47 protein-coding genes, 3 tRNA genes and 2 other annotated features (1 of these 52 running past the window's edge) are annotated in these 57,671 nt (G+C 35.1%); of the genes, 42 read left to right on the top strand and 8 right to left on the bottom strand.

All coding sequences use genetic code 11. The annotated features are described in order from the left end of the window. The 6 genes from ACTQ5K_RS16070 to ACTQ5K_RS16045 form a co-directional block, all read left to right on the top strand. Positions 1-321: the 3' portion of a GerMN domain-containing protein gene (locus tag ACTQ5K_RS16070; protein ID WP_235247833.1), read on the top strand. Its footprint begins 747 nt before the window's first position; only the last 321 of its 1,068 coding nucleotides appear in the window; its start codon lies off the left edge, out of view; its stop codon occupies positions 319-321. A gap of 267 nt (positions 322-588) precedes the next feature. After that, entirely contained in the window at positions 589-1,194 is a 606-nt protein-coding gene (locus ACTQ5K_RS16065) for an XTP/dITP diphosphatase (protein WP_235247831.1), read from the top strand. A gap of 1 nt (position 1,195) precedes the next feature. Further along, positions 1,196-1,705 (top strand): metallophosphoesterase family protein, encoded by a 510-nt coding sequence (locus ACTQ5K_RS16060; RefSeq protein WP_031534748.1) that lies wholly within the window; start codon positions 1,196-1,198, stop codon positions 1,703-1,705. 130 nt (positions 1,706-1,835) lie between these two features. Then, a tRNA-Arg gene (locus ACTQ5K_RS16055) sits at positions 1,836-1,909 on the top strand. 159 nt (positions 1,910-2,068) lie between these two features. Next, positions 2,069-2,145, top strand: a tRNA-Arg gene (locus ACTQ5K_RS16050). 131 nt (positions 2,146-2,276) lie between these two features. Further along, entirely contained in the window at positions 2,277-3,284 is a 1,008-nt protein-coding gene (locus ACTQ5K_RS16045) for a tyrosine-type recombinase/integrase (protein WP_441994068.1), read from the top strand. A gap of 132 nt (positions 3,285-3,416) precedes the next feature. Here the strand turns inward: ACTQ5K_RS16045 and ACTQ5K_RS16040 are convergent, their stop codons facing one another. After that, on the bottom strand, positions 3,417-5,144 hold the full coding sequence (locus tag ACTQ5K_RS16040) for an ATP-dependent nuclease (protein WP_235247819.1): 1,728 nt from the start codon (positions 5,142-5,144) through the stop codon (positions 3,417-3,419). A 1,036-nt stretch (positions 5,145-6,180) separates the two neighbouring features. Between ACTQ5K_RS16040 and ACTQ5K_RS16035 the strand changes: the two genes are divergently transcribed. The 9 genes from ACTQ5K_RS16035 to ACTQ5K_RS15995 all read left to right on the top strand — a co-directional run bounded on the left by ACTQ5K_RS16035 (position 6,181) and on the right by ACTQ5K_RS15995 (position 13,489). Then, on the top strand, positions 6,181-7,389 hold the full coding sequence (locus ACTQ5K_RS16035; protein WP_235247817.1) for a hypothetical protein: 1,209 nt from the start codon (positions 6,181-6,183) through the stop codon (positions 7,387-7,389). Positions 7,390-7,423: 34 nt separating this feature from the next. Further along, complete coding sequence (locus ACTQ5K_RS16030) at positions 7,424-7,552, top strand: hypothetical protein (RefSeq protein WP_268817786.1); 129 nt, start codon at positions 7,424-7,426, stop codon at positions 7,550-7,552. Positions 7,553-7,843: 291 nt separating this feature from the next. Continuing rightward, the gene (locus ACTQ5K_RS16025) at positions 7,844-8,548 is read left to right on the top strand and encodes a class I SAM-dependent methyltransferase (RefSeq protein WP_235247815.1); all 705 of its coding nucleotides are present in this window, start codon (positions 7,844-7,846) and stop codon (positions 8,546-8,548) included. Between the two features lie 592 nt (positions 8,549-9,140). Then, the gene (locus ACTQ5K_RS16020) at positions 9,141-9,704 is read left to right on the top strand and encodes a recombinase family protein (protein WP_172918743.1); all 564 of its coding nucleotides are present in this window, start codon (positions 9,141-9,143) and stop codon (positions 9,702-9,704) included. 228 nt (positions 9,705-9,932) lie between these two features. Further along, entirely contained in the window at positions 9,933-10,727 is a 795-nt protein-coding gene (locus ACTQ5K_RS16015; RefSeq protein WP_235247813.1) for a hypothetical protein, read from the top strand. A 19-nt stretch (positions 10,728-10,746) separates the two neighbouring features. Further along, entirely contained in the window at positions 10,747-11,502 is a 756-nt protein-coding gene (locus ACTQ5K_RS16010; RefSeq protein WP_235247805.1) for an abortive infection family protein, read from the top strand. A gap of 323 nt (positions 11,503-11,825) precedes the next feature. Then, a tRNA-Arg gene (locus ACTQ5K_RS16005) sits at positions 11,826-11,899 on the top strand. Between the two features lie 494 nt (positions 11,900-12,393). Then, complete coding sequence (locus ACTQ5K_RS16000) at positions 12,394-12,873, top strand: Lrp/AsnC family transcriptional regulator (protein WP_235247797.1); 480 nt, start codon at positions 12,394-12,396, stop codon at positions 12,871-12,873. A gap of 1 nt (position 12,874) precedes the next feature. Continuing rightward, a complete protein-coding gene (locus tag ACTQ5K_RS15995) occupies positions 12,875-13,489 on the top strand; it encodes a LysE family translocator (protein WP_441994067.1) in 615 nt (204 codons plus the stop codon). A gap of 379 nt (positions 13,490-13,868) precedes the next feature. Here the strand turns inward: ACTQ5K_RS15995 and ACTQ5K_RS15990 are convergent, their stop codons facing one another. Next, complete coding sequence (locus tag ACTQ5K_RS15990) at positions 13,869-14,267, bottom strand: general stress protein (RefSeq protein ID WP_031534724.1); 399 nt, start codon at positions 14,265-14,267, stop codon at positions 13,869-13,871. 572 nt (positions 14,268-14,839) lie between these two features. Between ACTQ5K_RS15990 and ACTQ5K_RS15985 the strand changes: the two genes are divergently transcribed. The 14 genes from ACTQ5K_RS15985 (at position 14,840) to yihA (ending at position 34,088) form a co-directional block, all read left to right on the top strand. Beyond that, positions 14,840-15,031 carry a YolD-like family protein gene (locus tag ACTQ5K_RS15985; protein WP_031534722.1) on the top strand — a complete coding sequence of 64 codons (192 nt, stop codon included), beginning with the start codon at positions 14,840-14,842 and terminating at the stop codon, positions 15,029-15,031. A gap of 432 nt (positions 15,032-15,463) precedes the next feature. After that, positions 15,464-15,717, top strand: a binding site (T-box leader). Positions 15,718-15,833: 116 nt separating this feature from the next. After that, positions 15,834-17,549, top strand: a complete 1,716-nt coding sequence (gene ilvB, locus ACTQ5K_RS15980) for an acetolactate synthase large subunit (RefSeq protein WP_031534720.1) — start codon at positions 15,834-15,836, stop codon at positions 17,547-17,549. Beyond that, the gene (ilvN, locus tag ACTQ5K_RS15975; protein ID WP_031534718.1) at positions 17,546-18,064 is read left to right on the top strand and encodes an acetolactate synthase small subunit; all 519 of its coding nucleotides are present in this window, start codon (positions 17,546-17,548) and stop codon (positions 18,062-18,064) included. Before ilvB ends, ilvN begins: the two co-directional genes overlap by 4 nt. 49 nt (positions 18,065-18,113) lie before the next feature. Beyond that, entirely contained in the window at positions 18,114-19,136 is a 1,023-nt protein-coding gene (gene ilvC / locus ACTQ5K_RS15970) for a ketol-acid reductoisomerase (protein WP_031534716.1), read from the top strand. Then, a complete protein-coding gene (locus ACTQ5K_RS15965; RefSeq protein WP_031534714.1) occupies positions 19,123-20,658 on the top strand; it encodes a 2-isopropylmalate synthase in 1,536 nt (511 codons plus the stop codon). The genes ilvC and ACTQ5K_RS15965 overlap by 14 nt, the downstream gene beginning before the upstream one ends. Positions 20,659-20,706: 48 nt before the next feature. Continuing rightward, complete coding sequence (leuB, locus tag ACTQ5K_RS15960; RefSeq protein WP_441130377.1) at positions 20,707-21,807, top strand: 3-isopropylmalate dehydrogenase; 1,101 nt, start codon at positions 20,707-20,709, stop codon at positions 21,805-21,807. 144 nt (positions 21,808-21,951) lie between these two features. After that, entirely contained in the window at positions 21,952-23,364 is a 1,413-nt protein-coding gene (leuC, locus tag ACTQ5K_RS15955; RefSeq protein WP_441130379.1) for a 3-isopropylmalate dehydratase large subunit, read from the top strand. A gap of 14 nt (positions 23,365-23,378) precedes the next feature. Continuing rightward, a complete protein-coding gene (gene leuD, locus ACTQ5K_RS15950; protein WP_441994066.1) occupies positions 23,379-23,969 on the top strand; it encodes a 3-isopropylmalate dehydratase small subunit in 591 nt (196 codons plus the stop codon). Positions 23,970-24,195: 226 nt separating this feature from the next. Then, the gene (locus tag ACTQ5K_RS15945) at positions 24,196-25,215 is read left to right on the top strand and encodes a tetratricopeptide repeat protein (RefSeq protein ID WP_441994065.1); all 1,020 of its coding nucleotides are present in this window, start codon (positions 24,196-24,198) and stop codon (positions 25,213-25,215) included. A 215-nt stretch (positions 25,216-25,430) separates the two neighbouring features. After that, a complete protein-coding gene (gene tig / locus ACTQ5K_RS15940; protein WP_031537047.1) occupies positions 25,431-26,717 on the top strand; it encodes a trigger factor in 1,287 nt (428 codons plus the stop codon). 363 nt (positions 26,718-27,080) lie between these two features. Further along, positions 27,081-28,346, top strand: a complete 1,266-nt coding sequence (gene clpX / locus ACTQ5K_RS15935) for an ATP-dependent protease ATP-binding subunit ClpX (RefSeq protein WP_031537048.1) — start codon at positions 27,081-27,083, stop codon at positions 28,344-28,346. A 612-nt stretch (positions 28,347-28,958) separates the two neighbouring features. Next, positions 28,959-30,632, top strand: coding sequence for an ATP-dependent protease LonB (lonB, locus tag ACTQ5K_RS15930; protein WP_031537050.1), 1,674 nt, complete (start codon positions 28,959-28,961; stop codon positions 30,630-30,632). 544 nt (positions 30,633-31,176) lie between these two features. After that, the gene (gene lon, locus ACTQ5K_RS15925) at positions 31,177-33,504 is read left to right on the top strand and encodes an endopeptidase La (RefSeq protein WP_441994064.1); all 2,328 of its coding nucleotides are present in this window, start codon (positions 31,177-31,179) and stop codon (positions 33,502-33,504) included. Beyond that, positions 33,501-34,088 (top strand): ribosome biogenesis GTP-binding protein YihA/YsxC, encoded by a 588-nt coding sequence (gene yihA, locus ACTQ5K_RS15920; RefSeq protein ID WP_441994063.1) that lies wholly within the window; start codon positions 33,501-33,503, stop codon positions 34,086-34,088. The genes lon and yihA overlap by 4 nt, the downstream gene beginning before the upstream one ends. Positions 34,089-34,218: 130 nt before the next feature. Here the strand turns inward: yihA and ACTQ5K_RS15915 are convergent, their stop codons facing one another. After that, complete coding sequence (locus tag ACTQ5K_RS15915) at positions 34,219-34,707, bottom strand: LiaI-LiaF-like domain-containing protein (RefSeq protein WP_031537053.1); 489 nt, start codon at positions 34,705-34,707, stop codon at positions 34,219-34,221. A 370-nt stretch (positions 34,708-35,077) separates the two neighbouring features. Between ACTQ5K_RS15915 and hemA the strand changes: the two genes are divergently transcribed. From hemA to ACTQ5K_RS15875, 8 genes are all read left to right on the top strand, one after another. Next, a complete protein-coding gene (gene hemA, locus ACTQ5K_RS15910) occupies positions 35,078-36,427 on the top strand; it encodes a glutamyl-tRNA reductase (RefSeq protein ID WP_235247793.1) in 1,350 nt (449 codons plus the stop codon). 206 nt (positions 36,428-36,633) lie between these two features. Further along, entirely contained in the window at positions 36,634-37,458 is an 825-nt protein-coding gene (locus tag ACTQ5K_RS15905; RefSeq protein ID WP_031537056.1) for a cytochrome C assembly family protein, read from the top strand. 41 nt (positions 37,459-37,499) lie between these two features. Then, positions 37,500-38,435: a hydroxymethylbilane synthase gene (gene hemC, locus ACTQ5K_RS15900; protein WP_441994062.1), complete on the top strand. Its 936-nt coding sequence runs from the start codon at positions 37,500-37,502 to the stop codon at positions 38,433-38,435. Beyond that, the gene (locus tag ACTQ5K_RS15895) at positions 38,428-39,192 is read left to right on the top strand and encodes a uroporphyrinogen-III synthase (protein ID WP_441994061.1); all 765 of its coding nucleotides are present in this window, start codon (positions 38,428-38,430) and stop codon (positions 39,190-39,192) included. Before hemC ends, ACTQ5K_RS15895 begins: the two co-directional genes overlap by 8 nt. Before the next feature lie 17 nt (positions 39,193-39,209). Further along, entirely contained in the window at positions 39,210-40,184 is a 975-nt protein-coding gene (gene hemB, locus ACTQ5K_RS15890) for a porphobilinogen synthase (RefSeq protein WP_031537062.1), read from the top strand. A gap of 14 nt (positions 40,185-40,198) precedes the next feature. Beyond that, positions 40,199-41,488, top strand: a complete 1,290-nt coding sequence (gene hemL / locus ACTQ5K_RS15885; RefSeq protein ID WP_031537063.1) for a glutamate-1-semialdehyde 2,1-aminomutase — start codon at positions 40,199-40,201, stop codon at positions 41,486-41,488. A gap of 436 nt (positions 41,489-41,924) precedes the next feature. Then, positions 41,925-42,662: an ABC transporter ATP-binding protein gene (locus tag ACTQ5K_RS15880; protein ID WP_235247781.1), complete on the top strand. Its 738-nt coding sequence runs from the start codon at positions 41,925-41,927 to the stop codon at positions 42,660-42,662. A gap of 2 nt (positions 42,663-42,664) precedes the next feature. After that, a complete protein-coding gene (locus ACTQ5K_RS15875) occupies positions 42,665-43,417 on the top strand; it encodes an ABC transporter permease (protein WP_251627424.1) in 753 nt (250 codons plus the stop codon). Positions 43,418-43,707: 290 nt separating this feature from the next. Here the strand turns inward: ACTQ5K_RS15875 and ACTQ5K_RS15870 are convergent, their stop codons facing one another. Then, a complete protein-coding gene (locus tag ACTQ5K_RS15870) occupies positions 43,708-44,673 on the bottom strand; it encodes an ABC transporter substrate-binding protein (protein ID WP_031537068.1) in 966 nt (321 codons plus the stop codon). A gap of 10 nt (positions 44,674-44,683) precedes the next feature. Beyond that, positions 44,684-45,433, bottom strand: coding sequence for a polysaccharide deacetylase family protein (locus ACTQ5K_RS15865; RefSeq protein ID WP_235247773.1), 750 nt, complete (start codon positions 45,431-45,433; stop codon positions 44,684-44,686). Positions 45,434-45,743: 310 nt separating this feature from the next. Here ACTQ5K_RS15865 and spoVID point away from each other — a divergent pair, with 310 nt between their 5' ends. The 5 genes from spoVID (at position 45,744) to ACTQ5K_RS15840 (ending at position 54,667) form a co-directional block, all read left to right on the top strand. Continuing rightward, the gene (gene spoVID, locus ACTQ5K_RS15860; RefSeq protein ID WP_035416366.1) at positions 45,744-46,916 is read left to right on the top strand and encodes a stage VI sporulation protein D; all 1,173 of its coding nucleotides are present in this window, start codon (positions 45,744-45,746) and stop codon (positions 46,914-46,916) included. A 239-nt stretch (positions 46,917-47,155) separates the two neighbouring features. After that, entirely contained in the window at positions 47,156-48,217 is a 1,062-nt protein-coding gene (ysxE, locus tag ACTQ5K_RS15855; protein WP_441994060.1) for a spore coat protein YsxE, read from the top strand. 161 nt (positions 48,218-48,378) lie between these two features. Then, positions 48,379-48,606, top strand: a binding site (T-box leader). 65 nt (positions 48,607-48,671) lie between these two features. Beyond that, positions 48,672-51,317, top strand: coding sequence for a valine--tRNA ligase (locus tag ACTQ5K_RS15850; RefSeq protein WP_235247750.1), 2,646 nt, complete (start codon positions 48,672-48,674; stop codon positions 51,315-51,317). Between the two features lie 149 nt (positions 51,318-51,466). Continuing rightward, positions 51,467-52,768 (top strand): bifunctional folylpolyglutamate synthase/dihydrofolate synthase, encoded by a 1,302-nt coding sequence (locus tag ACTQ5K_RS15845; RefSeq protein WP_235247749.1) that lies wholly within the window; start codon positions 51,467-51,469, stop codon positions 52,766-52,768. A 183-nt stretch (positions 52,769-52,951) separates the two neighbouring features. Next, on the top strand, positions 52,952-54,667 hold the full coding sequence (locus ACTQ5K_RS15840) for a sensor domain-containing diguanylate cyclase (RefSeq protein WP_441994059.1): 1,716 nt from the start codon (positions 52,952-52,954) through the stop codon (positions 54,665-54,667). Positions 54,668-54,760: 93 nt separating this feature from the next. Here ACTQ5K_RS15840 and ACTQ5K_RS15835 read toward each other — a convergent pair whose 3' ends face one another. From ACTQ5K_RS15835 to ACTQ5K_RS15825, 3 genes are read right to left on the bottom strand one after another with little or no spacing between them, the layout of a single operon-like run. Beyond that, positions 54,761-56,449, bottom strand: coding sequence for a hypothetical protein (locus ACTQ5K_RS15835; RefSeq protein WP_251627430.1), 1,689 nt, complete (start codon positions 56,447-56,449; stop codon positions 54,761-54,763). Between the two features lie 18 nt (positions 56,450-56,467). After that, a complete protein-coding gene (locus ACTQ5K_RS15830; RefSeq protein WP_251627432.1) occupies positions 56,468-56,923 on the bottom strand; it encodes a PilW family protein in 456 nt (151 codons plus the stop codon). A 13-nt stretch (positions 56,924-56,936) separates the two neighbouring features. Continuing rightward, positions 56,937-57,407, bottom strand: a complete 471-nt coding sequence (locus ACTQ5K_RS15825; RefSeq protein WP_251627434.1) for a type IV pilus modification PilV family protein — start codon at positions 57,405-57,407, stop codon at positions 56,937-56,939. Between the last annotated feature and the right edge of the window lie 264 nt (positions 57,408-57,671).

Below are 57,671 nucleotides of genomic sequence, written 5' to 3'. Positions count from 1 at the left end.
GAAGGACCAGGTATGAGTGCGTCACCATCCTTAACGAGCTTATTACCTGAGGATGTTAAGTTATTAGACGATCCAGTAGTTGAAGATGGAAAGGTTACATTAAATTTCAATGAAAATATTTATTCAAGCGGACTAGATGGAGAAGAAAAGGTAGTCGCTGATGAGATATTAAATTCCTTAGTACTTTCTTTAACAGAACAAGAAGGCATTGAAAGTGTTGCTGTTACGGTTAATGGAGAGTCTGATTTAGTAAATGCAGAGGGTGAAAGCTTAACTAAACCAGTAACTCGTCCAGAAAATGTGAATACAGGTAGTTTTTAAGGTTAGTTTATGATGCGAAAGAAGCTTGGGTTCCTCCTAGGCTTCTTTTTATTTAGTGCAGAAAAATAATAAATTTATTACCTCATCATTACCATTTATATCTAATTATTGGAAAAAGCTTCACAAAACTGCCTTTTGAATTAAGGAAGAAAGGGTATATACTGTGTATATAGACACATTTTTTTTAGCGTAGTAAACTTAAGAATATAGTTTGTTTTATGTTAAAGTAAAGGAAATGACATTTTTGGTTAATTAAGGAGAATTATGATGAAAGAGATAATAATTGCAACAAAGAATACAGGTAAGGCGAAGGAATTTGTTCAAATGTTTTCGCCACTTGGCTATGAAGTAAAAACACTTTTAGACTTTCCAGATGTGCCGGATGTAGAGGAAACAGGAAGTACATTTGAAGAAAACGCTCTTCTCAAAGCAGAAACGATTTCTAAACTACTAAATCGTGTCGTTATTTCTGATGATTCTGGTCTTGTGGTAGATGCTTTAAATGGTAGACCAGGAGTATACTCTGCTCGATATGCTGGAGAACAAAAAAACGATCAAGACAATATGGATAAGGTTTTACGTGAATTAGAGGGAATTCCAACAGAAGAAAGAACAGCTCGCTTCTGCTGTACATTAGCGGTTGCTATTCCAAATGAAGCCTCTCTAACATTTACTGGCACCTGTGAAGGGGTTATATTGGAGGAAAGAAGAGGAGAATATGGATTTGGTTATGATCCGATCTTTTATGTAGTAGAGGAGAAAAAGGCGATGGCTGAATTGCCTCCAGAAGTAAAAAATAATATTAGTCACCGTGCAAATGCATTGAAAAAACTAAAAGAACAGTTACCTGCTGTTTTTAAGGAAGGGAACTAGGATGAAGGTTTTGATTGTTAGTGACAGTCATGGTTTGGTATCCGAATTAGGTGTTTTAAAGAAAAGACATGGAAAAGAAGTAGACTTATTTCTACATTGTGGCGATTCAGAATTAGCTGCAAGCGAAGATGTGATGGAGGGCTATATTACCGTTCAAGGTAACTGTGATTATGAGGACAAATATCCAACCGAAACAATTCAAGAAATCGCTGGAAAAAAGATTTTTTTAACGCATGGGCACCTATATGGTGTAAAGTCTTCTCTTAATAGCCTATTGTATAAAGCAAAGGAAGTACAGGCAGACATCGCTTGCTTTGGTCATTCTCATTATTTAGGGATGGAAGTAGTTGATGATGTTTTATTCATCAATCCTGGTAGTTTGCGTCTGCCTAGGGGAAGAATGGAACAAACATATGTGATTTTAACGATTGAGCGTGATCGGTTAGAGACTGAGGTCTATGATTTTCATAAAGGTTTACTTCCAGAATTAAAGAATGATTTTTCTCTTTAGTATGATTTTTCCTAATGAGGAGAAAAAAATTCCTCATTAGGAAAAAAACTTTAATTAACTATTGACTTTGTTTTTCTATAGTCATATAATAATTATTGTCCTCATTAGGACTAAAGCAAATACATAACATGTCCCAGTAGCTCAGCTGGATAGAGCAACGGCCTTCTAAGCCGTCGGTCGGGAGTTCGAATCTCTCCTGGGACGTATTTTTATAAACTTAAATTATTTTAAGTATATTTTAATAGATTATTTTCAACTTAGTAACACTTAAATTATAGGTATTATAAAGAAAGACTATGATTTTTTAAAAGGTTATGATACAATACTTTAGGTAGCTGTTTCGAAAATAATCAAATAAACCATGTCCCAGTAGCTCAGCTGGATAGAGCAACGGCCTTCTAAGCCGTCGGTCGGGAGTTCGAATCTCTCCTGGGACGCCATACTACATACCAAATGAAACGCAATTTTTCAACCTCTTATATCGTTTAGTGAAACGGTCAGTATAACGGTCATGTAAGAAATTACACCCATTATTGACTTGAATCATTTACGATATAGGGGGTTTTTTTGTATGACTAAAAGAAAAGGATTATTAGATGTTGAAGTGGATGTAAAAGGATTATTAGATGGATTAACTGTTACCAGTTCAACCGCCTCTAAAGCAAAAATAAAACAGACTGAGGTATTAAATGACTCGATGTTGATTTCTAGTGCTTTAGAAACCATTACAAGGCAAATGAAGGTAAGCGGTAATAGAAGCCGAACTATAAGTGATTATGTCCTTCATATAGAGCATTTTCAAAGCGTAACAAATGTAGTCCATGTTTCAGATATTACTGCCGATACCATTTACAAATGGTTAGATACCATGGAAGTAAGTAATCAAACCAAACTCACTCGTTTGAAATGTCTAAAGGCTTTTCTCTCACGCTGTTTTGATAACGGTTGGATTGATATCAAGTTTTGGAAAACCATTAACATTAAAGTGGACCAAAAGGTTAAAGAAGGTGCTACAGAGCGTGATGTTAAAGTATTGCTCTCTTTACTAGACTTAAGCAATTTCATCCAGCTAAGGGATGCTGTAGCCGTTCTAGTGATGTTTAAAACAGGTATTAGAATTAATACATTGACTCAACTTGAAGAACGTCATATAGACTTCAATAACAATGTGCTAAATTTGGAAGGAAGCATTATGAAAAATCATCAACAAATTAAATTACCTTTTGATGACTTACTTAAAAAACTGTTAGAGGTTCTTATAAAGCAAAATGCGGTGATTAGAAGGGAATATGGCAAGAAGAATAGCTTGTTGTTTATTACCAAGTACGGTGATGTTATATCAAACTCACCAACACATAATAACATCCAGAAACGACTAAATAAGTATTCCAAGATGTGTGGTTTGAAGAACATCAATCCTCATGCCTTAAGAAGAGGTTTTGCAAAATCATTGCTTGATAAAGGGGCAAATGTTGCTGTGATATCTAAGGCATTGGGACATAGCGATATATCGGTCACAACTAAATACTTGTACTTAGATGTCGATGAAGTAGCAAATGACCTTCGTGCTTATTTGTAAGCAGTCCTCATTAAAAGGAAAGACAGAAGAGGGAGAGAACCATTTTAAAGCTTGAGCGATTCTTCCCTCTACTTGATTTTTTGTCATAAACCTGCTCCGCAAATGTATTGGAATAAACAATTTATATCTCATTTACATATCAAATGATACTTGCTCCATCTTAGAAACTGCCTTAGATTTCCTTTTCAGTACCTTGCGTTCCTGATTCAATAATGGGGTAAACAGGTTTTCATAATCCTTATCTCTAATAATCTCGATAAAAGGATGCTCTAGGGACATTTGATTTTCCAAACTAAAAATGTAGTTGAATACCTTCTCTACCTTCTCTCTAGCTTGAATATAAGATGAATCAACTGCATCATGTATTATTCTGTGAATGGTTTCTGTCTTTTTACTGTTAGGAACATCACCTAAGCCAATAGCACGTTCAAGGTTAGGGACTGAGCCAAAGATTCTAGTAGAATCCTCTTTTAATGCGTATATGTTATAACAGTTTGTTTGTTGAGCTTTCAGCGTTGAATGTGTAAATCTCTCGTGATTGTCTATATCATGCAAGATGTAATATCTGGTGTTAAATTGGTTAAGAATTTTCATGAGGGAGCAGATTGTTGCCTTGCCTCTTGCCCTAATGACGTGTATGTTTAAACCACGCTCTTTAATAAAGTGCTTAAATGCAACATATTCAGTGTCGCCTTCTACAACAATTATCTTATCAGCAAAGAAGAATTCGTTGACATACGAATCCGCATAATTCAAGAGCTTCATGTTTTTTATATCATCTTCGTCAAACTGGGAGCTGGATGATTGATAAAGCTCAATGGCTTCGGTTTTTCCAATTCTAAATACCTGAATAGTAGTATGGTTCTCAGAAAGGTCAATTAGCACAGGAGAGTGGGTAGAGATAATTAATGGCATCCTACTTCCAATAGCATAAAGCGACCTACTTAAAGCTCTAACAGCTTCTGGGTGTAAAAATGCTTCTGGCTCATCGATAAGTAGCATTTTTTGCGTGCTGTTTGTTCCCATCAATCCTTGTTCAATCATGTTTTGGATGATGTAAATTAAACTCATTCTTTGTATTCCTGTACCTTGTGTAGAGAGGGGCATATCACTGCTGTGCATGTTTCCTATTAGTACGCTAGAGCTAGTAGACTTGACTATATCAGATACTGAAAAGCCGTTGCTTTCTCCACCTTGAACTGAAAGCTGAAGAGAGCTATTTGAAAATACACTTTGTAAACTTTTTGATACGCTATCACTAACATTTGAGAGTGAAAAATCAGTCTTGCTTTTTAATTTCTTTAATAATCTAGGGATTGAGCTTTTTAACTCTAAGTATTCGCTCTTAATTGCTTGAAGTTCTTCTTCATCAAATTCTTCCATTTCCAACTTGCTTAATTCTGCTGTAATTATCTGCGAGTAAATTTCTTGAACCTGCTTGTCAATTTCTTCAGTAGTCATATAAGGTGTGATGTAATAAGGGCTATTTGCCAAAATTTCATCTAATGTTTCTTTCAGCTCATGAGTTCGTTTAATTTCAGTACCTTGCGTATCAAAGTATTTTCCATTATCATTCGAATACTTTTTCACAATGGTTACTGTTTCTCCAGTCTCGCTGTCGACAACAAACTCAGCTTCTAATTCAATGGTTTTGTTCTCGTCTTGGTTGGAGTAGCACTCAACTGGTATCTTCGCTTTAGCGGTAGTAGGAAGGTAAAACTGGTTAATTGCTTCTAGAAATGTTGACTTACCTGTATTGTTTCTACCTGTCAAAATAACAATGTTCTCACTGGAAAAATCAATGCTGAACTTTGTATTAAAGACTTTGTAGTTTAAAACACTGAACTTTTTCAGTCGCATGGAAACACCCCTAATATGTAAATGTATCTAAAACAATTGTCCTAATTATAACAATAAATTACATAAAAACCCATAATATTCTATAATTTTTGATTTATCAATGAATAATCTGGAGGATACTGGTTCGTAGAGCATTCGGTCACATAGCTGCTCTCTTTTTACATATATTGTTTAAGGATAATGTAATAATTACCATGAGGTAATTTGTGGAAGCATTTTGGAGACAAGTAGATAATATCCCTTGATATTCAAGCTTTCAATAGCTAATTGGTGGTTTTAGTGAGTTGTTTCAACACTAAACATCTAATCTGATACAATGCCAATGTAATCTTTTCACCATGAATGGGTGGGAAATCGCTCATCTAATTTCAATTGAATCTGTTTATTGCTCTTAGTGCCGAATTGATTGGGATTCCACAAATTACCTATAAAAAGTTCTTGGTTAGCACTTTTGCCAGATTCCTTAGCATTTTCCTAAAGGATTTGATGCAAATAGGCAAATTTGGGTTTGATATAATAGAAGTATCAACTGCAATAAAGATTGATATCCCAAGGTGAATGGGTGGTTAAGTAATTAGACAATAGTTACAGGATTTAGCTCAGAAGGTAAACTAAAATCTTGCTCAAACCATTGATATCGTAGGATTGAAATTGGATTAAGGTGTTATATTCATCGGTAGAGTTGAGTAGAAAGAACAATGGGCAATCGCTTCGCTCACTGCTACGCCTCCCTACGGTCGTTGTTTGGGACGCTCCCTGTGGTCACTTCGCCACCTAAAGGTGACGACCCTATCAATCTCAATCTGTAAAAAATTACCTGAAATGCTTGTAATATCAAGGGCAATTAAGGGTTTAAAAAATCGTGCAACTTTTAACATAATATTAATTCATATACCCTTATTTATATTACGACAAAAGATGCACGATTTTTACCAATCTAAATCAAAAGCAAAAACACTAACTAAACTATGAAAGGGGAGAATTAAATGTGGTGTATCATCTGATGCACCGCCTCTATTGAAAAGGAAGATGAAAAGTGGAAAAAATATTTACATTAGCGGAATTGGTTGAGGAATACGGGACAGAGGTTCAAAAGGAATCATTCGAGAATAATGGGAATCTTAATAGACGTTCATTTGATTCAATAATCAAACGTGTTGAGCAAGATTGGGAATCCGTCAAAGAAGAAGGCAGAGGCTCGAAACGGAAAATCAAATGCAGTGGAAAACTTGAAGATAAAGCTATGAAGAAAGACGGTCGTGTAAGAAGCGGTCGTCAACAAGTTGAACATAGAATTCCAATGGATGTAATTGTAGCCACTCACTTAGAATATGATATGACGCAACAAGCAAGTATGAGTCTAGGAAAATGGGCAGTTGAATTTGGATTAATTACTGAACTTGAATATGACCTATTACGTTCTAGACACAGTAGTAAGCTTCGTCAGAAACACATTGATAAGGCAATTCAAAGTGGAACCCTTGAAGAAGACCAAACGAAGCTATTAGATGAGTTTACACAGCACTGCCTTGAAATATATGGGCAATTGGTTAAGACCTTAGAGCATATGGAAAAATGCGGTATCATTTTATTCTATGAGAACTGGATGGCATATGGCAAAGATGGGAAGGTCAGTATCAATCCCGAAATTATGAAGAAGATTCTAAAGGCTAGACGAGAATTGATGAAGAAACATGAGGTTGTTGAATTCAACCTAACTGCACATCGAAATGCTAAAAAGGTTAAAAACTTCAATCGTGAATGGAAAGAGACATTAGCAGAAGTTAAGGACGAAAATGGTAATAAATTAGGAATCAAGTATTACTGGAAAGAATACGCAGTGATATTAAAGGCTTCAAGTAAAGCGGTACAGCGATATCTTGAAACATACTGTGTCGATTCCCTAGAAGTCTATGTCAATGATAAAGACCTATTCATAAACGAAAATGTAGCGGACTATGAACTAAAGCGTAAGGTTAATATCATGAAGAAGGCTGAGAAACGTCACAAGCAGAAGCTTCAGGAATACAAGGAGCAGAAAATTAGCTTTGCCACTGCAGAAGACGAAGAATGGATTAGATTCTTCTACACACAACAGGAACTTGAGGATATTGTAGCAGGATATGACTTAGGCGTTAAGAGGTTGCACCTTCAGAATCTGTATATGGAGCGGATGGGACAGCTATTCGAATTGTATAACATAAAAGGCTATAACAATAAAAAACACTTAGAAGGAGTCTCTTAATTGAGGCTCTTCTTTTTCGTATTGGTGCGGATGATTGAACAAGGTGTTGGGTTTAACAGATAGCTACACAACGATTAATAAAACTGTGATTTCATTAACTAAAAGAGGGTTAATATGGAAGAAGACATTTGTTCACTATCCAGCTGGTTCAACAGGATTGTAATGTTATTGTAACTTTTGTAATAATTAATGAAAAGATTATAATTTCCATTCCTTCTCTAACATAAATACAGACTTATTTAGCCGTTTTAATACGAGATGGTAGGTTAGTATTAAATGATATTAAAAATGAAATCTCAGTGAGTTTATGATGCTTAGAAGAGATGTGAACAATAATAATAGGGATTTATTTTATATACAAAATAACATTTTTTTAATATTACCTTAACAAAGTTTTGTGTGAAATTTTGTAAAATTATATAGAACACAATAAATTGTAAAGTAGGGGTAACTTTTGAAAGAAACTATTTATGACTTTGATGATTTATTAGAAATGTTAGATTCCTTACTGAGAGAGCCAACTCAGTTTTGGAATAACTTTTATTCTGACCGTGAAAAGGATGTTCCTTTTTTTACAAATTCCCCCGATGAGAATTTAGTTAGTTACTTTGAAAATGGACTATTTAAGCATGGGAAAGTCCTTGAATTAGGTTGTGGGGCAGGTCGAAACGCAATATATTTTGCTGAAAAAGGATTCTGTGTTAATGCTGTAGATTTATCTCAAGAGTCGCTTAAATGGGCAAAGGAAAGGGCAATTGAAAAGAATGTAAACGTAAACTTCATCAATAAAAATATCTTTGAATTAGACATTGAAGAAGCAACCTACGACATCGTTTATGATTCGGGGTGCTTTCACCATATTGCTCCTCACCGAAGAATGAGTTACATAAACTTAGTGAAGAAAGCATTAAAACCAAATGGCTACTTTGCAATCACTTGTTTTTTTCAAGGTGGGGAGTTAGGCGGTGCAGAAATATCGGATTGGGAAGTATATAGACTACGAAGTCTAAAAGGCGGATTAGGATATACTGAGGAAAAATTAAGGTCTATCTTTAGGGATATGAAAGAAATTGAAATAAGAAAAATGGTGGAAGTCCAACAGCCGAATGATATTTTTGGTGTACCCGACTTTTTGACTGCTCTATTTCAAAAATATTAACTTGCCTTTTTCTTATCAACAAGCAAGCTGCGTTTCTGTGATAAGCAGGAACGCTTTTTGTATTGGTGGTAGAGGATGTCAGAGGTTCATATACACGTCCTCAGACGCTCAGAATGGCTCAGTGTGGCAGTTTAAGAGTCTCGCATCCCTTCTCTTTCCCCTTTGGATTAAATTATGCTCGCAGATTGAATCTGAGGGCATTCTGTAAGCCTGCCGTGAGGATGGTGTGTGCAGGTGGATACAGAAACCACGCACATCCACAAGCAAGTATTCGATAAATTTCCGACACGACTCGAATAATGGATATATTTTAGTACAGTAAATTGATAAATCAGATAGTAATAAGTTAATGTTGTTCGAGACGAACAACGAAATGGATTATGAAACGCAAATCAATAAAACTCGCTGCACTCCTTGGTATAACGTGTTCAATTAATAAGACCTTTGTTTAGAGTTCTACGTATTGTTAATAATCCATTTCGGTGCAAATACTTGAAAGTTATTGCACCGTTTTATCGACATTGCTATAATAGGCTTCATAAGGTGCATTAACTTAGTGCAATAAATGAATGATGAATAGTGAGGATATAACATGAAATATGGATATGCAAGGGTATCAACACTAGCACAAGATTTAGAGGTTCAAATTCAAGCATTACAAGCAGAAGTTTGCGAGGTTATATATAAGGAGAAGTTCACAGGTACTAAAACAGATAGACCAGAGTTCAACAAGGTGCTTGAGGTATTACAAGAAGGTGATACTTTGGTGGTAACGAAATTAGACCGTCTTGCCCGAAACACAAAAGAAGGCATTGAAGTAATCGAGAATCTATTCAACAGAGGCATTAAAGTTCATGTCTTAAATGTTGGACTACTGGAGAATACAACAATGGGAAGATTCTTCTTGACCACTCTTCTAGCTGTGGCTGAAATGGAACGTAACTTAATTGTGGAACGAACTCAAGAGGGTAAAGTATTGGCAAAGCAACGTGATGATTTCAAAGAAGGTAGACCAAGAAAACACTCCAAGCAACAAGTTCTACATGCTTTAGAATTGCTTAAGACTCATACATACAAAGAAGTTGAAGCAATGACTGGCATAAAGAAGCGAACACTGATTAACAGAAAGAATGAACTAGAAGCAAAGCATTTATAGGAGACTCCCGAACCAAGGAGTCTCTTTTCTTTTGCATAAGTTATGGGGGCGGTATTTTCCACATTCTCATGGGATTCATGAGTGGGAGATGGGGGAGGCTACTGCATTCACACGTCACGTATTGTTTTACTTCCGATAAAGTATTAAAGTTCAAATTTTTGTAAATATTTGTGATATAATAGTAGATTGCTAAGGCAGATTCACTATGAATTATAGGGTGGCGATAACTTGAATCTTAATCATAAAATCAAAAAAAGAAAAAAGGCTATTGATACAATTAATGAACTTGTTGCCAACGCTTCACATCTGTTATTAATACATTATTCTTGTGAAAGCTTTTATAATGTTCCAAGCGGTTATACACCGAGGGTCACTTCAATAGCAGTAAGGTATTATAATACAGCACAAACAAAATCGTTTGCTATTCATAAGATAGCTGAAATGAAAAAAATAGCATTCGAGGACATTGAACAAAACTATGATGAAATTGAAAGAGAAATGTTAAAAGAGTTTTTTCAGTTTGTTAAGAAGCATAAATCCTATACTTGGATTCACTGGAATATGAGGGATTTTAATTTTGGATTTGAAGCTATTGAAAATAGATATAGGGTTTTAGGCGGAAGACCCGAAACAATAGACGATGATAAAAAGTATGATTTGGCTAGATTACTTATTGATATTTATGGTGTAGGTTATATCGGTCATCCAAGGTTAGAAAAACTAATTGAAAAAAATAAAATCTCAAATAGGGATTTTTTGGATGGGCAATCCGAAGCTGCAGCATTTGCTAATAAAGAATATGTAAAACTGCACATGTCAACTCTAAAGAAAGTTGATGTTTTTCATTCCATTTTAGATAAGGTAGCATCAGGAAATTTAAAAACAAATGCTAAATGGCATGAACCTTATGGATTATCTCCTCAAGGTGTTTATGAAGCCATTAAGGACCACTGGCTTTACGCTGTTGTTATGCTGATTGTAGGGGCAATTGTAGGGGCAGTTGTATCTAACATAATGAGTTGAGTAATATTGGGGGAATAATATGTTTGAAGAATTGTTTTATGACGTTGAGTCTTTAAAGAGATTATTAGTATCCAAAGCTACAGGGGGACAGGAAAATAACAGCGAGTATACGGAACTAAGACAAAAATTATTAAATAATGGATATACAAAAGCGTATTTGCCACATTTTTTAAGAACATGTCGTTCTTTAAACGATTTCTGGAACTATATTAAGGAAAAGTCAACTACTTACCAAGGAAGAAGGGACTATTTGCGTATTGAATTTGAAAAGGTGTTAATGATATTAGAGGACATGACGGAATCTGAGTTCCCTATTGATGAAGTTGTTTCGTTCTCTAAGGAAGATAAGTTAGATTTAGAGTATGTTCAACAAGCATGGCAAAAAGCGTTAGATAGACGTACAAATGACCCAGAGGGTGCTATCACTATAGCTAGAACTCTACTTGAAGCCACCTGTAAGCATATAATGGATGACGCTAATATCGAATATGATGATAAATCGGAATTACCTCAACTATATAAAGGAGTACAAAAAGTGTTAAATTTAGCACCTAGTGAACATACCGAGCAAATTTTCAAAGAAATACTTAGTGGGTGCGTATCTGTAGTCAAAGGGTTGGGTTCTATAAGAAACAAATTAAGTGATGCACACGGAAAAGGTCAAAGAGTTCCTACACCATCGGCTAGACACGCACATTTGGCAGTTAATTTAGCAGGAGCGATGGCTTCTTTCTTAGTATCTTCATGGGAAGAAAAAAGGAAAATAGTGGGATGAAGGAATGTCGGATTAATGAACTGAACATCGATTAATAGAAATAATGAAGTCAAACAGCAAGTTAAAGAGACTCCAAGAGGGGTCTTTTTCTATACGTTGATGATATGGGGGGAGTATTTTCCACAAATTACGGGGTTCGTTGTAAGGGGGATGAGGTAGGTAGCCTCACATCCACATCCCAGAATTCTAAAGATACCGATACCTTAATTATTATTACATTAGATGCTTGAATGATAGACCATGAGTAATTATAATGGAAGAAAGTCAATCGGTCTAAGTTCGAAAAGTGACCGTTATACTATAGGGAAGAAAATAGCGATAGTGTCCCAGTAGCTCAGCCGGATAGAGCATACGCCTTCTAAGCGTACGGTCGGGAGTTCGAATCTCTCCTGGGACGTCAAGGGTTCGGAAAGAGAAAGTTTGAACCATATGAAGATGCTTCAAATCCTTATTTTTAAGGGTTTGAAGCATCTTTTTTTTTTGGAAGAAAAGGAAACAAATAAAAAGATAAAGGTGCTTCTTATTCACAAATTTTACAAAAGGATATATGTGTTTGAAGTAAGTAAATCCAAAGTTAACGGGAAATTTACTATCTTCCATTGATAAACCAACTAATTCTCTGTTACCTCCTCTATTCAAGACCATTAGTGTATCTTAAATGTAGATACTATAACAGTCGTTCCCTTCTTTTATCATAATGTAATAATTTTGCGGAGGGTTTTTAACGTATTGGGAGTTTTTCTTTGCTTTAGGTAATAGATTAAGCCTATTTTACAAGTGAAATTTAGCAAATGGAGTACGATTTAGGCGAACGACTACTTAAATTTAATTGACTAACTTTCATAATGTAAGTAAAATATAAAAAAACTTATAAAAAGAAGGTGTATATTGATGAATTCTTATGATTTGAAAATAATTGAATGTTTAATGGCTAATTCAAGAATTAAATGGGCGGATTTGGCAAAGGAAGTTGGGTTGTCGGCGCCAGCAACTGCTGAACGTGTTAACCGATTAATTCAGCAAGGTGTAATTAAGAATTTTAGTGTCTTATTAGACTCTGAAAAAGTAGGGAGCGAATTAACTGCATTTGTTGCAGTATCATTGGAGCATCCGAAAAATAGAGGTCCTTTTTTAGAATTAGTAAATAAATTAGAAGAAGTTCAAGAATGTCATCATATTGCAGGAGAAGATGACTATTTACTTAAAATTAGAAGTAGAAATACAAAGGATTTAGATCGTGTGATTAGTCATGAGATAAAAGGTTTAAAAGGTATCATCAGAACTAAGACAACGATTGTCATGGATACAACAAAAGAAACTTTTCGAATGCCGTTACAAAAACATAAATTTTTAATAGAGGAAGGAGAGTAAGATGCTTATTGAATTTTATATAAAGGGATTACTAATTGGTTTATCAATTGCAGCACCAGTTGGACCAATTGGCGTTTTATGTATCCGAAGAACTTTAGCACATGGAAGAATAGTGGGATTAGTTTCGGGATTAGGAGCAGCTGCTGCGGATGGAATTTATGGATTAATTGCGGGATTTGGTTTAACTGTCATTACTAATTTATTAATTGGTCATCAATTTTGGATTCAATTAATAGGTGGATTTTTTCTTTGTTATTTGGGAATAAAAACGTTGACTTCTAAGGCTAGTTTTACACAGTCAGATACTCAAAAGAAAAATAGGATAAATGCGTTCATATCAGTTTTATTTTTGACTTTAACAAATCCAATGACCATTCTATCATTTATTGCCATTTTTGCAGGTTTAGGTATTTCAAACTCAGAAAATACTATCATTTCTTCTGTTATTTTAGTGATGGGGGTGTTCTGTGGTTCTACTTTATGGTGGGTAATATTAAGTAGTAGTGTAGGATTATTTAGAAATCGAATTAGTGGCCAATCTTTAACGATTATTAATCGATTATCAGGATTAATCATTATTATTTTTGGTGGTATCACTTTATATGGTTTAATGTAATATATTATATATCTACATTTCTAGAAGTAGTTAAAAAGTATTCCTCTGTCGTTACATAAAGGGGTTGACAGAGAAGTAATACGACCAAAGAAAACTCCAAACAATCATAGTTTGATCGTTTGGAGTTATTATTAGTTATGGAAAAAAGGTGTTTTCGTAATATTATTCACATCCTGAAAATACGTCGCTTTATCGGGCTTGCTCTTGAGTCGTCTGGCAAGATTTTGAACTTTTTTAACAGCCTCCGACGCTCACCTCTCCAAACCAATCGTTTATTTACTTTCAAATATGCTTTCCCATGAATCGAACTGGAGTCTACATGGATTCAGACTGCTTAGTTTTTTCAAAGTGGAAATAGGTTTATCTCACCATCTTTTTCTTATTCCACTTTCTTTCGTTCAACTGTGGTATGCATTGTTTGAGATGGCATGACTTCTACTTCATTATTATCGAAGTTTAGTTTATTTAGATTCTCTTGTTCTAATTCTCCCTCATTATCTAAGAGAACAATATATTTTCCTGCTTGTAATTCCTTTTCATATGGCTCAAGATCGGTGTCAGAAAAGAATGTCTTTAATCGATCTAAAAAGGATGTTGGCTCTACTTCTTCTATTCCAGTAGCAGTATCTACTTCTGTTTCTTGTTCAATTAATGCCGTTTGTTCGTTTCTTGTAATAACGGAAATATGATTGGGTGAATATCCTTTAGAGAGAAGTTCGTCTATTGCATTTACTGTTTCTTCAGGAGAATCATATATACCTACAACACTTTTTGTCATATACCTATTCCTCCTTTAAACAAATAGTTCTTGCATATTTTTTATATTCCCACTAGTCAGAGGGAATAAACAGTGGATTTTCTGTCTCAACAAAAATTCCTATTTTTGTGAATTAGCAAACTTTTTTCCCATAAAAAATAAAGAAATAGTTGTACCTTATATTAGAATAATGATAGAGAAATATCTCCTGTTAAATCCTCTATTTAATATTTTATTGGTTATCTTTTATCACAAGCAATGTAAGTATAGAAAGATTTCTATTTTAATATTCTGCTCTTTAATTTTCATTAAGACTCATCCTCATTCAAGGACAATCGCACGGGTTACGAAGGTTTGGATGATTTAACTAATACCTAACTAATGGAAGTTACACATTATTTCACCTACAAAGGTATAATTAGGAATAAAATAGCGAATAATGGAAGTAAGAAAAATAATGTTCAGAAAATCACTTATAACACTTGAAAACGCTTACTGTTATCGTGTATAATAGACTTAAGTAAAATAATCAATAGATGAAACAATGTGAATAGATGAACATGACTAACATTATATAGAAGGAGACGTGCACCATGATTCTCAAAGAATTAGGAAGAAGTAGGCTAATTGTTATTAATTATTATAAGAATGGTTTTTTAGAAACATGTAAGGGACAAGTTCAGAAGCTAAATTTAATAGATCAAACCATTGATTTAAAAGATGATAAAGAAAACACGTATCAAATTCGTTTATCATGGATTCATGATATATGTGCGGTATCTTAGTTTGATTACCTAATTAATGCAATCGCTTTCTTTTTTTGCGGTTGCATTTTTTTGTCTGAAATTAAATTATATGAAACAAAATGAAAAAACAATGTAAGATTTTATTACATATTAGTTTTAAGTAAAGAATTATTTTATTATAATGAACCATATTAAGGATTTTTTTAGAATATTTTCAGCGAAAAAAGAATTTTTTAAATTTTTTAATTCATTAAAAAAGTACATGCATTCTTTATACAGCAATATTGTAAACGTTTTCTAAGTGTGGTTTCGTTGTTTAAATAATCAAACAATTCTCAAAAATACTGTTGACTCTTGTTTAAATTCAGCGTAAGATAACCTCAACAAATGAAAAACACAAAATGTTACATGCTAATTTAGCATAGCAAATAGACACCATGACTAACTGAATTTGTTTGACATGATTAATAGATTAATTCGATGATGAGGATAAGTAGTTTTCTATTTTGGATTCCAAAGAGAGCCGGTGGTTGGTGTGAACCGGTGAACCAATAGGAAATGAACTCACCTCAGAGTGTTAGCTTGAAAGGTAATCCTAGTAGAGCTAACCGAGTGTTTCCACTCGTTACCAAAAGAGAACGAACCGTTCAATTAAGTGCATACGCTTTTCGAAAGTGTATGAATAAGGGTGGTACCGTGGAAAGGAATGCCTTTTCACCCCTTTGATTACTAAAAAACATTAGTAATCATTGGAGGTGGGAAGGCTTTTTTCATGGAAAGAGCCCTTCTATTGATACAAATTAATTAAGTAATAGGAAAGTAATTTAGGGAGGTTATACAAATGTTACAGGAGACTGCCTTTGAAAAGACAAAGGCCCAAGTGAAACCGTTAACTGGTGCTGATCTCTTATTACAGGCTTTGGAAAAGGAAAATGTTGAATTTATTTTCGGATATCCAGGTGGAGCTGTCTTACCAATATATGATAAGATTTATGACTCTAAAATCTTTCATGTTCTGCCAAGACACGAGCAAGGAGGAATCCATGCAGCTGAAGGGTATGCGAGAATCTCTGGAAAACCAGGAGTTGTAATTGCGACATCTGGTCCTGGAGCAACTAATATTGTAACAGGACTTGCTGATGCAATGATGGATTCTCTTCCGCTGGTTGTATTTACAGGTCAGGTTGCAACAAGTGTAATTGGAACAGATGCCTTTCAAGAAGCCGACATTTTAGGGATTACGACCCCAATAACAAAATATAATTGTCAGGTTCGAAATCTTGAAGATATACCGAGAATCATAAAAGAAGCGTTCTACATTGCAACAAGTGGAAGACCAGGTCCTGTGTTAATTGATTTTCCGAAAGATATTGCGGCTACCATTTCAAGTGTTCCTGATGAAAAGGAAGTAGACCTTCCTGGCTATCAACCAACAACACAACCGAATTATTTGCAGATTCGAAAATTAACAGAAGCTGTAAGTGCAGCAAAAAAACCAGTAATCTTAGCAGGTGCAGGTGTCAATTTTGCAAAAGCTAGTGCTGAATTACTTGAATATGCAGAACAACAACAAATACCAGTCGTCCATACACTTCTTGGATTAGGAGGCTTTCCAGCTGATAACAAGTTATTTGTTGGTATGGGAGGGATGCACGGTTGTTACGCTGCCAATATGGCATTATATGAATCAGACTTATTAATTAATGTTGGGGCAAGATTTGATGATCGTTTAACTGGAAACTTAGCACATTTCGCACCGAATGCTGTTAAAGCACATATTGATATCGACCCAGCAGAGATTGGCAAGATAATTCCAACGAAAATCCCGATTGTAGCAGATGCGAAAGAAGCTTTGAGCATGTTAATTAAGCAGAAAGGTCTACATTCAGAGCATAGAGATTGGTTAGAAAAGATTGAAAATTGGAAAAATGAATATCCTTACTACTATAAGGAGTCTAATCTTCTTAAACCACAGCAAGTATTGGAGCTGCTTTTTGAAAAGACAAAAGGAGAAGCAATTGTAACAACGGACGTTGGACAGCATCAAATGTGGGCTGCACAGTACTATCAATTTAAAGAGTCCAACCGTTGGGTAACTTCTGGGGGATTAGGAACAATGGGGTTCGGGCTACCATCAAGTATTGGTGCACAATTGGCTGATCCAAAAGCGACGGTTCTAGCAATTAGCGGCGATGGAGGCTTTCAAATGTGTAGCCAGGAGCTTGCATTAATTAGGGAATTAAATTTACCAATTAAGATTATTATTTTTAATAATCAGGCGTTAGGAATGGTAAGACAGTGGCAAGAATTTTTCTATGAGTCTCGTTTTTCCCATAGTAAGGAGTCTTTCCAGCCTTCCTTTGTCGCTTTAGCAGAAGCATATGGAATAAAAGGATACCAAATATCATCTGCTAAAGAAGCTGCAAGCATTCTGGACGAAGTGTTAGCGGTAAGAGAACCTGTATTATTAGATTTCCGTATTGATCCAAACGAGAATGTATATCCAATGATAGCACCAGGAAAAGGATTACATGAAATGGTAGGGATGAAGCCATGAAAAAAATAATTAGTTTGACTGTCTTGAATAAGTCAGGTGTATTAAATCGAATCACAAATCTTTTTTCGAAAAGAAACTATAACATTGAAAGTATATCTGTAGGGCATACAGAGCATGAAGGTGTTTCTCGAATTACATGTGTTGTACATGTAGAAAGTGATGGAATTATTGAACAAATAACAAAACAGTTAAATAAGCAGATTGATATATTGAAAGTGGTTGACATCACTGACCAAGCAATTGTTGCAAGAGAGCTAGCTTTAATAAAAGTACTTGCTACACCGCAGACAAGGCATGAATTATACTCAGTAATCGAACCATTTAGAGCTTCTGTAATCGATGTAAGTAAAGAAAGTCTCGTTATCCAAATTACAGGAGAATCAACCAAAATTGAAGCTTTTATTGAACTGCTTAGACCGTATGGAATTAAAGAATTGGCCAGAACTGGCACAACTGCATTCCCACGTGGATCTCAAAAGACAGCAACTCATAAAAGTAACTATTCTATCGTTTAAATCTAATATTAAATAAATCTAAATTTTACAGACGAAAGGGAGAAGAAAAATGGCAAAAATGTATTATAATGGAGACGCAAATTTAGGATACTTTGAGGGGAAAACAGTAGCGGTAATTGGATATGGATCACAAGGGCATGCACATGCTTTAAATATGAAGGATAGTGGAGTAAATGTTATTATCGGATTAAGAAAAGGAAATTCATGGAATAAAGCAGTGGAAGATGGATTTGACGTATTCCCGGTTGGAGAAGCAACAGCTAAGGCTGATATTGTCATGATTTTACTTCCAGATGAGTTGCAAACAAAAGTATACAATGAAGAAATTAAACCAAATTTAACAAATCAAGCTTTAATGTTTGCGCATGGATTTAACATTCATTTTAGTCAAATTGTTCCTCCAAGTGAGAGTGATGTATTATTGGTTGCTCCAAAAGGCCCAGGTCATCTTGTTAGAAGAACATTTGAACAAGAAGCAGGAGTTCCAGCATTATTTGCAATCTATCAAGATGTTACTGGTGAAGCGAGAGAACTTGCTCTTGCATATGCAAAAGCAATTGGAGCATTACGTGCCGGTGCATTAGAAACGACTTTTAAAGAAGAAACAGAAACGGATCTATTTGGTGAACAAGCGGTTCTTTGTGGAGGGTTGACAGCACTAGTAAAAGCAGGCTTTGAAACATTGGTAGAGGCAGGATATCAACCAGAATTAGCATACTTTGAGTGTTTGCATGAGTTGAAATTAATTGTTGACCTAATGTATGAAGATGGAATGGCTGGAATGAGATATTCCATTTCTGATACAGCACAATGGGGTGACTTTGTAACAGGGCCACGTATTGTAACAGAAGATGTGAAGAAAGAAATGAAAGCTGTACTTACAGATATTCAAGAAGGGAAATTTGCTAAAGGCTGGATTTTAGAAAATCAAGCAAATAGACCAGTATTTAATGCGATTAATGACAGAGAAAGTGAGCATTTAATTGAAAAGGTCGGAAAAGAATTGCGTGCAATGATGCCATTTGTTAAAAGCTCTAGGAAGAAAGAAGTGGTGGGTAGTGGCAAAAATTAAGATATTTGATACAACATTAAGAGATGGGGAGCAATCGCCAGGTGTTAATTTAAATTTGGCAGAGAAGTTGGTAATTGCTGAACAGTTAGAAAAGTTGAATGTAGATATCATAGAGGCAGGCTTTCCTGCTGCCTCTAAAGGTGATTTTCAATCTGTTCAACAAATTGCGCGAACGATAAAAAATAGTTCTGTTACTGGTCTAGCAAGGGCAGTAACATCGGATATAGATACTGCTTGGGAAGCTTTAAAAGATGGGGCAGAACCAAGAATCCATGTTTTTCTAGCAACAAGCCCCATTCATAGACAATATAAGTTGAAACTATCGAAAGAACAAGTTGTGGAGCGAGCGGTTTCAGCTGTTGCATATGCTGCTAAAAGATTTCCTGTCATACAATGGAGTGCAGAGGATGCTTGTCGCACGGAACTTCCATTTCTAGCAGAAATAATCGAAGAAGTAATTCAAGCTGGAGCACAAATAATAAATATACCAGACACTGTAGGGTATATTACGCCAAATGAATACGGAGAAGTTTTTCAATATTTAAAAAATAATGTTCCATCCATTGATAAAGTTTCTTTATCAACCCATTGTCACGATGATTTAGGGATGGCCACAGCTAACTCACTGGCAGCCATTGAAAATGGAGCAACACAAGTAGAATGCACTATTAATGGCATAGGTGAAAGAGCAGGCAATGCTTCGATGGAAGAAATTGTGGTAGCGCTTCATATCAGAAATGATCATTATCAGGAAAGAACAAGAATTAATCTGAAAGAGATTAGTAGATCAAGTAGCTTAGTTAGTGAATTAACAGGAATGGTAGTACCAGGCAATAAAGCAATTGTTGGTCGCAATGCATATGCGCATGAATCTGGTATTCATCAGGATGGGGTTCTTAAGGAGAAAACTACCTATGAAATTATTTCTCCAGAACTTGTTGGCTATGTGAACAATAACAATATGGTGTTAGGAAAGCATTCAGGCAGCCATGCATTTAAAACAAAGCTGCAAGAACTAGAGCTTCAGGTAAAGGAAGAGGATGTAAAGAATCTCTTTATTGCCTTTAAGGATTTGGCAGACCATAAAAAAGAAATCTCTGATGAAGACATTATTGCTATTGTGTTAGAGAACAAGCTTGCTAAGGAAGAGAAGTATTATGAATTAGTTGAGGTTAAGGTTCAACATAAAAATGATAATGAAGCAGATGCGGTCGTTAAGCTTTCTGGGCCGAAAAATGAATTAATCATTCAACATGGCACAGGATCAGGAAGTGTAGAAGCGCTGTATAACACACTTGAAATGTCTATTTCTGGTCAAGTAACGCTAAATGATTATCGAATACAATCATTAGGTGCAGGTAGAGATGCCTTAGCTCAAGTATTTGTAAGAGTGCAATATGACCAAAAAGAAAGTACAGGTAGAGGATTGGATCAAGATGTTTTAATAGCATCCGCTAAAGCATATATAAATGCTATTAATAGAGCTATTCTTGCAAAAGAACAATTTTTGGAAAAAGTGTAGGCTTTAAGGTCTGAAAACCAAGCCTTTGATATAGGGGAGCGAATGAAGATGAACAAAAGAATCGCTGTATTGCCAGGTGATGGAATTGGACCTGAAATAGTTGCTGGGGCAGTCAGAATTTTGCAAACAATTGAAACTTTATATGGCCATCAGTTCGAATTAACTTATGCAGATATAGGTGGATGTGCGACAGATAAAACAGGGACTCCATTACCTAATGAAACAATTACGATATGCAAAAATAGTGATGCCATTTTATTAGGGGCAGTAGGTGGTCCGAAATGGGATTCTCTTCCTGTTGAAAAACGTCCGGAGCAAGGACTATTAAAAATCAGAAAAGCATTGAACTTGTTTGCGAACCTGAGGCCGACAACCTGTTACGAAAGTTTAGCTGACTCGTCCCCTCTAAAGAAAGATATTATTGAAGGTGTGGACTTGATTGTTGTGCGTGAGTTAACAGGAGGCATCTATTTTGGGACACCAAGCGAACGTAGAGAAATAGATGGGAAGCCAGGTGCTGTAGATACACTGCAATATAAAAATGAAGAGATAGAGCGTGTCATCGAGAAAGCATTTGAAGTCGCAAAAACAAGATCAAAAAAGATTACTTCTGTTGATAAGGCAAATGTTTTGGAGACTAGTAGAGTATGGAGAGAGATTGCAAATCAAGTAGCAGAGAAATATCCGGATGTTTTGCTTGAGCATATGCTTGTAGATAATGCAGCAATGCAGCTTATTAGAAATCCAAAGCAATTTGATGTCATCGTTACGGAAAATATGTTCGGCGATATTTTGAGTGATGAAGCATCTGTCTTAACAGGTTCATTAGGGATGCTTGCTTCAAGCAGTTTATCAGAAGAGGGGCCATATTTATATGAACCGATCCATGGCTCTGCACCAGATATTGCAGGAGAAAATATTGCCAATCCATTAGCGACGATATTATCGACAAGCATGATGCTACGATTATCATTTCAGCTAGATAAAGAAGCAACAGTAATAGAAGAGGCTGTAAATAATGTCTTGAATAAAGGATATAGAACAAGGGATATTCTTTCACCAAATTGTAAAATTGTTTCTACAAATGAAATGGTAGAAGCTGTTAACAAAGAAATTTTCGAGTTAGTAGCATCGACACATGCTATATAAAAAAGAGAAGATAGAGCGGCAGTAATTGGGATATAGGTGACTAATAATAGAAAGAAACATGTTTATGGGCTTGTCAAAAGAATAATTTGACAGCCCTTTAATCTACAAAAAGGAAATAAAAGAAATGGATTGGAGGGCAAAGTAATGGGGAAATCCATTATCGATAAAATTTGGGAAAAACATATAGTGCATAGAGAAGAAGGGAAGCCAGATTTATTGTATATTGATCTGCATCTTGTTCATGAAGTTACTTCTCCACAAGCATTTTCTGGATTAAGAATGAAAAATCGGAAAGTAAGAAGACCAGATCGTACATTTGCAACGATGGACCATAATGTTCCAACACTTAACCGTTATAAAATAGATGATGAAATCGCGTTAAACCAGATGACTACTCTCGAAAAAAACTGCTTAGAATTTAATATTCCTTTAGCAGGGCTAGATAGTCCTGAACAAGGGATTGTCCACGTAATCGGCCCAGAGCTTGGATTGACACAGCCAGGAAAAACAATCGTTTGTGGAGATAGTCATACATCGACCCATGGAGCTTTTGGAGCCCTTGCTTTTGGAATAGGCACAAGTGAAGTAGAGCATGTTCTTGCTACACAAACTTTATGGCAAACTAGACCAAAAACATTAAAAATAGAGGTCAACGGTAAGCTTGCTCATGGTGTCAATGCGAAAGATGTTATTCTTTATATACTTTCTAAATATGGAGTTAACTTTGGTACTGGCCATGTTATTGAATATACAGGGGATGTAATTCGTAATCTTTCAATGGAAGAAAGATTGACTATTTGTAATATGTCCATTGAAGGCGGAGCCCGTGCAGGGTTAATATGTCCAGATGAAACGACCTTCTCCTATTTAAAAGGAAGAAAACACGCACCAGAAAACTGGGATAAAGCAGTACAAGAATGGCGTAGCTTAGTTTCGGACGAAGATGCTACCTACGATAAAGTTATTACGATTGATGGTCATGATATTGCGCCAATGGTTAGTTGGGGTACAAACCCATCTATGACTGCAAAAGTAGATGGAAAAATTCCAGCAACAGAAAATTATCAAGACGAAACAGATCGTCGTGCCCTACATAGTGCGCTTTCGTATATGGGGCTAAAAGAAGGAATGGCCATTACCGATATTGCAATTCAGCATGTGTTTATAGGTTCCTGTACAAATTCCAGAATAGAAGATTTAAGACAAGCAGCGAGTGTTATTAAAGGCCAAAAGGTATATCCAGGAGTGAGGGCACTAGTTGTCCCAGGTTCTCAAAAAGTAAAGAAACAGGCAGAGGAAGAAGGACTGGATAAGCTATTTGTAGAAGCTGGTTTTGAATGGAGAGACGCAGGTTGCAGTATGTGTTTAAGTATGAATAATGATGTGGTTCCAAGTGGGGAACATTGTGCTTCGACCTCAAATAGAAATTTCGAAGGACGGCAAGGAGCCGGTGCCAGAACTCATTTAGTTAGTCCGTCGATGGCTGCTGCAGCAGCATTATATGGACGATTTGTTGATATTCGAAAAATGAATGTAGAATTACAAGCTACAACGTAAAGGGGGAAGCGATTGTGAGTGGTTTTAAGAAGCTTTATGAAAAGGCAGTAGCAATGGATCGAGTAAATGTAGATACAGATCAGATTATTCCAAAGCAATTTTTAAAGCGCATCGAAAAGACGGGATTTGGCAAATTTGCTTTTTTTGATTGGCGCTATTTGAAAAGTGGAGAACCAAATCCAGAATTTGAGTTGAACTTTCCTGAAAACCAAGGAGCTTCTATATTAATCGCTAATAAAAACTTTGGTTGTGGATCATCCAGAGAGCATGCACCATGGGCTCTTCAGGATTTTGGGTTTTCTGTCGTTATTGCTCCATCCTTTGCAGATATTTTTTATCAAAATTGTTTGAAAAATGGAATGCTTCCTATTCAATTACCTACAGCAGAAGTGGAGTATCTTTTAAAGGAAGCCCAAAATCAACCCTATTTTCTTCATATTAATTTAGAAGAGGAAAAAGTAGAAGATGATCAGGGCTTTACTGCAACATTTACTATCCATCCATATTGGAAAAAAATGTTGACTAACGGCTGGGATGAAATTGAAATTACGCTCCAGTACAGTGATAAAATAGCAGATTATGAAAAGTCTGTTACACAAAATTAGCAGTTGACTTCGCTTAGATAACCTTTAGAAAACAGGTGCTTTCCTGCCTTTCTAAAGGTTTTTTTCTTTTGAGCCTATTTTATAGTTAAAATGATTACTATTACTTCATTATGAAATCAGATTTAACATTTTCATTATTATCAAGAGTTAATGAAAAGTTCAGGTTGCATCTAAATAGAAAAAAAGCTACACTAGCAACAAAAAGAATGTATAGGCGGTTAAAAGGATGAAGAAACGGGAGCAGGAAAAAAAAGATAATGTTATTTTTTTTCCCGATTTAGATAAACGTTTATTACAAAAGGGCTTAGATGCCATTTCAGATAAGCAATATAAAGAAGCAATTGCTTATCTAGAGGAAGCAAAAGAGAGAAATCCTTTTCATAGTGAAATTAACATTGGGTTAATTCTGTCTTATTACGAGCTAGGTTTATTGGAACCGGCAAAATACTTAGCAAAAGAAATGCTGAAAGAGGGACAGGGTGACTATATACATGTGTTGGACTTATATATCATGATCCTTGTGCAGCTACATGAATATGAAGAAATTGTTTCAACGATTGAAGTATTGTTAGAAGATCATCAAATTCCTGCCAATAAAATCGAGCACTTTTCAAAAATGCTTACTTTTAGTAGAAAAATGGCAGAGTCTTCTCCACTAACAGAAAAGGATAATTTAATGGAAGAAACTACGGGTGAAACGGAGAGATTAATGGAATTAGAAGATCCACAGGAACAAATGCTTCTTATTGCTAAAATGTCTAGTCAAAACATCCGAGCTTCTATTGAACAAGTAAAACAGTTTCTTCAGGAGGACGAAAAAAACCCGTTTTTAAAAACGATGTTAATTAATATTTTGCGAGAGCAGGATTATGACAAAGAAGTAGTGATCCATAAATTTACTCGAGCCATAACCGTAAAGCCAACCAATTTAAAGGATATTAAAGAGCAAGATCAATATAAAAAGATAATGACATTTCTGATTGATTATGTTGAAAGTAATGATCCCGTTTTATTCGAAAATATTAAAATGTTAATGGATCGACAATTTTTTTTGCTTTATCCATTGGTGCTTGAAGATTATAGTCCTGAAACATGGGCAGCATCCTATCATGCTGTCGTAAATGAATATTTTGGCCAAGAGGATACACAAGAGATTCTCTCAATATATGAAGTAAATGAGGATAATTTTGAACAAGCAAAAGCCTTCATTTATCAACTAGAGGAAATTTCTTATCCTAATATTTAGGCAAGGATGTTGAAACAACTAGAACCTATGATATAATGTAATGGTTGCATTTAGAAAATGCGAATATGTTTATTTCTTACTAGATAACTTTCTGCCATTATTAGGTGTGAGCTTTTTCGTTTGAAATAGCTTTCAAACAGTAGTAAAGAAGTTTATCTATACATTAAGTAGAAGTAATGAAAAAGTAGAATAGATTGTTGGAGGGAAATTATAGTATGTCAGCTAAATGGGAAGTTTTAGAAGGGAACCGTGGCGTTCTTACAATTGAATTAGATGCAGAAAAATTAAACGAAGGTTTAGATTTAGCATTTAAAAAAGTAGTTAAGCAAGTAAATATTCCTGGATTCCGTAAAGGTAGAATTCCACGTGGAATGTTCGAACAACGTTTTGGTGTTGAATCTTTATACCAAGATGCAATTGATATTCTTTTACCAGAAGCTTATGCAAATGCAATTGAAGAAACTGGAATTGAGCCAGTGGATCGTCCAGAAATCGATGTAGAACAAATCGAAAAAGGAAAAGCATTAATTTTCAAAGCAACTGTTACAGTGAAGCCTGAAGTAACATTAGGTGAGTACAAAGGGTTAGAAGTACCTGCTGTTGAAACAACTGTTACAGATGAAGAAGTTGAAGCTGAAATTAAAGCATTGCAAGAAAAACAAGCTGAGTTAGTAGTAAAAGAAGAAGGTACTGCTGAATTAGGCGATACAGTTGTTATGGACTTCGAAGGATTCCAAGATGGAGTTGCATTCGAAGGCGGAACTGCTGAGAACTTCTCATTAGAACTTGGTTCAGGTCAATTTATTCCTGGATTTGAAGAAAAATTAGTAGGAGTTGCTACTGGCGAAACGACAGAAGTAGAAGTTACATTCCCAGAAGAATACCATGCTGAAGATTTAGCTGGAAAGCCTGCTACATTTAAAGTAACAATTCATGAGATCAAAGGAAAAGAACTTCCTGAATTAGATGATGAATTTGCAAAAGACGTAGATGAAGAAGCTGAAACATTAGCTGAATTAAAAGAAAAAATTAAAACTCGTCTAGAAAATGATAAGAAACATCAAGCGGAACATACAGTACGTGATACGGTTGTAGAAAAAGCTTCTGAGAATGCAACAATGGATATCCCTTCTGCAATGATCGATACAGAAATTGATCGCATGATGAATGAATTCGAACAACGTCTTCAAATGCAAGGTATGAACCTTGAATTATACTTCCAATTCTCTGGACAAGATGAAGCTGCTTTAAAAGAGCAAATGCAAGAAGACGCTGGAAAACGTGTTCGTTCTAACTTAACTCTTGAAGCAATTGTTGCAGCAGAAAATATTGAAGTAACAGAAGAAGAAGTAAATGCTGAACTTGAAAATATGTCTCAAATGTACAATATGCCAGTAGATGCTATTAAACAAGCACTTGGCGGTGTAGAAAACTTACAAATGGACATTAAAATGAGAAAAGCAATCGATTTCCTTGTAGAAAACAGCAAAACTGTTGCATAATAGAAGTAAGAAAAAAAACTAAGGCGCGACTATTTCGTGCCTTAGTTTTATATTAGTGTTAAATAACATATAATATGGGTAACTATAATATAAGTTACTCTACCGTACAGGAATATACAGACAAATCAAGAGATAATATTTCCAGATTTAAAGAAGCGAAATCTGGTTATGCTTAAGAAAGTACATACATTTTACCGTTATTGGATGATTAGGGCTGATTACCCAAGCTGAATTATTTCCTGTACATTACCATCATGTGATACAATTCAATACATAACTGTTGAAAAAAGTAAGTTTTGTTTCAAACCAATAATATTCCGTAACGGTAAAAATATACAAAAAGAAGTATTAAGGGGTGAAGGCATGTTTAAATTTAATGACGAAAAAGGCCAGTTAAAGTGTTCATTCTGCGGAAAGACACAGGATCAAGTTCGTAAATTAGTTGCTGGTCCAGGTGTATACATTTGTGATGAATGTATAGAGCTATGTACAGAAATCGTGGAAGAAGAATTAGGTACAGAAGAAGAAGTAGAATTTAAAGATGTACCGAAACCAGCAGAAATTCGCGATATCCTTAATGAATATGTCATTGGACAGGATCAAGCGAAAAAGGCTCTTTCTGTTGCAGTGTATAATCATTACAAGCGCATTAATTCAAATAGTAAAATTGATGATGTGGAATTATCAAAAAGTAATATTGCGTTAATTGGGCCAACTGGTAGTGGTAAAACACTTCTTGCACAAACATTAGCAAGAATATTAAATGTACCATTTGCTATTGCAGATGCAACAAGTCTAACAGAAGCTGGATATGTTGGGGAAGATGTAGAAAATATTCTCTTGAAATTAATCCAATCTGCAGATTATGATGTAGAAAAAGCAGAAAAAGGTATTATTTATATTGATGAAATTGATAAAGTTGCACGAAAATCAGAAAATCCTTCCATTACAAGAGACGTCTCTGGTGAAGGTGTTCAACAAGCATTATTAAAAATTCTAGAAGGTACTGTAGCTAGTGTTCCGCCTCAAGGTGGCAGAAAGCACCCTCATCAAGAATTCATTCAAATTGACACAACGAATATCCTATTTATTTGTGGTGGTGCATTTGATGGTATCGAACCGATTATTAAAAGACGTTTAGGTCAGAAAGTAATTGGTTTTGGTTCAGATGGTAAAAAGGCAGAAGTGGAAGATAAAGATTTACTTGCGAAAGTATTACCAGAAGATTTATTACGCTTCGGGTTAATTCCAGAATTCATTGGACGTCTTCCAGTTATTGCAAGTCTTGGACAATTAGACGAAGAGGCATTAATTGAGATTTTAACGAAACCAAAAAATGCTTTAGTAAAGCAATTTAAGAAAATGCTGGAATTAGATGATGTCGAATTAGAATTTGAACCAGAAGCTCTAAAGGAAATTGCTAAGAAGGCAATTGAAAGAAAAACAGGGGCACGTGGATTAAGATCTATTATTGAAGGTATTTTGTTAGATATAATGTTTGACTTACCTTCAAGAGACGACATTGTCAAATGTATTATTACAAAAGAAACAGTAACGGAAAATGCATCTCCAAAACTTGTTTTAGAAGATGGAACAGTAGTGGAGAAAGAAACAAAAACATCTGCATAACAACAGTTATAAAAGAGAATCATTTGGTGTAAACCACCATTGATTCTCTTTTTTTTTATGTGATTTTATTCCCCATCAACAACAATAGGAGAGAACCCCTTTTTTATCGCACTGGACAGTAGACTTTCACTCTCTGCTAATGAGAACGCAAGGAAGATAGTGAATATACTTGTCCATAAGGTACTCTTGTGTCAACTACTAAGAAGGAAAACCACCACTGTTGGAAGTTCCACTTTAAATTTCTACATACTCCACATATTTTTTCCATGAAAACTTGTTTATTCCAACAAAGGGAAGGAGATACTATTTTTTAAAGACAAGGCACTATTAGGTATGTGGTCTTTCATTGGTGTCTACGCTTATTGGAAATGAGCATTTCATCAATCTTTGTATAATTCATTAAGATAGTAAATCAATAATCCTTAATTGGTAAAAATGTCGGAATTGACATGCTATCTCACTTCTTATGTAAAGAGTAAAGGAACATACACGCATGCTTACCGAAGAACCTACTCAAAAGAGTGAATGAAAGATTTGCCCCTATCTGTAGATTTTTTAAGGGACATACATATGTGAGGTTCTAAAACAACATGATTATAGGAGGTATTATTTATGAATTGGGCGGAGATCGCTTTATTTGTACAATTATTCTTCGGGATTATTATCGGACTTTATTTCTGGAACTTATTAAAGAGTCAGAGAACACAAAAGGTTTCGATTGACCGTGAATCAAAAAAAGAAATGGATCAGCTAAGAAAGATGCGTGCCATATCCTTAACAGAGCCGCTTTCTGAAAAAGTACGTCCAACAAGCTTTGCTGATATTGTAGGACAGGAAGATGGCATTAAATCATTAAGAGCAGCACTCTGTGGTCCAAATCCACAGCATGTTATTATTTATGGACCTCCAGGGGTCGGTAAAACAGCGGCAGCAAGACTGGTATTAGAAGAAGCAAAGAAGAACCAGAAGTCACCCTTTAAGCCAAACTCTGTGTTTGTGGAATTAGATGCTACAACAGCTAGATTTGATGAGAGGGGTATTGCAGATCCGTTGATTGGATCAGTTCATGATCCGATTTATCAAGGGGCTGGAGCGATGGGACAAGCTGGTATCCCACAGCCGAAGCAAGGAGCAGTTACTAACGCTCATGGTGGAGTTTTATTTATTGATGAGATTGGAGAACTACATCCAACACAAATGAATAAGCTTTTAAAAGTGTTAGAAGACCGAAAAGTTTATTTAGAAAGTGCTTATTACAATGAAGAGAATACACAAATTCCTTCCCATATACATGATATATTTAAAAATGGATTGCCTGCAGATTTTCGACTAATTGGAGCAACAACTCGAACACCAAACGAAATTCCTCCAGCAATTCGTTCAAGATGTATGGAAGTATTCTTTAGAGAATTAACAAAAGAAGAAGTTATAAAAATTGGCAAAAAAGCTGCAGATAAAGTGAATATGTCCATAAGTGAGAAAGCTCTCGATACCCTTTCAGAGTATGCAAGAAACGGAAGAGAAGCAGTTAATATGGTTCAGATTTCCGCTGGCCTTGCGATAGGTGAGGAGCGGAGCTTTATTAAGGATGATGAGGTAGAATGGGTTATTAATTCAAGTCAGCTTTCTCCTAGAATGGAAAGAAAAATTAATAAACATTCTACTATTGGAGCAGTTAACGGGCTTGCGGTTTATGGATCCAATATTGGAGCTTTATTAGAGATTGAGGTAACTGTTATTCCGGCAAAAGATGGGAAGGGAAGCATCAATATTACCGGTATTGTGGAAGAAGAGAGTATTGGAGGACAAGGTAAATCGATTCGAAGAAAAAGCATGGCAAAGGGTTCAATAGAAAATGTTATTACGGTTTTACGATCAATGGACGTTCCAGCAGACCAATTTGACATCCATGTCAATTTTCCAGGTGGTATACCGATTGATGGACCGTCAGCAGGTATTTCTATGGCAACTGGTATTTATTCTGCTATTTACAAGCAACCGGTAGATCGAAAAGTAGCAATGACAGGGGAAATTAGTATTCATGGAAAAGTAAAACCGATTGGAGGAGTAGTAGCGAAAGTGAAAGCAGCTAAAGCTGCAGGCGTTCAAAAAGTTATTATTCCACAAGAGAATATGCAGGCTATATTGGAGGAAATAAAGGACATTACCATTGTTCCGGTTCAATCACTTAATGAAGTTATCGAGCATGCATTACTTAAGGAAGAATGGAAGGAAGAAGCAATTCCAGCGTCTACAATTGCATGGACAAAGAAAGAAAGTATTTAATTCCTTATATTACATAAAAAATGCTTTCGGTAAAAGCATTTTCACTGTCGGCTAATTCAGTTAAGAGAGAGTTGGTCGGCAGTTTTTTGTGAAGCCGTATGTATGGGGGGAAGATAATAAAAGAAAACCTGTAGATATAACCTATATTTTAATAAATGAAAAGATTATTATATAATGAAAAAGAGGAGAATAGGTGTTGATATTTTTCTTTTTTGAATGGAAACCACCTAAATAAGCCACTTTATTAGAGAAGGCTTATTTTAAATGGATCTATGCATTATTTGGATAATGTCTTTTAAAAGTTATTTCTCCTCGTGAAATTCTATCTAAGTAAACAAAATACAGATTAAGAAGAGTAGAAAAGGGGAATCGAAAAATTAGTTCTATTTTTTCGGACTGTCTAATAACTCTAGTTAATAGACACATTTTCATAAATGAGATAGAATTGTACAAAGCATTAGAATGCAAGGGATGCCTATATCGATAGAAATAGTGCGATTAGGCGCTAAAAGTAAGGGATTTTTTAAGCTGGAGGTGCAACGTCATGGAGGAAAATAAAAAAACAATAGTCCCCCTCCTGCCGCTTCGAGGATTACTGGTTTATCCAACGATGGTACTTCATTTAGATGTAGGTCGTGATAAATCTGTTCAAGCTCTCGAAAAAGCAATGGTAGAAGACCATTTAATTTTTCTAACAATGCAAAAAGATATGGATATAGACGAACCCGAAGAAGAGGATTTATATAAAATTGGAACATTAACAAAAGTAAAACAAATGTTAAAGTTACCAAATGGAACAATAAGAGTCCTTGTTGAAGGGGTACAAAGAGCAGAGCTGGAAGAATTAATGGAGGAAGATGGATATTTTGCAGCAAGTCTGCACCTTTACGAAGAAGAAACTTCAAAAGATGTAGAAGATGAAGCATTAATGAGAACAATGCTGCAGTATTTTGAGCAATACATAAAAATTTCTAAAAAAATATCCCATGAAACATATGCAACAGTTTCCGATATGGAAGAGCCAGGTAGAATGGCTGATATTATTGCTTCTCATTTACCCATTAAATTAAAAGAAAAACAACAGATTTTAGAAATGCTAAACAATAAGCAAAGAATGAATTATGTGATTGATATCATTCAAAACGAAAAAGAAGTTTTAAATTTAGAGAAGAAAATCGGTCAACGTGTAAAGAAATCCATGGAAAGAACACAAAAGGAATACTATTTACGGGAACAAATGAAAGCTATTCAAAAAGAGCTAGGCGATAAAGATGGAAAAAGTGGTGAAGTAAGCACACTGCTTGAAAAAATTGAGGAATCAGGAATGCCCGATCATGTAAAAGCAACTGCTTTAAAGGAATTAGATCGGTATGAAAAAATTCCTTCCACCTCTGCAGAAAGCTCTGTCATCCGCAATTATATCGATTGGCTATTAGCGTTACCGTGGACGAATGCAACAGAAGATGATTTGAATCTAATTAAAGCGGAAAAAATCTTGAATGACGACCATCATGGACTTGAAAAGGTAAAAGAAAGGGTATTAGAGTATTTAGCCGTACAAAAGCTTACAAACTCTTTAAAGGGCCCTATTCTTTGTCTAGCTGGACCTCCTGGAGTCGGGAAAACGAGTCTTGCGCGTTCTATAGCACGCTCTTTAAACCGTAATTTTGTTCGCATCTCTTTAGGTGGAGTGCGTGATGAATCGGAAATAAGAGGACATAGACGAACTTATGTTGGAGCAATGCCAGGAAGAATCATTCAAGGAATGAAAAAAGCAGAGACGATTAATCCAGTATTTTTATTAGATGAAATCGATAAAATGTCCAATGATTTCCGTGGAGATCCTTCCTCTGCTATGCTTGAGGTACTTGATCCTGAGCAAAACCATAATTTTAGCGATCATTATATTGAAGAAACATATGATTTATCGAAGGTTATGTTTATTGCTACAGCCAATAATTTAGCTACCATACCTGGGCCATTGCGTGATAGAATGGAAATTATCTCAATTGCTGGATATACAGAAATCGAGAAAATTCATATCGCGAAAGATCATCTATTGCCTAAACAAATTAAAGACCATGGATTATCTAAATCTCAGCTTCAAATTAGAGAAGATGGCATCCAAAAAATTGTCCGTTTATATACAAGAGAAGCAGGAGTCCGTACTTTAGAAAGACAACTTGCAACCATTTGCCGCAAAACGGCAAGAATGATTGTTACAGGTGAAAAGAAAAAAGTAGTGATAACTGCTAAAAATATTGAAGATTTCCTTGGTAAGCCTATTTTCCATTATGGTCAGGCGGAAGAAGTAGATCAAGTTGGTGTTGCAACTGGCCTTGCTTATACGACAGTTGGGGGAGATACTTTGCAAATTGAAGTATCTTTGGCTCCGGGAAAAGGTAAATTAGTTTTGACCGGAAAATTAGGTGATGTAATGAAGGAATCTGCTCAAGCTGCATTTAGCTATATTCGTTCTAAATCAGAAGAGCTAGGAATTGATGCGAATTTCCATGAGAAATATGATATTCATATCCATGTCCCAGAAGGTGCAGTACCAAAGGATGGACCATCTGCAGGGATTACAATGGTAACTGCTCTTGTTTCTGCTCTTTCTGGCAAACCTATCAAGAAAGAAGTAGGGATGACAGGAGAGGTAACGCTCAGAGGACGAGTTCTGCCAATTGGAGGATTAAAGGAAAAATCCCTTGGTGCTCACCGTGCCGGTTTAAAGACCATTATCATACCAAAAGATAATGCTAAGGATATCGACGATGTTCCTGAGAGTGTAAGAGAAGAACTAGACTTTATTTTAGTTTCACATGTAGATGAAGTATTAAAACACGCGTTGAACGGAAGTGTAAATCTTTGAAAGTTAATCAAGCAGAAATAGTAATTAGTGCCGTAAAACCCAATCAATATCCAGAAGGAAATCTACCAGAGTTTGCTTTAGCTGGAAGATCGAATGTGGGGAAATCATCCTTTATTAATCGTATGCTTGGACGAAAAGCGTTAGCTCGCATTTCGTCCAAACCGGGAAAAACACAAACATTGAATTTTTATTTAATCAATGAAATCCTGCACTTTGTTGATGTACCTGGTTATGGTTATGCAAAAGTTTCTAAGAAAGAAAGAGAAGCTTGGGGAAAAATGCTTGAAACGTATTTTACCTCAAGAGAGCAGTTAAAAGCAGTTGTTTTAATTACAGATCTTCGCCATCCGCCAACTGCTGATGATATTTTAATGTATGACTTCTTGAAGCATTATGGAATACCATGTGTCGTAATTGCTACAAAAGCAGATAAAATATCAAAATCACAATGGCAAAAACATTTAAAAATAACAAAAGAAACATTAGGGCTTAGTGCAGATGATTACTTAATCCTATTCTCATCCGAAACGGGAGAAGGAAAAGATAAAGTTTGGTCTCTGCTAGAACATTTAGCAAATAAATAAAAAATCGACTCACATCAGCTAGCATAACTAGTTGAAAAGTGAGTCGATTTTTTATTTTAGTATAGATGTATAGATTTAACTTTCTGGCTACAATCATGACCGTAGCCATTTTGTATTATGTATAACACTTTTATTTCCTCTTTTTCGATACTAAATAATATCCCCCAACGATGATGAATAGAATGGGTATCAAGTTATTTAAAGTATGTGGACTAATCTTTAAGAATGTTAACGAGCCGAGAATTTCTTGATAAAAAAGCAAAAGAACAGCTAACAAGAGAAATAGAAGACCATTTAACATTCCCTGCCCCATTTTCTGATTTTGAAGAATAAAGCCAAGAGCAATAATTAAAATAAATGTACCTGTGTGATCTGGCCAGATTGCAAGCTTATTCACTAAGTGAAAGTGTAAGCCAAAGCCAGTTAAAATCACACCTGGTAAAATGACAGCGTAATCCTTCCCACTATAGCCTTGAAAAAGAAAGGCAATCCCAATAATAATTAACAGGGTTGGCCATGTATATAGATTGGGTAGAATGGTAATATTAAATTCTTTTAAGATAAAATAAAATCCAAAACCAATTAATACGATACCGGAGAACCATTTTTGTGTTTTCATTATTTCCTCCACTTCCAAAAAACTCAGCTTGAATACATAGAAGATTTTTGTTACTGTACAATGAGTAAAGTACTATATTTAACAAAAAAACTAAGATTACAACGATAATTTTATAAAAGAAGTATAAACTATTACTAGTAAATAACGTAAGTATAATTCTTTTACTGTTATTAATACTATATCTTACCATACGAATTCACAATTTGTTCACATTTATAGGGCAAAATGTTTCCCATTTTTGAAGTGATTTTGTTATAATAACTACGTGTTAATAATTATTATAATCTAATCTATTTATATACATGGTTTTTAAAATGTTCTTTATGATTAACAAGGTAAGAACAACTTTTTGGGGGTGTCATTAGGTAAAATGCATATAGTAGCTGTCGGACTAAATTATAAAACGGCCCCAGTAGAAATTCGTGAACGTTTAACATTTGATTCAGAGCAAATAGGGGAAGCTATGAATCAATTACAAAATAAAAAAAGTATATTAGAAAATATTATTATTTCAACATGTAATCGCACGGAAATATATGCAGTAGTTGATCAGCTTCACACTGGTCGATATTATATAAAGCAATTTTTAGCAGAATGGTTTCAGTTGGAACAAGATGAGTTTGTTCCTTATTTATTTGTGTATGAACAAGATGGAGCTTTAAATCATTTATTCCAAGTTATTTGTGGTTTAAATTCAATGGTTGTCGGAGAAACACAGATTCTTGGCCAAATTCGCACAAGCTTCTTGACAGCACAATCCATTAAATCTACTGGTTCAGTGTTTAACCAGTTATTTAAACAGGCTATTACTTTTGCAAAGAAAGCACACACAGAGACAGAGATTGGCGCAAACGCTGTGTCTGTAAGCTATGCAGCAGTAGAATTGGCAAAAAAAATATTTGGTACCTTGCAAAATAAGAATGTTCTCATTTTAGGTGCAGGAAAGATGGGCGAGCTTGCTATTCAGAATTTGTATAGCAACGGTGCTAAAAATGTAACTGTGATAAATCGCACATTTGAAAAAGCGGAAACACTTGCAGATCGTTTTGAAGGGCAAGCAAAACCGATGAATGAGCTGCAATGTGCATTAATTGATGCAGATATTGTCATTAGTTCAACTGGGTCTAACACATTCGTTATCACAAAGGCATTGATGAAGGCAGTTGAAAAAATCCGCAAAGGTAATCCGTTGTTTATGGTGGATATTGCGGTCCCACGTGACTTAGATCCTGAAATAGCTGAATTAGAAAGTGTATTTCTTTATGATATTGACGATTTAGAAGGAATTGTAGAAGCAAACCTCCAAGAACGCCAAAAAGAAGCAGAAAAGATATTGATTATGATAGAAGCGGAAATTATTGAATTTAATCAATGGCTTCATTTATTAGGCGTCGTGCCAGTCATTTCTGCACTTCGGGAAAAGGCCCTAGCTATTCAAAGTGAAACAATGAAAAGCCTAGAAAGAAAGCTCCCTCATTTAAGTGAAAGAGAGAGAAAGATTTTAAATAAGCATACGAAAAGTATTGTGAATCAAATGTTAAAGGATCCGATTCTTCAAGCGAAGGAACTTGCGGCACTTCCAGATGCTGACCAATCGATGCAGCTATTTATGAAAATCTTCAATTTAGAAGCCGATACACAAAAAGAATCGAATAATGTCGTAAAGGAAGACGAGAAAGAAGCATTTTCTCCAATCACTCAGCCGTCCATTCAAGTGTGATAAATATAACGAATGAATGCTTTTACTCTATTAAACGGAAAGTTTTCTTTTTAAATTGCTATCCTGTAAAAAAATCTCTGCGGATGGTCGTTTCACTTTTCTTTTCATCGGTTAAAATATAGTGGAGGATTAAGAAATAAGCCTATATTAAGATATAGAAGACTTGGGGTATTAGTAGGATCTTTTATGTTTGAAGGGGAATGTCGATGCAGGATATTTTTATGACTAGACTTCATGAATTCATGATTATTCTTTATGCTTTATCTGTGCTATTGTATTTTTTTGATTTTCTGCATAATAACCAGAGAGCAAATCGAGTAGCTTTCTGGTTACTTTTATTTGTCTGGATTTTGCAATCGTCTTTTTTAAGTATTTATATAGTGGAGATGAATAGATTCCCAATCTTAACTATCATGGAAGGGCTTTACTTTTATTCATGGGTATTGGTAACCTTTTCTTTAGTAATTAATAAATGGTTGAAAATTGATTTTATCGTTTTTTTTACGAATGTCCTTGGATTTGTTATTATGGCAATACATACATTTGCTCCTGCACGTGATTCTGCTCTTACACATGCAGAGCAGGTTGTATCGGAGTTGTTGTTCATACATGTAACAGCGGCTATTTTAGCGTATGGGATGTTTACAATTTCATTTATTTTTTCTGTCCTCTATTGTATTCAATATGATTTACTAAAACAGAAAAAATGGGGAAAACGAGTAATGAGGATTGCAGATTTGGCCAAATTAGAACATATATCTTACCTATTAAGCGTCTTTGGTGTACCATTGTTACTAATTGGCTTAATTCTTGGTGTTCAATGGGCTATTATCCAAAGACCAGACTTTCTTTGGTATGATCCGAAAATTATCAGCTCGTTCATTGTGCTATTAGTCTATAGCAGTTTTTTGTATTTACGTGTTTCAAAAAAGTTAAGGGGGAAAAATGTTGCCCTCTTAAATATTGCCAGTTTTTTTATTATGCTTATTAACTTCTTTTTAGTAGGCAATTTTTCAACTTTTCATTATTAAATGGAAAGTACATAAAGGAATGAATGTTGGAGGTACTGTTAATGCGCAAAATAATTGTTGGATCAAGGAAAAGTAAGCTAGCCATTACTCAAACGAATTGGGTAATTAATCAGCTGAAAAAATTAGATTCTTCTTTTGACTTTGAAGTAAAGGAAGTTGTGACAAAGGGAGATGTTGTTCTTGATGTCACTTTATCTAAAGTTGGGGGAAAAGGGCTATTTGTTAAAGAAATAGAGCAAAGTATGCTTGATAAGGGAATTGATATTGCTGTACACAGTATGAAAGATATGCCTGCAATCCTTCCAAAAGGGCTAACAATTGGGTGTATTCCAGAGCGTGAGGATTATCGTGATGCTTTAATAAGTAAGAACCATATTCCTCTAAAGGAGCTAAGAGAAGGTGCAATCATTGGGACAAGCAGTTTGCGTAGAGGTGCACAATTACTTGCTGTTAGACCTGACCTTGAAATCAAATGGATTCGCGGAAATATCGATACTCGTCTTAGCAAGCTAGACACAGAAGAATATGATGCAATCATATTAGCCGCTGCTGGATTAGCAAGAATGGGATGGACAAGCGATGTAGTAACGGAGTTTTTAGAGCCGGAAGTATGTTTGCCTGCAGTGGGGCAAGGTGCACTTGCTATTGAATGTCGCGAAGATGATAAAGAAGTGCTAGAGCTTTTAAGCAAGTTGTCAAACCAGGAGACGACTCGCACTGTTTATGCGGAAAGAGCATTTTTGCAACGTATGGAAGGCGGATGCCAAGTGCCAATAGCTGGCTTTGCACAAGTTAAGGATGATGATGTGGCATTAACAGCATTAGTCATTTCACCTGATGGGAAACAAATTTATAAGGAAGAAGTTACAGGGAAAAACCCTGTAGAGGTAGGGGAACAAGCAGCTGCCATTTTAACAGAAAAAGGTGCAAAAGCATTAATTGATCGATTAAAAGAGGAGAATATAATAGATGGCTAAATCCCTTCTAGGAAAAAAAATTCTCGTTCCCCGCTCTAAAAAACAAGCAAGTGTATTATCAAAGCGGATTAACGATTTAGGTGGAATTCCAGTTGAAGTGCCACTTATCGCTTTTCGAGAAAAACCTCTTCCTGAAGAAGTGATTGTTTCATTAAAATGCCAAGCATATGATTGGCTTGTTTTTACAAGTCGTAACGGTGTAGAGGCATTTTTTAAAGAGATAAACAGAGTAGAATTAACAGTTGTCTCTAAAATTGCTGTCATTGGCGAAAAGACGACAGCAGCTGTTTCTGAACATGGATATCAAGCTGATTTCATTCCGTCACAATTTGTTGCAGAACAGTTTGCAAAAGAGTTTGTTGCCATTACCGAAAAGAATCAGCGGATCTTAATAGTAAAAGGAAATAAATCGAGAGAATTTCTAGCAGAAGCATTAAGGAAAGACGGTTTGCAAGTGGATGAAGCCATATTGTATGAAACGTATTTTCCGAAAGAGAGTGAAGAACTGCTTGTGGAAGAGGTAAAGAAGAATGATTTAGAGATATTGCTTTTTACCAGTTCTTCCACCGCACAACATTTTATGCAAGTGATAAAAAAATATCAGTTAATGAATAATTTGGAAAGTTGTATTGTTATTAGCATTGGACCGATTACGACAGAAACATTGGAATCCTATGGTTTACCTGTAACAATAACAGCGGAGCCTTATACAACAGATAGCGTTCTAGAACATTTAGTGCAGTATTTAACAAATTAAGTTGGAGGCAAGAAAAAATGGTTGAATTCAAACGTCATCGCAGATTAAGACAATCTGCTAATATGAGAGCATTAGTTAGAGAGACATATGTACATATCGATGATTTAATTTATCCGATATTTATAACAGAAGAAGAAAATGTGAAGAGTGAGATTTCTTCAATGCCTGGCATTTATCAGTTTTCGATTGACCGTTTAAAAGAAGAAATGGATGAAGTACAGGCGCTTGGAATCAAATCTGTGTTATTATTCGGAATTCCAAAGGAAAAAGATGAATGTGGAACACAAGCCTTTCATGATCATGGTATTGTTCAAGAAGGAATTAAGTACATCAAAGCGAACTATCCTGAAATGATTGTTATTGCTGACACTTGCTTATGTGAATATACGAGCCATGGACATTGTGGCGTAATTGAAGCAGGAAGAGTATTAAATGATGAGTCTCTAGAATTGCTTGTGAAAGCAGCAATTAGCCAAGCTGCTGCTGGAGCAGATATTATTGCACCTTCTAATATGATGGATGGTTTTGTAGCAGCAATTCGAAAAGGGTTGGATGAAGCCGGATTTTTGGATATTCCTATTATGAGTTATGGTGTCAAATACGCATCAGCATTTTATGGGCCGTTCCGAGAAGCAGCTGATAGTACACCTCAATTTGGAGATCGTAAAGCATATCAGATGGATCCTGCTAATCGTCTTGAAGCATTTAGAGAAGCGGAAAGTGATGTTGCAGAAGGCGCAGATTTTCTTATTGTAAAGCCAGGTCTTCCATATCTTGATATTGTTCGAGACATGAAAAATGAATGGGATTTGCCAATTGTTACCTATAATGTTAGTGGTGAATATAGCATGGTTAAAGCGGCAGCACAAAATGGCTGGATTGACGAAGAAAGAATAATTATGGAAACGATGATTAGCATGAAACGTGCTGGGGCAGATTTAATTATTACTTATTTTGCTAAAGATGTAGCACGTATGCTAAAAGAACAATAAGGGAGGAAGTCATAATGCGTTCCTATCAAAAATCAGAAGCGGCATATAAAGAAGCAGTAGAATTAATGCCAGGTGGTGTAAATAGCCCCGTTCGTGCTTTTAAATCGGTTAAAAGAAATCCAGTATTCATGGATTCTGGGAAAGGCTCTAAAATTTATGATATTGATGGCAATGAATACATTGATTATGTATTATCATGGGGACCTCTTATTTTAGGGCATGCTGACGATCAAGTAGTAGAGGGAATTAAGAAGGTTGCTGAAAAAGGTACTAGCTTTGGGGCGCCAACTTTAATTGAAAACAAACTTGCTGCTCTTGTGAAAGAACGTGTTCCTAGCATCGAAATCGTTCGCATGGTGTCTTCTGGTACAGAAGCTACAATGAGTGCTATTCGTTTAGCTAGAGGCTATACCGGCAGAAATAAAATTCTTAAATTTGAAGGATGTTATCACGGACATGGGGATTCCTTGCTTATTAAAGCAGGTTCAGGTGTAGCAACACTAGGTTTACCAGATAGCCCTGGAGTTCCAGAAAGCATTGCTGCGAATACCATTACCGTTGCTTATAATGATTTAGAAAGTGTTAAATATGCATTCTCTACATATGGAGAAGATATTGCAGGCATTATTGCTGAGCCAGTTGCAGGAAATATGGGTGTTGTTCCACCGAAACCAGGCTTTTTACAAGGCTTGCGTGATGTTACAACAGAATATGGCGCTTTACTTATTTTTGATGAAGTAATGACAGGTTTCCGCGTGGATTATGGTTGTGCACAAGGTTATTTTGGCATTAAACCTGACATTACTTGTTTAGGTAAAGTAATTGGCGGAGGATTACCAGTTGGTGCATATGGCGGAAAAGCAGAAATTATGAATCAAATTGCCCCAAGCGGTCCTATTTATCAAGCAGGCACCTTATCGGGTAACCCACTTGCTATGACAGCAGGGTTTGAAACATTATCTCAATTAACGAAAGAAACGTATACAGAATTTATCCGAAAAGCAGATCGTTTGGAAGAAGGCTTAAAAGAAGCTGCTGCGAAATATGAAATTCCGTTTACAGTAAATCGCGCGGGATCTATGATTGGGTTCTTTTTTACCAATGAAGATGTAAAAGATTATGAAAGTGCTAAAACATCCAATCTTGATTACTTTGCTAGCTTTTATAATAGCATGTTAGAACAAGGCATCTTTCTACCACCGTCTCAATTTGAAGGGATGTTCTTGTCAACTGCATTAACGGATGATGATATTGAGCAAACCATTCATGCAGCTAAACATGCCTTTTCTACATTGAAAGCTTAAAAACGAGTTTGTTTTAGAAGATTATTGTTTTTAAAAAAAGAGTCTAGGACAAAATGGACGTGTAAAAACTAAGTCGTTCTATTGCGCTACAGACCCACGATGCGTCGGGGAGGCTTGCCGATTGCCCCATCCTATGGAAAGCGAAATGTATTTAGGTTGCGGGTGATAAGCAAAAACCGTCTATTTTAAAAAATTTAAAAACCCAAACAATTATACGAATGTTTTTAACATCTCCGTAAAATTGTTTGGGTTTATATTTGGTTGGAATACTTAAGTGCCCAGTTTCTTTCATTTTTTTTTATGTAGAAATTAATTAAGCAAAAGACATTTTCTTATTTACCCCGAATTATCTAGAACTGTCGATTTTTTGCCACTGTATGAAGGTGACTAATATGATATGATGCAACTAGTAATAAGCGATAAGAAGGGATGTTTCATGGATTCATTTGTAAAGATGCAGCACGTTAGTTTTACTTATGAAAATAATACAATCTTAAAAAAGCTAAATTTAACTCTAGAAAAGAGTAAATCATATGCATTAATCGGTAAGTCAGGCGTTGGAAAAAGTACACTTCTCCACCTTTTAGCAGGTTTCCTGATCCCAACTGAAGGAGAAGTGTTAATCGAAGGAAACCGAATTCAGCAACCTAGCAAGGATATTGGTTTTATGTTTCAGGACTTAGGTCTTTTTCCTTGGCTAAAAGTTCGCGATGCAGTTTCGATGCCGTTGAAATTAGATAAACGGAAAACGAAACAGGAAATCAAAGAAAGAGTAACAGCACTAATAAGAGAAGTTGGATTAAGTGGAATGGAGCATAAATATCCGGCAGAGTTAAGTGGTGGACAAAAGCAAAGGGTAGCATTAGCAAGAACATTAATTAATGAGCCTGAGTTGTTGTTAATGGATGAGCCGACTTCTACATTAGATGAACTGACAAAAGAACAAATTCAACAGCTAATATATGTGCAGATTAAAAAAAGACAAACGACATTACTTTTTGTAACTCATAATATAGAAGAAGCAGTACTTCTTGGTGAGTATATTCTATTGCTAAAAGATAATGGAGACATCGAGACTATTTATAATCCGCTATTCGGGGTAGAAAAAGCGAAAGAAAATTTGTCTTTTTATAAAGCTTGTATTGAAGTTCGAAGAAAATTAGCGGCGGTATAATAATGAAGAAAATCATTCGGAAAGTCTTTAGAAATCAACTAATCGTAGGCTTTATAAGTGTCACTCTATTTTGGTATATTGTCTATTTTTTAGTACAGTCACATACCATCCCATCACCCATTTTAACAGTTACTTATATATGGAACGAAAAATGGATGTTGCTTCTGCATGCAGGAGCGAGCTTACTGAGAATTACCATTGCTCTTTTTATTTCTTTGTTAATAGGAATTCCATTGGGGTTTATTTTAGGCAAAAATAAGAAGATTAATACCTTGTTATCACCTTTTCTATATTATATATATCCAATACCCAAAGTAGCATTTTTACCTGTATTTATGATTTTGTATGGGCTGGGAAACCAATCTAAAATTACCCTAATTATTTGGATTATTGTTTTTCAAATCATTTTATCGGTTAGAGATGGTGTATTACAAATTCCAGCAAGTTATTATAAAGTGATGCACGGCTTTCGGTCACCAATTTACCAGCAATTAATCTACTTAATTTTCCCGAGCATACTTCCCTCCATATTTACAGGGATAAGAATTAGTATTGGCATTAGTTTAGCAACATTATTTTTTGCAGAAAACTATGCAACAACTTATGGAATTGGCTATTATATAATCAGTGCATGGACGAAAATGAATTATGAAGAAATGTTTGCAGGGATCGTCACCTTAGGATGTATCGGTTTATTGTTATTTATCATATTAGATAAATTGGAGTTAAAAGTTACCCCTTGGAATCATAAATAAAGAGGCTTGGACATAAGCATTTCAACCGAAAACAAAAATGAACGTTTATGTAATTAAATTGCATAAACGTTCGTTTTTTTTAGATAAAGGTTTAAAAACGAAGTGAAATGGAGCGTCCTCCCCGGCGCATCGTGCGTCTGTAGCGTAATGGAACGACTTAGTTTTTATACTTAGCTATATTTAAAAACATAGATAACCATCATGAGAAAGTAGCTTTATATAAAAGCTAAATTAAAGATTGCTCGTCTTTAAAGATTAGTTATTTAGTTTTGTCCCAGCCTCTTTTTGGTTTAATTCGGTAACAATGTGAAGTCTGTTAAATCTTCATAAGAATAGTTTTTCGTAATTTGCCCTTTATCTTTCGTCCACTGAACAATCGAATCAAAGGTATCTTTTGAAACTATACTTGCATAAGGAAAGCTATCTTTTGTTGATAAATAGTTGCTCATTGCATCTGGGAATTGATATTTAGTTAATATATCTCCATATTCTTCCGCCTTCGTATTATTCATATAGTCAATTGCTTGATTATACGCTTTATAAAAAGCTTTGATGTCCGCTGATTTGGTTGAAATCATTTCATCTGAAAAAAGAATCGTCCCTCCTTTAATTCCTGCATCTGTTGAGCTACCTAAAAGGTGAGCTCCCTGGCTAACTAGCATACTAGCCTGTGGTTCTGTAAATACAACTCCATCTACTTTGTCTGCCATCAGCGCTTCTGCACGACCAGAAAAAGAAGGGATTTCCACGATATTATAGGTGAAGTCTTCTTTAGCTGCGAAATCATCCATAATATATTCCAAGATAAAGTTCGGCACTAACGAAACATTTTTCCCATTTAAATCTTTCATCTCTGTAATTCCTGAATTAGGAGAGGAGAGGATTTTAAAATCTTCACTTATATCGGAAGTAATCTTCATATTAATTCCATTTTCCATAAATGCTGCCGCTGTCATCACATCAGCGATTGTACCATCTAGTTCATTCGCTTGAATTGCAACATTTCGATCTGTTGGCGAAGAAAAGGATTTTATGGATACGTCTATTCCTTCTTCGTCAAAGTATCCATTTTCCTCTGCTAAAATAATAGGTATCGCCGATTCTGCCGGCAATATTCCGATGGTTAGCTCTTCTCCAGATGTTTTTTCTGTGTTGCTGTTTTCGTTTTTATCTGTTTCGGTTGTAGCAGTCTTTCCACAAGCAGCAGAAAGTAAAACAAATACGATTAATAAGGATAGCGTCATTATTTTTTTCATCTTTTTTCTCCTAATTTGTAATGATTTTTTTGAATGTCTCTAAGTCCATTAAATAGGGAATAGCATTTCTTTTTAATAAAAGTGGATCATTTTTTCTATCATTGTGACCATTTTCACAAGTGAAGGCGAGTTTAAACGCTTTTTCTCTTAAAGTTAAAACATTGGATTCGTTAAATAGTCCAAATGGATAGGCGAATACATTTTTATGCTCGATTAGTGAATGGTTATTACATTCATCTAAGTCTTTAGCAAAGTCTTCTTTACTAGATGTCATTAATAAACTTTCTGTTTCACTTGTTCGGACATGCATACAATGAGTGTGGTTGGCATATTCAAAAACATCAGCCATTTCCTTTAAATCGTTTATGGATAAGCAGACAGATTTTTCTTTTTCAAATTGTCTTTTACTATCATGCAGCCACCCTGTTACAACAAAAGCTGTTGCATGAAATTGGTATTTTTTTAGAATTGGATACGCATATTCCTTTATGGATTGAAAGCAATCATCAAAAGTAAGTAATACAGATTTCTCCGGTAAAGGACCTCCTTCGTAATATGCTTTTACTTCATTTAGAGTTAAAGGGTGAAAACCATTGATAAATAAATACTCCATTTGCTGTTCAAATTTTTCAAGTGTTATGAAAAGTGGAGAAGGCAAGAAATCTTTATAATTTTGCTTTACATCGATTGGATGCTGTTCGGTTGCATGAAAATCTTCTTCTTTTCTTATTTCGTGATACATTAGCACGGGAAAAGTCATAATAGATCCTCCTTTTTAGATAAAAAATCTAAATTGGTCTACATTTCCAATTTAAATAATTTTGATAACTTGTAAAATCTGCTTTTATTATATAAAACCTTTACTAAAAAAAGGGCTAGAAAAAGCAATTAGTTTTAACAATTTGGTGTATGAATTCTGAAAAATAAGATTAATCAAGTGGAAATAGTCTATTTTCCTCTATTGTTAAGACAAACAAATGAAAGAAATATTCATAAAGTGTTACAGACAATCATAAGTTTTTAAAGACAATAGTGATATATACGTGAAAGGAATGAGAGGAGGAGTCGCTTTGTCTCAAGAAAATTCGTCTATTTTGCGGTTTTCGTTGGAAGAGTCCGTCTGGTTTCAAAAAGGACAGGAAGTAGAGGATCTGCTTTCCATTTCACTTGATCCCAATATAACAATCCAAGAGAACGATCAGTATATTATCATTCAAGGCTCTTTAGAGTTAAGTGGTGAATACAAGCGCTTTAATGAAGGGGAACAAGAAGAAGAGGAGGCTTTTAAGGCTCCTAAATTAATTCATTCAATAATGGAAAGAGAGGAAGGAGTGTGTGAATTTTTACACCATTTTCCGGTGGATATTACCATGCCCCTTTCGAGAGTCACTAGTCTTGAAGATGTTGAAATTGAGATTGATACTTTTGATTATGTCTTCCCGGAAAGAAGCTGTTTGAATTTGACAGCAGATTTAACTATTTCAGGTCTTGCTTCTGAAGAAGAAGAGAGTGATGAAGAAGAGAGTGTTGAAGAAGAGAATGTAGAAGAAGAACTAGAATTAGCTTGGCGAGGTTCAGTGGATGAGGATGAAAATGGAAATGAATCAATAGAAGAACCTATTGAAATAGCTGTTAGTCCATTTCAAAATGTCAGTCCACTTTTAGAAGAACAGCGTGAAGAGAAGGCAGAAGACGATGATTTGTATTCCCCATTCGAACTTGAGGTTAGAAAGTCACCAGAAGAAGAGGATGATTGGGGTACGAATGAAAATGCTAAAGTACCTTATTTTTCTGAGGAAACTAGAGAAGAAGAGATTACCTCTTCAGAACCTGAGATGAAGGTTTCTTTATTCAGAGGTGAGGAAAATGTCTATTCTGCAGAAGATGTATTTAAAAAGCCACAACAAGAATCTTCATCTGAATCGAAGCAGGAAGAACTTTTACTGGAAGAAGAGAAATTAGAAGAATCATCATCTTCTCCTAATGAAGAACCAAAAAAGAAAAAAGGGCTATTTAGTAAAACAAAATCTCTAACCTTTACAGAATTTTTTGCTAGAAAAGAAGAAGAGAAGCATACAAAAGTGAAAGTTTGTATTGTTCAGCAAGGCGATACATTAGAAAAGTTAAGTAATCGTTATAATGTCAATATCCATACATTATTGAAAGAAAATAGAATGGAAGCAAATCAAGATGTTTATGAAGGGCAAGTTTTATATATACCAGGAAATTTCGTAGAGAAATAAGAACAATAAACTGGAGCAGGCAGGAGGTTTTTCCTGCTTGACTGTTTTCTTTTTGCTTTGTTCAATCGTTTTTTGAGGGGGAAAATCGATTAAAGGGTTAAAGAGAAAATAGATTATTTTAAGAGCTTGGTAGTATTCGATCTTGACACTTTGGTAAATGCCCGAATTATATAGCTAACCATCTATAGAAAATAAGAAAAGGATGGGAGTTTTCACTTGATAAGAAAGTGTGGGCGGATATGAATGAAAAAAATATATTAAACAAATATTCACCTATCTTAAAATCATACGCAGTAGAACCGAATTTTGTTGAAGAGTTTGGCAAAGTTGCCAAAATATATAGCAATAAAGGTACTTTTGCGTTAAAACGAATTGATCCTCATAATGGGGCTGATTTTACACGTCATATAAGAATGCTTTATCAAAAAGGGTATAATCGAATTGTGCCAATATATCCAGCGGTGGATGGAAGATATGCGATTCTTTATGACAATCAATTGTATTATTTAATGCCTTGGCTGCCAAATGAAGAAAGAGAAACATATTTCAAGAAACATCAACAAATGTTTCGAGAGCTAGCAAGGCTCCATATTTTAAGTTCTAAAGAAGTAAAAATTGAAAAGGAAGATCGACAAGAGCATTTTGAGAATACACAATTAGAAATGGAGAAAGAACAAGAGTTTCTAGCTGGTTTTATTGAGCAATGTGAAAATAAAGAATATATGGCTCCGTTTGAGTTAATGTTTTGTATGTATTATCATGACATTCGGCAGGCTTTGATTTATTCAGAGACTAAATTGAAGGAATGGTATGAGGAAACGAAAGAGGATGAAAAGGCAAGAGTCGCCATTATCCACGGGAAAATATCACCAGAACATTTTCTTTATGATGATAGAGGGTATGGCTATTTTACTAATTTTGAAAATGCTAGATATGGATCGGCAAGCCATGACCTGCTTCCGTTTCTGTCCCGTTCCTTGAGGACAGCACCTAAGCAAAATGAAGACTGTATTGAGTGGCTTTATACGTATTTCAATCATAATCCTTTAAAATATGATGAAATGCTGTTGTTTTTAAGTTATTTGGCTCATCCAGGACCAGTTCTTCGTATTTGTGAGAAATATATGAAAGCAGATAAGAAAGCGATCAATGAACGCAAATATGCACAAAAACTACTTAAACAATATTGGCTTTTAAAAAATACAGAATATGTTGTGATGCGAGTAGATGAAATAGAAAGACAAAAGAAAGCACAGCAAGAAGCGGCAGAACAAGCGGAACAAGCAGAGACTCAGGATTAAAATCTTGGGTCTCTGTTTGCTCCTAAATTTGTAACGATCTTTTCCCAGGCACATATATTAAAGATAAACAAAAAATAGATAGGAATAAAATGAAAAAAAATCGGCAATCCTTATTGACGAGAATTAGTTTTTTTCGGTAGTATAGCATATATAAATAAATTATTAAGGCAATGACGGGGAGTAGTACAATGTACGTTGTTTCAAAGAGAGGAAATCATCTGCTGCGAGATTTCTATTCAACCCATTGGAAGGTAGCCCTCGAGCTTCTTTTGCGAACGGTGTGCTTATTAGTAAAAGACGGACAGTATCCGATATCATCTTTGAAAGAGCCAGCACTTTTTGTGTTGGAAAAAAGGTGGTACCGCGAACAAACTCCATTCGTCCTTTTCAGACGAGTGGAGTTTTTTTATTTGCTTTAAAAAGGACAAAGGAACAAGATTAGGAGGAAATTAGGATGGAAATGAAAGAAATCTCCATGCCGACAAAGTATGATCCAGCAAGTATTGAAAAGGGTCGCTATGATTGGTGGTTAGAAGGCAAGTTTTTTGAGGCAAAGCCAGATGAAGGGAAAAATCCTTATACAATCGTAATTCCGCCTCCAAATGTAACAGGTAAATTGCATTTAGGGCATGCATGGGATACAACATTACAAGATATTTTAACAAGAATGAAAAGAATGCAAGGCTATGATGTATTATGGTTACCTGGTATGGACCATGCAGGTATTGCAACACAAGCAAAGGTAGAAGAAAAGCTTCGTGCCCAAAAGATTAGCAGATATGATCTTGGCCGTGAAAAATTTGTAGAAGAAACATGGAAATGGAAAGAGGAATATGCAAGCCATATTCGTGCACAATGGTCTAAATTAGGATTAGGCTTAGATTATTCTAGAGAAAGATTTACGCTTGATGAAGGTCTTTCAAAAGCAGTTCGCGAGGTGTTTGTTTCTTTATACAAGAAAGGGCTTATCTACCGCGGCGAATATATTATTAACTGGGACCCAGCTACCAAAACAGCTCTTTCTGATATTGAAGTAATTTACAAGGATGTACAAGGTGCATTCTATCATATGAAATATCCTTTAGCAGATGGATCTGGTTATATTGAAGTAGCAACAACTCGCCCAGAAACAATGCTAGGCGATTCAGGTGTTGCTGTCCATCCGAAAGATGAAAGATACCAACATCTAATTGGCAAGAAAGTAATTTTGCCAATAGTAGGTAGAGAGATTCCGATTGTTGCAGATGATTATGTGGAAATGGATTTCGGTTCAGGTGCTGTTAAAATGACTCCTGCCCATGACCCAAATGATTTCGAAGTTGGTAATCGTCATAATCTAGAAAGAATTCTTGTAATGCATGAAGACGGCACAATGAATGAGCGTGCAGGAAAATATGAGGGAATGGATCGTTTCGAATGCCGTAAACAAATCGTAAAAGATTTACAGGAAATGGGCGTACTATTCAAAATTGAAGAGCATATGCATTCAGTTGGACACTCAGAGCGAAGCGGTGCTGTAGTAGAGCCATATCTATCTACTCAATGGTTTGTTAAAATGCAGCCATTGGCTGATGAAGCAATTGCATTACAAGGTAAAGAAGAAGAAAAAGTAAACTTTGTGCCAAATCGTTTTGAAAACACTTATATGCGCTGGATGGAAAATATTCGCGATTGGTGTATTTCTCGTCAGCTTTGGTGGGGGCATCGTATTCCTGCTTGGTATCATAAAGAAACAGGAGAAATCTATGTAAACCATGAAGCGCCGGCAGATATTGAAAATTGGACGCAGGATACAGATGTATTAGATACATGGTTCAGTTCAGCGTTATGGCCATTCTCTACATTAAATTGGCCAAATACAGAGGCAGAGGACTATAAGCGTTATTATCCTACTGCTGCATTAGTAACTGGATATGACATTATTTTCTTCTGGGTATCTCGTATGATTTTCCAAGGGATAGAATTTACTGGAGAGAGACCATTTAAAGATGTACTGATCCATGGACTTGTTCGTGATGAGCAAGGACGTAAGATGAGTAAATCACTAGGAAATGGTGTAGATCCAATGGATGTTATTGCTAAGTACGGTGCAGACTCCTTACGCTATTTCTTATCAACAGGAAGCTCACCAGGTCAAGATTTGCGCTTCAGCATTGAAAAGGTTGAATCAACTTGGAACTTTGCAAATAAAATTTGGAATGCTTCCCGCTTTGCATTAATGAATATGGATGGTTTAGCTTATGATGAAATTGATTTATCAGGCGAAAAATCAGTTGCAGATAAGTGGATCTTAACGAGATTAAATGAAACAATTGAAACAGTAACACGTCTATCTGATCGCTATGAGTTTGGAGAAGTAGGAAGAGTTCTTTATAACTTTATCTGGGATGATTTCTGTGACTGGTATATTGAGATGGCGAAGCTTCCATTATATGGTGAAGATGAAACGGCAAAATTGACAACTCGCTCGATTTTAGCGTATGTTCTTGATAATACAATGCGCTTATTACATCCATTTATGCCATTCATCACAGAAGAAATCTGGCAAAACCTTCCGCATGCTGGCGAATCGATTACCATTGCGAAATGGCCAAAGGTAAATCCTGCGTTTACAGATGAGAAGGCTGCTAATGATATGAAATTGCTTGTGGAGATTATCCGTTCTGTTCGTAATAGCCGTGCGGAAGTTAATACACCAATGAGCAAGAAAATCAGTATTTTATTAAAAGCTAAAGATGAAGAGGTAAAAGCTACGCTCCTTGAAAATAAATCTTTTATTGAGCGCTTCTGTAATCCAGAAACATTAAGTATCGATACAGATATTGCTGTTCCGGATAAAGCGATGACAGCTGTAGTAACAGGTGCTGAAATCATTCTTCCTTTAGAAGGTTTAATTAATATGGAAGAAGAAATAGCTCGATTAAATAAAGAGCTAGAGAAATGGAATAAAGAAGTAGAACGTGTTCAAAAGAAATTAAGCAATGAAGGCTTCGTGAAAAAAGCGCCAGAAAAGGTGATTAACGAAGAAAAAGCAAAAGAGAAAGACTATTTAGAAAAGCGTGCAGCAGTAGAAGCACGTATAAATGAATTAAAAGGTTAATTTCATAGTAGAACGAAGGGTGTCTCCACTATCCAAACCTTTGAGGCACCCTTCTTCTATGGATGAAGCAGTTACTTTTTAAGATGATACTGGATAAAGGTAAGTATAGATGATCATAACAATCATTATTCATAAAAGAGGGTGTAGCAATGTTTCATAGTTATGAAGAAGCATTAAATTGGATTCATTCTCGTTTGCGTTTTGGAATAAAGCCTGGGTTAACTAGAATGGAAATGATGATGGAAAAGCTAAATCATCCAGAAAAACAGATAAAAACAGTTCATATAGGTGGAACAAATGGAAAAGGGTCTACCGTTACTTATTTAAGAAATATTCTTCAACAAGCAGGATTATCAGTTGGAACCTTTACATCTCCTTACATAGAACAATTCAATGAGAGAATCAGTGTGAATGGAAAACCAATTAGCGACGAAGAAATTCTCACATTAGCAAATAAATTGCATCCGATTGTGGAAGAAATGGACAAAATGGAAATTGGCGGTCCAACCGAATTTGAAATCATTACTGCAATGTCTTTCTACTATTTTGCTTATATGCATAAAATGGATATCGTTATATATGAGGTAGGATTAGGAGGTCGATTCGATTCAACCAATATCATCTCCCCGCTACTTTCTATCATTACAAGTATCGGCTTAGACCATACAGCAATATTAGGGGACACTTATGAACAAATTGCATTTGAGAAAGCTGGAATTATAAAAAAGGACACCCCTATTATTGCGGCTGTTAAACAAAAAGAGGCGCAAGCTGTCATTGTAAAACAGGCTAATAAGATGGAAGCACCAATTTACTTATTGGATAAAGATTTTACGATAGCTGGCTATCATTCGAAGTCTACAACGGAATCTTTTAACTTAATGTCTCCATTTTTTAAATGGGAGGATTTGCAAATAACAATGTTTGGAAAGCATCAAATAGAAAATGCATCATTGGCAGTAATAGGTGCCGAGCATTTACGTGACCAATTTGTTTCTATTAATGATGAAAGTATTAGAAAGGGCTTATTACTGTCTCGATGGCCAGGAAGATTTGAGATTATTTCAGAAGAACCCCTAGTAGTATTAGATGGTGCACATAATGAAGAAGGAATAGAGGCATTAGTGGATGTATTAGTAAATCGCTATAAAGGGAAGAAGAAAAAAATTATTTTTGCAGCACTCTCTGATAAAAAAACAGATAAAATGATCACTAAACTTGATCAAGTTGCTTCAACGATTACCTTTGTAACATTTGACTATCCAAGAGCTGCCGATTGCCGCACATTATATAAAGAAAGTAACCATCCATTCAAGTACCAAAACACTGACTGGAAAAAAGCAATTCTTGAACATATGGAAAACATTGAAAAGGATGAGATGCTCCTTATAACTGGGTCCTTGTATTTTATTTCAGAAGTTAAGACATTTTGGAAAAATTTCAAGAAATAACTATATCAAAAAAAATATCTAGATTATTAGGAAAGAAAAGGGTAGTATATATTTATCAGGTTTGAAATGTGGGAATTTTAAGAATATGGTAAAATATTCTCTATTTAACGATATATTATAACAAAATGAATACCTATTATACTTGCAATACGAATATATTGGTTCAAAAGAAGGGGGAAGAGAATGGTAAAACCAAGCTATAAAAAAATAATATGGGCAGTTTGGATATTCCTTCTCCCTTTTGGTCTATGGTTCTCTCATAATATCTATCCTCCGCAAATTCGGGGGAATGAATGGGAGATTCTTGCATTTCTAATATTTATGACAGTTGTTGCGAGTATGCCAATGATCATAAATGGTACGCCGGTATTTTTCTTACAGTGGGCGACATTATCTGTTTTTCTAATATTCGGATTATTTTTTGAGATTATCCTCGTTCAAATTGCGTTAATAGCAGTATTATATCAAGCGAAGTTGGATAAAAAGACACTTTTTCGTTTGCCTATGAATTCAATCATGTTTTTTCTTGTCTCTTTTTTTAGTGGAATTATCTACTATAGTTTTGGAGGAAAACATGGATTCGATTTAGCTTTCAATTTCCATTTATTTGTCTTGATAAGTCTGTATCTTGTTTCCTATTTGTTGCTTAATACGTTGGGAATCTTTTTGATAGACCGTTTTATCTATAAAAGAAAAGAGCGTTTCATTAAAAAAGATTTAATATGGGAAATATTCACAACGGTTATTACCTATCCAGTAGGTATTGCGTTATATATTATGTATCAATATGTGGGGCTAGCTGCATTACTTCTAATAGGTGTGCCTTTTATAAGCCTATCGCTCATTTTAAAGCTGTATCATTCAAGTCAAACTGCCAATGACTATTTAAGAAAAACAGCAGAAATTGGACATCAACTTTCTCAAAACTTGTATGTGAATGAAACAGTTGAGTTTTTTATTGAAAAGCTATATGAGTTATTTAAAGTTGATTTTGTGTTTATCCATCAAGTAAATGCTAATAATCAATTAGAAATGATTTCGCGTGTGGAGCAACAGGAAAAGCTACCAATTTTTTCTGAAGTGATGCATGAAAACGAGGGCATATGTGGTCGAGTGTTAGCCTCCCAGAAATCAAGTGTATTTCATTCTAAGCAAGATTGGCAGAATGTAAATAAGGGCTATATGCCTGAAGGAATTCAAAGTGTATTATGCATGCCGCTCATTAAAAATAAAAATGTGATTGGTGTATTATTATTGGGAAGTAAAAAAAAGAAGGCATTTGCCAATATAAAATTAATGGTATTGGATCTTTTATGTACCCAATTTGCCATTGCGCTAGAAAATGCAAAGTACTTTGAGCAAACAAAGGAAAATAGTGAGAAATGTGCTTTAACCAAGCTGTATAATTACCGCTATTTCGAAAAGCTATTAAGTGACCAGTTCAAGGAGCTTAATGAGGAGAAATTGGACAATCTTGCGCTGATTATGCTAGATATTGATCATTTTAAATCGATAAATGATCAATATGGTCATCAGGCAGGAAATGAAATTTTAAAAGCTTTTGCTAAAAGAATTCAAAAGCTTATTGGTGACCACGGAATTGTTGCTAGATACGGAGGAGAAGAGTTTGTGATTCTTCTGACCAATATTGCAAAAAAAGAAGCGCTTGATCTAGCTGAGTTTATCCGCAAGATGATTGCATCTAGACCCTTTGTTATTCAACAAAATATAGACGATTGTCAAAAAATAAAAAATGTAAATATCACAGCTTCATTAGGGTTAGCATATGCTCCAAAAGATGCTGATGAGTCGTTGGCATTGATTCGACATGCAGATAGAGCATTATATGTGGGAGCAAAAAGAGCAGGGCGTAACCGTGTTAGCAGTTATGTGAAATGACTGGAATAAAAAAAGAAAAAGGCAGAATGGACTAAACCAATCTCCTTTTTTCTTTACATTTACAGTTATTAAAATAGGGAAGATACTTTGAAATTAATAATAATAATCGACATTAATTTCACTATCCTCTACTCGTAAATCATTAGCGATCGCTGGTATATAAACAGTTTCTGGTGTATTGCTTCCTCCATCATTTTCATCCCCATCGCTAAATCCACTATTACAATTCGTTGCAAAATTATTGGGATTTGTATCAATTTTACTTCTATTGTTGTTATTTGTATCTGAAGATATTGCCGAAGCATACACTTTGCCATTTCCATTTAGATTAAAGTTTCTAGGGATACTTATAGTGCCTCTTACGCATATTTTTGAATCATTGCCCATATTTATATCGTTAATTGTTCCATCACCACCAATATAAATAGCTGTTTTTGAGGGGTTATTTATAACCGAAATGGTAGCATTCCCTAAAATACTAATTATACTATTATCTCCAGGGTTATTAATATGATTGATAGTTGCTTTTCCTTTTATTGAAAGAACTGTATTACTAAAGGAACTATTTATATTATCGATCTCTGCCGTGCCGCCAATTGAAATAATGCTATCAGATGTATTATTCCAATTTTTGCTTTCAAAATCACCTTTTACTTCTAATTTGGTTTTTGTGAAGCTATTTCCATTTCTAAACGTAGCTTTCCCACCAACATAAATAGAGGAGTCAATTGTACTAATGTTTTCGAAAGTTCCATCCTTTGCTACTTCAATAATTGAATTATTTAAGGAACTGTTTAAATTGTTAAATTTCGCCTCTCCACCTACATGAATTTTAATTGAAGAAATCCCATTTAAATTTCCAGTAACATTCAAATTATTAGTTGTATAAATGGTGGAATTAGAAAACTGATTAACGTTAGAAGAAATAGTTAATGACCCACTTGTTTTTAAAATTGTACTTATTATATCTGTATTTTTTGTAATCGTAGTATCTTCATTATATTGACAGTTGTTATTGAATTGATAGTTATTTGGAATAGGACTTACGCAAGCTGTCAATACTCCAGGGTCTGGAATATCGTTCCCAGTCAAACCTGTCTTTACAGTGGCTTGGTCATCTGATGTGTCAGTGCTGCCCTCATTAGTACCATCTCCTGTTTCTGTACTAGCTTCTGCTTCCAATACAATGGGATCAAGTTTTATTGGAATGGTAAAGACCGATGATAATGTGATTTCTTTATCCCCATCGATTCCTTTACTATCAAATGTATAGGTAATCCCATCCTGATTACTAGTTTGCTTTATATTTGAAATAATAAAAGAGCTCCCCGCCGAACTATCAACAGAAACAGCTACGTTTTGAAAAAAGGTGCGATTTATTGTTTCTAGTTCCGTTTTTATTTTCTCCATATATTGATTGGAAGCAATTGCAGTTAATTTATTAAAATAAGCGGATTTATTGATTTCTGCTTCTGTAGCTTCCTTATTATTAGCTGTAATTTTTCCGAATGTGTCACTTATTTGTTTTGAAATCGATTGATTGATACTATCCTTAAAAGCACTATTTGCTTTTACTTCGCTACTTTTATTGTATAAGGCTGTTTTATAATAGGTGATTCCCATCTCGGCAATGGAAACAGCTTGTGCATTATCTTCTGTTATCGTAATCTGTTTAGAATTAGTAATCGATACACCAACAATAGAGATATAAAGAATACTAAAGACGGATATAAGGACAAGAATCAATATAAGTGTATTTCCTTTTTCGTTAAAATAACGCAATGACAAATTCCCTCCTTTCTATTTTAATCGTGATAATGTTGCGGTTGTTTGATAGGTTTGGTTTTCCTTATCTTTGCTCGTAATTTTAATCGTTAGGATGACATCCTCTTTGAGAGGATTAACAGTAAATGAATTAGGAATATAGGTATTATTTGTTCCATTTCTACTCATCAGCTCATATCGAAATTTTTTATTCTGAAAGGTAATCTTTTGCTTCCCATCCACCGTAATATACGAAGCATTTGGATTTTGATCAAATGTAATAGAATACGAATCAGAAGTCTGATGTATTTTTGTCATACTTGAAACCATATAGTTCGCTTCTTGCTGTAATAAGGTTTTATCATTGACTACTTTCGAGAAGTGAATTCCTTGAAAAAAGAACTGATAGATAAGGACTAGCACAATCGAACCGAGTGCAATAGAAATTAGCAATTCAATTAAAGTAAGTCCTCTTTCGTTTTGAATCGACATCTTTTTTCTCCCTTTATTTTTTCGTAATATATCCGTATATATTGCTGTTTAATTTATCTTGTTCATCAAAAACGTCAATCCGTATTTTATAAAGCGTATTTGCTCCCTTTAATGTTTCCTCCCGGTAAAATAGATAAAGATGAATAAAATAGTTATTTTCTTTAAAGATTAATTCTATAACATCTGAATTGCGATTTATATTTGTTAATAAATCTAAATCGCTTGTATTTATGGATGCAGATGGATTATCTGTTAGATTAATCAATTGTTTATGTAAAGTACTTTCACTATTTTGAGCTTGGACTAACCAACTCTTTGCTAGTGTAACACTTGTTAACTTCTCATCTGTCTTCTGATTAAAGGAAGATACTTGAGGAAAAAAAGTGAGAAAGGACGTAATGAGAATACTTAATAAAACAATCGAAACTAAAATTTCTATTAATGAAATGCCTTTATCATTTTGTATGAAACGCTTAAATGGCATGCTTTTGCCTCCACTCCTAGATGGAAATTTAAAATAGAAAGTATAAGAAAAATATTATGTGAAACTTTTGACCTATTCTTTTAAAATAATTGATTCTATTATACAATACATAGGATAAGAAAAAACGAAAAATTGTAGGACTAAATGCATTGGAGAGAGTATAAAATATTTTGTGTAAATGAAAATTTCCATGTAAAAAGGAAGACCTTCTCTTGGTAGAATTAAGTCACCACAACCAATCCTAGAAAAGAGGTCTTCCCTATG

The organism is Niallia sp. Sow4_A1, assembly GCF_052116745.1.
GTDB lineage: Bacteria > Bacillota > Bacilli > Bacillales > Cytobacillaceae > Niallia > Niallia hominis.
The sequence above is the reverse complement of the archived record's forward strand: the minus strand, read 5'-3'. Positions and strand labels throughout refer to the sequence as shown.

Excerpts from the sequence above, each read along its gene's own strand:
- ACTQ5K_RS16065 (WP_235247831.1), top strand. The coding sequence starts at position 589 with ATGAAAGAGATAATAATTGCAACAAAGAATACAGGTAAGGCGAAGGAA.
- ACTQ5K_RS16060 (WP_031534748.1), top strand. The coding sequence starts at position 1,196 with ATGAAGGTTTTGATTGTTAGTGACAGTCATGGTTTGGTATCCGAATTA.
- ACTQ5K_RS16045 (WP_441994068.1), top strand. The coding sequence starts at position 2,277 with ATGACTAAAAGAAAAGGATTATTAGATGTTGAAGTGGATGTAAAAGGA.
- ACTQ5K_RS16040 (WP_235247819.1), bottom strand. The coding sequence starts at position 5,144 with ATGCGACTGAAAAAGTTCAGTGTTTTAAACTACAAAGTCTTTAATACA.
- ACTQ5K_RS16020 (WP_172918743.1), top strand. The coding sequence starts at position 9,141 with ATGAAATATGGATATGCAAGGGTATCAACACTAGCACAAGATTTAGAG.
- ACTQ5K_RS16010 (WP_235247805.1), top strand. The coding sequence starts at position 10,747 with ATGTTTGAAGAATTGTTTTATGACGTTGAGTCTTTAAAGAGATTATTA.
- ACTQ5K_RS16000 (WP_235247797.1), top strand. The coding sequence starts at position 12,394 with ATGAATTCTTATGATTTGAAAATAATTGAATGTTTAATGGCTAATTCA.
- ACTQ5K_RS15995 (WP_441994067.1), top strand. The coding sequence starts at position 12,875 with ATGCTTATTGAATTTTATATAAAGGGATTACTAATTGGTTTATCAATT.
- ACTQ5K_RS15990 (WP_031534724.1), bottom strand. The coding sequence starts at position 14,267 with ATGACAAAAAGTGTTGTAGGTATATATGATTCTCCTGAAGAAACAGTA.
- ACTQ5K_RS15985 (WP_031534722.1), top strand. The coding sequence starts at position 14,840 with ATGATTCTCAAAGAATTAGGAAGAAGTAGGCTAATTGTTATTAATTAT.
- ilvB (WP_031534720.1), top strand. The coding sequence starts at position 15,834 with ATGTTACAGGAGACTGCCTTTGAAAAGACAAAGGCCCAAGTGAAACCG.
- ilvN (WP_031534718.1), top strand. The coding sequence starts at position 17,546 with ATGAAAAAAATAATTAGTTTGACTGTCTTGAATAAGTCAGGTGTATTA.
- ilvC (WP_031534716.1), top strand. The coding sequence starts at position 18,114 with ATGGCAAAAATGTATTATAATGGAGACGCAAATTTAGGATACTTTGAG.
- leuB (WP_441130377.1), top strand. The coding sequence starts at position 20,707 with ATGAACAAAAGAATCGCTGTATTGCCAGGTGATGGAATTGGACCTGAA.
- leuC (WP_441130379.1), top strand. The coding sequence starts at position 21,952 with ATGGGGAAATCCATTATCGATAAAATTTGGGAAAAACATATAGTGCAT.
- ACTQ5K_RS15945 (WP_441994065.1), top strand. The coding sequence starts at position 24,196 with ATGAAGAAACGGGAGCAGGAAAAAAAAGATAATGTTATTTTTTTTCCC.
- tig (WP_031537047.1), top strand. The coding sequence starts at position 25,431 with ATGTCAGCTAAATGGGAAGTTTTAGAAGGGAACCGTGGCGTTCTTACA.
- clpX (WP_031537048.1), top strand. The coding sequence starts at position 27,081 with ATGTTTAAATTTAATGACGAAAAAGGCCAGTTAAAGTGTTCATTCTGC.
- lonB (WP_031537050.1), top strand. The coding sequence starts at position 28,959 with ATGAATTGGGCGGAGATCGCTTTATTTGTACAATTATTCTTCGGGATT.
- lon (WP_441994064.1), top strand. The coding sequence starts at position 31,177 with ATGGAGGAAAATAAAAAAACAATAGTCCCCCTCCTGCCGCTTCGAGGA.
- ACTQ5K_RS15915 (WP_031537053.1), bottom strand. The coding sequence starts at position 34,707 with ATGAAAACACAAAAATGGTTCTCCGGTATCGTATTAATTGGTTTTGGA.
- hemA (WP_235247793.1), top strand. The coding sequence starts at position 35,078 with ATGCATATAGTAGCTGTCGGACTAAATTATAAAACGGCCCCAGTAGAA.
- ACTQ5K_RS15905 (WP_031537056.1), top strand. The coding sequence starts at position 36,634 with ATGCAGGATATTTTTATGACTAGACTTCATGAATTCATGATTATTCTT.
- hemC (WP_441994062.1), top strand. The coding sequence starts at position 37,500 with ATGCGCAAAATAATTGTTGGATCAAGGAAAAGTAAGCTAGCCATTACT.
- ACTQ5K_RS15895 (WP_441994061.1), top strand. The coding sequence starts at position 38,428 with ATGGCTAAATCCCTTCTAGGAAAAAAAATTCTCGTTCCCCGCTCTAAA.
- hemB (WP_031537062.1), top strand. The coding sequence starts at position 39,210 with ATGGTTGAATTCAAACGTCATCGCAGATTAAGACAATCTGCTAATATG.
- hemL (WP_031537063.1), top strand. The coding sequence starts at position 40,199 with ATGCGTTCCTATCAAAAATCAGAAGCGGCATATAAAGAAGCAGTAGAA.
- ACTQ5K_RS15880 (WP_235247781.1), top strand. The coding sequence starts at position 41,925 with ATGGATTCATTTGTAAAGATGCAGCACGTTAGTTTTACTTATGAAAAT.
- ACTQ5K_RS15875 (WP_251627424.1), top strand. The coding sequence starts at position 42,665 with ATGAAGAAAATCATTCGGAAAGTCTTTAGAAATCAACTAATCGTAGGC.
- ACTQ5K_RS15870 (WP_031537068.1), bottom strand. The coding sequence starts at position 44,673 with ATGAAAAAAATAATGACGCTATCCTTATTAATCGTATTTGTTTTACTT.
- ACTQ5K_RS15865 (WP_235247773.1), bottom strand. The coding sequence starts at position 45,433 with ATGACTTTTCCCGTGCTAATGTATCACGAAATAAGAAAAGAAGAAGAT.
- ysxE (WP_441994060.1), top strand. The coding sequence starts at position 47,156 with ATGAATGAAAAAAATATATTAAACAAATATTCACCTATCTTAAAATCA.
- ACTQ5K_RS15850 (WP_235247750.1), top strand. The coding sequence starts at position 48,672 with ATGGAAATGAAAGAAATCTCCATGCCGACAAAGTATGATCCAGCAAGT.
- ACTQ5K_RS15845 (WP_235247749.1), top strand. The coding sequence starts at position 51,467 with ATGTTTCATAGTTATGAAGAAGCATTAAATTGGATTCATTCTCGTTTG.
- ACTQ5K_RS15840 (WP_441994059.1), top strand. The coding sequence starts at position 52,952 with ATGGTAAAACCAAGCTATAAAAAAATAATATGGGCAGTTTGGATATTC.
- ACTQ5K_RS15830 (WP_251627432.1), bottom strand. The coding sequence starts at position 56,923 with ATGTCGATTCAAAACGAAAGAGGACTTACTTTAATTGAATTGCTAATT.
- ACTQ5K_RS15825 (WP_251627434.1), bottom strand. The coding sequence starts at position 57,407 with ATGCCATTTAAGCGTTTCATACAAAATGATAAAGGCATTTCATTAATA.